Source organism: Mesorhizobium liriopis, assembly GCF_024053505.1.
Taxonomy (GTDB): domain Bacteria; phylum Pseudomonadota; class Alphaproteobacteria; order Rhizobiales; family Rhizobiaceae; genus Mesorhizobium_B; species Mesorhizobium_B liriopis.
The window spans coordinates 1-55,411 of record NZ_JAMXQS010000001.1; the positions used below are offsets into that span (position 1 = coordinate 1).

59 protein-coding genes and 1 tRNA gene (1 of these 60 cut by a window edge) are annotated in these 55,411 nt (G+C 62.7%); 40 read left to right on the forward strand and 20 right to left on the reverse strand.

The annotated features are described in order from the left end of the window. Window positions 1-10: 10 nt before the first annotated feature. The gene (locus NGM99_RS21665) at window positions 11-142 is read left to right on the forward strand and encodes a TetR/AcrR family transcriptional regulator C-terminal domain-containing protein (protein WP_353937363.1); all 132 of its coding nucleotides are present in this window, start codon (window positions 11-13) and stop codon (window positions 140-142) included. Window positions 143-180: 38 nt separating this feature from the next. Here the strand turns inward: NGM99_RS21665 and NGM99_RS00005 are convergent, their stop codons facing one another. The 4 genes from NGM99_RS00005 to NGM99_RS00020 all read right to left on the reverse strand — a co-directional run bounded on the left by NGM99_RS00005 (window position 181) and on the right by NGM99_RS00020 (window position 3,425). Then, the gene (locus NGM99_RS00005; RefSeq protein WP_252814999.1) at window positions 181-984 is read right to left on the reverse strand and encodes an inositol monophosphatase family protein; all 804 of its coding nucleotides are present in this window, start codon (window positions 982-984) and stop codon (window positions 181-183) included. Between the two features lie 84 nt (window positions 985-1,068). Next, on the reverse strand, window positions 1,069-1,635 hold the full coding sequence (gene efp / locus NGM99_RS00010) for an elongation factor P (RefSeq protein ID WP_252815000.1): 567 nt from the start codon (window positions 1,633-1,635) through the stop codon (window positions 1,069-1,071). A gap of 129 nt (window positions 1,636-1,764) precedes the next feature. Further along, complete coding sequence (locus tag NGM99_RS00015) at window positions 1,765-2,724, reverse strand: tetratricopeptide repeat protein (protein ID WP_252815001.1); 960 nt, start codon at window positions 2,722-2,724, stop codon at window positions 1,765-1,767. Further along, window positions 2,721-3,425, reverse strand: coding sequence for a thiamine phosphate synthase (locus NGM99_RS00020; protein ID WP_252815002.1), 705 nt, complete (start codon window positions 3,423-3,425; stop codon window positions 2,721-2,723). Before NGM99_RS00020 ends, NGM99_RS00015 begins: the two co-directional genes overlap by 4 nt. Before the next feature lie 244 nt (window positions 3,426-3,669). Between NGM99_RS00020 and NGM99_RS00025 the strand changes: the two genes are divergently transcribed. Next, window positions 3,670-4,389, forward strand: coding sequence for a sulfite exporter TauE/SafE family protein (locus tag NGM99_RS00025; RefSeq protein WP_252815782.1), 720 nt, complete (start codon window positions 3,670-3,672; stop codon window positions 4,387-4,389). A 142-nt stretch (window positions 4,390-4,531) separates the two neighbouring features. Continuing rightward, complete coding sequence (locus NGM99_RS00030; RefSeq protein ID WP_252815003.1) at window positions 4,532-5,671, forward strand: OpgC family protein; 1,140 nt, start codon at window positions 4,532-4,534, stop codon at window positions 5,669-5,671. Here NGM99_RS00030 and NGM99_RS00035 read toward each other — a convergent pair. Next, on the reverse strand, window positions 5,650-7,041 hold the full coding sequence (locus NGM99_RS00035; RefSeq protein WP_252815004.1) for an AcvB/VirJ family lysyl-phosphatidylglycerol hydrolase: 1,392 nt from the start codon (window positions 7,039-7,041) through the stop codon (window positions 5,650-5,652). The genes NGM99_RS00030 and NGM99_RS00035 overlap by 22 nt on opposite strands. A 10-nt stretch (window positions 7,042-7,051) precedes the next feature. Continuing rightward, window positions 7,052-9,682 carry a bifunctional lysylphosphatidylglycerol flippase/synthetase MprF gene (mprF, locus tag NGM99_RS00040; protein WP_252815005.1) on the reverse strand — a complete coding sequence of 877 codons (2,631 nt, stop codon included), beginning with the start codon at window positions 9,680-9,682 and terminating at the stop codon, window positions 7,052-7,054. A gap of 155 nt (window positions 9,683-9,837) precedes the next feature. Between mprF and NGM99_RS00045 the strand changes: the two genes are divergently transcribed. From NGM99_RS00045 to ruvB, 8 genes are all read left to right on the forward strand, one after another. After that, window positions 9,838-11,481 carry an acyl-CoA synthetase gene (locus NGM99_RS00045; RefSeq protein WP_252815006.1) on the forward strand — a complete coding sequence of 548 codons (1,644 nt, stop codon included), beginning with the start codon at window positions 9,838-9,840 and terminating at the stop codon, window positions 11,479-11,481. 75 nt (window positions 11,482-11,556) lie between these two features. Further along, entirely contained in the window at window positions 11,557-11,982 is a 426-nt protein-coding gene (locus NGM99_RS00050) for a hypothetical protein (RefSeq protein WP_252815007.1), read from the forward strand. 303 nt (window positions 11,983-12,285) lie between these two features. After that, the gene (gene rcdA / locus NGM99_RS00055) at window positions 12,286-12,816 is read left to right on the forward strand and encodes a protease adaptor protein RcdA (RefSeq protein ID WP_289852282.1); all 531 of its coding nucleotides are present in this window, start codon (window positions 12,286-12,288) and stop codon (window positions 12,814-12,816) included. Between the two features lie 25 nt (window positions 12,817-12,841). Next, window positions 12,842-13,354 carry a crossover junction endodeoxyribonuclease RuvC gene (ruvC, locus tag NGM99_RS00060; RefSeq protein WP_252815008.1) on the forward strand — a complete coding sequence of 171 codons (513 nt, stop codon included), beginning with the start codon at window positions 12,842-12,844 and terminating at the stop codon, window positions 13,352-13,354. Window positions 13,355-13,398: 44 nt separating this feature from the next. Beyond that, window positions 13,399-13,668: an AbrB/MazE/SpoVT family DNA-binding domain-containing protein gene (locus NGM99_RS00065; RefSeq protein WP_252815009.1), complete on the forward strand. Its 270-nt coding sequence runs from the start codon at window positions 13,399-13,401 to the stop codon at window positions 13,666-13,668. Further along, on the forward strand, window positions 13,646-14,062 hold the full coding sequence (locus NGM99_RS00070; protein WP_252815010.1) for a type II toxin-antitoxin system VapC family toxin: 417 nt from the start codon (window positions 13,646-13,648) through the stop codon (window positions 14,060-14,062). Before NGM99_RS00065 ends, NGM99_RS00070 begins: the two co-directional genes overlap by 23 nt. Continuing rightward, complete coding sequence (ruvA, locus tag NGM99_RS00075) at window positions 14,059-14,679, forward strand: Holliday junction branch migration protein RuvA (RefSeq protein ID WP_252815011.1); 621 nt, start codon at window positions 14,059-14,061, stop codon at window positions 14,677-14,679. Before NGM99_RS00070 ends, ruvA begins: the two co-directional genes overlap by 4 nt. Before the next feature lie 172 nt (window positions 14,680-14,851). Then, entirely contained in the window at window positions 14,852-15,892 is a 1,041-nt protein-coding gene (ruvB, locus tag NGM99_RS00080) for a Holliday junction branch migration DNA helicase RuvB (RefSeq protein ID WP_252815012.1), read from the forward strand. Here ruvB and NGM99_RS00085 read toward each other — a convergent pair. Next, window positions 15,867-17,138, reverse strand: coding sequence for a glycoside hydrolase family 5 protein (locus tag NGM99_RS00085; RefSeq protein ID WP_252815013.1), 1,272 nt, complete (start codon window positions 17,136-17,138; stop codon window positions 15,867-15,869). The two genes, ruvB and NGM99_RS00085, sit on opposite strands and share 26 nt — an antisense overlap. Window positions 17,139-17,197: 59 nt before the next feature. Between NGM99_RS00085 and ybgC the strand changes: the two genes are divergently transcribed. The 13 genes from ybgC to NGM99_RS00150 all read left to right on the forward strand — a co-directional run bounded on the left by ybgC (window position 17,198) and on the right by NGM99_RS00150 (window position 31,976). Continuing rightward, window positions 17,198-17,668: a tol-pal system-associated acyl-CoA thioesterase gene (gene ybgC / locus NGM99_RS00090; RefSeq protein ID WP_252815014.1), complete on the forward strand. Its 471-nt coding sequence runs from the start codon at window positions 17,198-17,200 to the stop codon at window positions 17,666-17,668. A gap of 230 nt (window positions 17,669-17,898) precedes the next feature. Beyond that, window positions 17,899-18,615 carry a protein TolQ gene (gene tolQ / locus NGM99_RS00095; protein ID WP_252815015.1) on the forward strand — a complete coding sequence of 239 codons (717 nt, stop codon included), beginning with the start codon at window positions 17,899-17,901 and terminating at the stop codon, window positions 18,613-18,615. 32 nt (window positions 18,616-18,647) lie between these two features. Further along, the gene (tolR, locus tag NGM99_RS00100; RefSeq protein ID WP_252815016.1) at window positions 18,648-19,106 is read left to right on the forward strand and encodes a protein TolR; all 459 of its coding nucleotides are present in this window, start codon (window positions 18,648-18,650) and stop codon (window positions 19,104-19,106) included. 7 nt (window positions 19,107-19,113) lie between these two features. Next, window positions 19,114-20,175: a TonB family protein gene (locus NGM99_RS00105; RefSeq protein WP_252815017.1), complete on the forward strand. Its 1,062-nt coding sequence runs from the start codon at window positions 19,114-19,116 to the stop codon at window positions 20,173-20,175. 49 nt (window positions 20,176-20,224) lie between these two features. Then, entirely contained in the window at window positions 20,225-21,532 is a 1,308-nt protein-coding gene (gene tolB / locus NGM99_RS00110) for a Tol-Pal system beta propeller repeat protein TolB (protein ID WP_252815018.1), read from the forward strand. A gap of 223 nt (window positions 21,533-21,755) precedes the next feature. Then, complete coding sequence (gene pal / locus NGM99_RS00115) at window positions 21,756-22,268, forward strand: peptidoglycan-associated lipoprotein Pal (RefSeq protein ID WP_252815019.1); 513 nt, start codon at window positions 21,756-21,758, stop codon at window positions 22,266-22,268. A 217-nt stretch (window positions 22,269-22,485) separates the two neighbouring features. Further along, entirely contained in the window at window positions 22,486-23,574 is a 1,089-nt protein-coding gene (ybgF, locus tag NGM99_RS00120; RefSeq protein ID WP_353937355.1) for a tol-pal system protein YbgF, read from the forward strand. Further along, the gene (gene tilS, locus NGM99_RS00125) at window positions 23,568-24,896 is read left to right on the forward strand and encodes a tRNA lysidine(34) synthetase TilS (protein ID WP_252815020.1); all 1,329 of its coding nucleotides are present in this window, start codon (window positions 23,568-23,570) and stop codon (window positions 24,894-24,896) included. Before ybgF ends, tilS begins: the two co-directional genes overlap by 7 nt. A 123-nt stretch (window positions 24,897-25,019) precedes the next feature. Next, complete coding sequence (gene ftsH / locus NGM99_RS00130; protein ID WP_252815021.1) at window positions 25,020-26,954, forward strand: ATP-dependent zinc metalloprotease FtsH; 1,935 nt, start codon at window positions 25,020-25,022, stop codon at window positions 26,952-26,954. A 124-nt stretch (window positions 26,955-27,078) separates the two neighbouring features. After that, a complete protein-coding gene (locus NGM99_RS00135; protein WP_252815022.1) occupies window positions 27,079-28,323 on the forward strand; it encodes a D-arabinono-1,4-lactone oxidase in 1,245 nt (414 codons plus the stop codon). A 291-nt stretch (window positions 28,324-28,614) separates the two neighbouring features. After that, window positions 28,615-29,967 carry a phosphoglucosamine mutase gene (gene glmM / locus NGM99_RS00140; protein WP_252815023.1) on the forward strand — a complete coding sequence of 451 codons (1,353 nt, stop codon included), beginning with the start codon at window positions 28,615-28,617 and terminating at the stop codon, window positions 29,965-29,967. Between the two features lie 202 nt (window positions 29,968-30,169). Continuing rightward, the gene (locus tag NGM99_RS00145; RefSeq protein WP_252815024.1) at window positions 30,170-31,018 is read left to right on the forward strand and encodes an outer membrane protein; all 849 of its coding nucleotides are present in this window, start codon (window positions 30,170-30,172) and stop codon (window positions 31,016-31,018) included. 187 nt (window positions 31,019-31,205) lie between these two features. Beyond that, window positions 31,206-31,976 (forward strand): outer membrane protein, encoded by a 771-nt coding sequence (locus tag NGM99_RS00150; RefSeq protein WP_252815025.1) that lies wholly within the window; start codon window positions 31,206-31,208, stop codon window positions 31,974-31,976. Window positions 31,977-32,120: 144 nt separating this feature from the next. Here the strand turns inward: NGM99_RS00150 and NGM99_RS00155 are convergent, their stop codons facing one another. Then, a complete protein-coding gene (locus NGM99_RS00155; RefSeq protein WP_252815026.1) occupies window positions 32,121-33,092 on the reverse strand; it encodes a hypothetical protein in 972 nt (323 codons plus the stop codon). Window positions 33,093-33,309: 217 nt separating this feature from the next. Here NGM99_RS00155 and NGM99_RS00160 point away from each other — a divergent pair, with 217 nt between their 5' ends. The 5 genes from NGM99_RS00160 (at window position 33,310) to NGM99_RS00180 (ending at window position 37,250) form a co-directional block, all read left to right on the forward strand. Next, window positions 33,310-34,470, forward strand: coding sequence for a phosphoserine transaminase (locus tag NGM99_RS00160; RefSeq protein ID WP_252815027.1), 1,161 nt, complete (start codon window positions 33,310-33,312; stop codon window positions 34,468-34,470). 19 nt (window positions 34,471-34,489) lie between these two features. Continuing rightward, window positions 34,490-34,960 (forward strand): L-alanine exporter AlaE, encoded by a 471-nt coding sequence (gene alaE / locus NGM99_RS00165; protein WP_252815028.1) that lies wholly within the window; start codon window positions 34,490-34,492, stop codon window positions 34,958-34,960. 82 nt (window positions 34,961-35,042) lie between these two features. Next, entirely contained in the window at window positions 35,043-36,638 is a 1,596-nt protein-coding gene (gene serA / locus NGM99_RS00170) for a phosphoglycerate dehydrogenase (RefSeq protein ID WP_252815029.1), read from the forward strand. A 110-nt stretch (window positions 36,639-36,748) separates the two neighbouring features. Further along, window positions 36,749-36,961 carry a DUF1902 domain-containing protein gene (locus tag NGM99_RS00175; protein WP_252815030.1) on the forward strand — a complete coding sequence of 71 codons (213 nt, stop codon included), beginning with the start codon at window positions 36,749-36,751 and terminating at the stop codon, window positions 36,959-36,961. 94 nt (window positions 36,962-37,055) lie between these two features. Beyond that, the gene (locus tag NGM99_RS00180; RefSeq protein WP_252815031.1) at window positions 37,056-37,250 is read left to right on the forward strand and encodes a type II toxin-antitoxin system HicA family toxin; all 195 of its coding nucleotides are present in this window, start codon (window positions 37,056-37,058) and stop codon (window positions 37,248-37,250) included. A 3-nt stretch (window positions 37,251-37,253) separates the two neighbouring features. Here NGM99_RS00180 and NGM99_RS00185 read toward each other — a convergent pair whose 3' ends face one another. Then, on the reverse strand, window positions 37,254-38,144 hold the full coding sequence (locus NGM99_RS00185; RefSeq protein ID WP_252815032.1) for a DMT family transporter: 891 nt from the start codon (window positions 38,142-38,144) through the stop codon (window positions 37,254-37,256). A 135-nt stretch (window positions 38,145-38,279) separates the two neighbouring features. On the opposite strand from NGM99_RS00185, the gene NGM99_RS00190 reads away from it, so the two are divergent. Beyond that, a complete protein-coding gene (locus NGM99_RS00190; protein ID WP_252815033.1) occupies window positions 38,280-39,578 on the forward strand; it encodes an adenylosuccinate synthase in 1,299 nt (432 codons plus the stop codon). Between the two features lie 59 nt (window positions 39,579-39,637). Beyond that, window positions 39,638-41,578, forward strand: coding sequence for a hypothetical protein (locus NGM99_RS00195; RefSeq protein WP_252815034.1), 1,941 nt, complete (start codon window positions 39,638-39,640; stop codon window positions 41,576-41,578). A gap of 74 nt (window positions 41,579-41,652) precedes the next feature. Here NGM99_RS00195 and rpoH read toward each other — a convergent pair whose 3' ends face one another. Continuing rightward, window positions 41,653-42,561, reverse strand: coding sequence for an RNA polymerase sigma factor RpoH (gene rpoH / locus NGM99_RS00200; protein WP_353937356.1), 909 nt, complete (start codon window positions 42,559-42,561; stop codon window positions 41,653-41,655). A 164-nt stretch (window positions 42,562-42,725) separates the two neighbouring features. Then, window positions 42,726-43,751, reverse strand: coding sequence for an RluA family pseudouridine synthase (locus NGM99_RS00210; RefSeq protein ID WP_252815036.1), 1,026 nt, complete (start codon window positions 43,749-43,751; stop codon window positions 42,726-42,728). Window positions 43,752-43,781: 30 nt separating this feature from the next. Here NGM99_RS00210 and NGM99_RS00215 point away from each other — a divergent pair, with 30 nt between their 5' ends. The 3 genes from NGM99_RS00215 to NGM99_RS00225 all read left to right on the forward strand — a co-directional run bounded on the left by NGM99_RS00215 (window position 43,782) and on the right by NGM99_RS00225 (window position 44,689). Continuing rightward, window positions 43,782-44,147, forward strand: coding sequence for a DUF6476 family protein (locus tag NGM99_RS00215; RefSeq protein WP_252815037.1), 366 nt, complete (start codon window positions 43,782-43,784; stop codon window positions 44,145-44,147). Beyond that, entirely contained in the window at window positions 44,144-44,527 is a 384-nt protein-coding gene (locus tag NGM99_RS00220) for a VOC family protein (RefSeq protein WP_252815038.1), read from the forward strand. Before NGM99_RS00215 ends, NGM99_RS00220 begins: the two co-directional genes overlap by 4 nt. Before the next feature lie 87 nt (window positions 44,528-44,614). Beyond that, window positions 44,615-44,689 (forward strand) — tRNA-Glu (locus tag NGM99_RS00225). A gap of 302 nt (window positions 44,690-44,991) precedes the next feature. Here NGM99_RS00225 and NGM99_RS00230 read toward each other — a convergent pair. Genes NGM99_RS00230 through NGM99_RS00240 form a run of 3 tightly spaced genes read right to left on the reverse strand, consistent with a single transcriptional unit; the run spans window position 44,992 to window position 46,617 of the window. Continuing rightward, window positions 44,992-45,816 carry a site-specific integrase gene (locus NGM99_RS00230; protein WP_252815039.1) on the reverse strand — a complete coding sequence of 275 codons (825 nt, stop codon included), beginning with the start codon at window positions 45,814-45,816 and terminating at the stop codon, window positions 44,992-44,994. Continuing rightward, complete coding sequence (locus NGM99_RS00235) at window positions 45,813-46,004, reverse strand: hypothetical protein (RefSeq protein ID WP_252815040.1); 192 nt, start codon at window positions 46,002-46,004, stop codon at window positions 45,813-45,815. The genes NGM99_RS00230 and NGM99_RS00235 overlap by 4 nt, the downstream gene beginning before the upstream one ends. 1 nt (window position 46,005) lies before the next feature. Next, entirely contained in the window at window positions 46,006-46,617 is a 612-nt protein-coding gene (locus tag NGM99_RS00240) for a hypothetical protein (RefSeq protein WP_252815041.1), read from the reverse strand. 158 nt (window positions 46,618-46,775) lie between these two features. Between NGM99_RS00240 and NGM99_RS21550 the strand changes: the two genes are divergently transcribed. The 5 genes from NGM99_RS21550 (at window position 46,776) to NGM99_RS00260 (ending at window position 49,780) form a co-directional block, all read left to right on the forward strand. Then, window positions 46,776-46,901, forward strand: a complete 126-nt coding sequence (locus NGM99_RS21550; RefSeq protein WP_289852283.1) for a hypothetical protein — start codon at window positions 46,776-46,778, stop codon at window positions 46,899-46,901. Between the two features lie 9 nt (window positions 46,902-46,910). Beyond that, complete coding sequence (locus NGM99_RS00245; RefSeq protein ID WP_353937364.1) at window positions 46,911-47,489, forward strand: DUF3102 domain-containing protein; 579 nt, start codon at window positions 46,911-46,913, stop codon at window positions 47,487-47,489. Between the two features lie 78 nt (window positions 47,490-47,567). Continuing rightward, window positions 47,568-48,320, forward strand: a complete 753-nt coding sequence (locus tag NGM99_RS00250) for a hypothetical protein (protein ID WP_252815043.1) — start codon at window positions 47,568-47,570, stop codon at window positions 48,318-48,320. 255 nt (window positions 48,321-48,575) lie between these two features. Further along, complete coding sequence (locus NGM99_RS00255; protein WP_252815044.1) at window positions 48,576-49,037, forward strand: hypothetical protein; 462 nt, start codon at window positions 48,576-48,578, stop codon at window positions 49,035-49,037. A 368-nt stretch (window positions 49,038-49,405) separates the two neighbouring features. Beyond that, complete coding sequence (locus tag NGM99_RS00260; RefSeq protein WP_252815045.1) at window positions 49,406-49,780, forward strand: hypothetical protein; 375 nt, start codon at window positions 49,406-49,408, stop codon at window positions 49,778-49,780. 28 nt (window positions 49,781-49,808) lie between these two features. Here NGM99_RS00260 and NGM99_RS00265 read toward each other — a convergent pair whose 3' ends face one another. From NGM99_RS00265 to NGM99_RS00285, 6 genes are all read right to left on the reverse strand, one after another. Beyond that, window positions 49,809-50,915 carry a hypothetical protein gene (locus tag NGM99_RS00265; protein WP_252815046.1) on the reverse strand — a complete coding sequence of 369 codons (1,107 nt, stop codon included), beginning with the start codon at window positions 50,913-50,915 and terminating at the stop codon, window positions 49,809-49,811. Between the two features lie 194 nt (window positions 50,916-51,109). After that, a complete protein-coding gene (locus NGM99_RS00270) occupies window positions 51,110-51,985 on the reverse strand; it encodes an aldo/keto reductase (RefSeq protein WP_252815047.1) in 876 nt (291 codons plus the stop codon). 11 nt (window positions 51,986-51,996) lie between these two features. After that, window positions 51,997-52,566 (reverse strand): type 1 glutamine amidotransferase domain-containing protein, encoded by a 570-nt coding sequence (locus NGM99_RS00275; RefSeq protein ID WP_252815048.1) that lies wholly within the window; start codon window positions 52,564-52,566, stop codon window positions 51,997-51,999. Between the two features lie 43 nt (window positions 52,567-52,609). Beyond that, window positions 52,610-52,912: a putative quinol monooxygenase gene (locus NGM99_RS00280; protein WP_252815049.1), complete on the reverse strand. Its 303-nt coding sequence runs from the start codon at window positions 52,910-52,912 to the stop codon at window positions 52,610-52,612. Window positions 52,913-53,027: 115 nt separating this feature from the next. Beyond that, entirely contained in the window at window positions 53,028-53,357 is a 330-nt protein-coding gene (locus tag NGM99_RS21670; protein WP_353937357.1) for an FmdB family zinc ribbon protein, read from the reverse strand. Window positions 53,358-53,435: 78 nt separating this feature from the next. After that, on the reverse strand, window positions 53,436-54,590 hold the full coding sequence (locus NGM99_RS00285; RefSeq protein WP_252815050.1) for a glutathione-independent formaldehyde dehydrogenase: 1,155 nt from the start codon (window positions 54,588-54,590) through the stop codon (window positions 53,436-53,438). 795 nt (window positions 54,591-55,385) lie between these two features. On the opposite strand from NGM99_RS00285, the gene NGM99_RS00290 reads away from it, so the two are divergent. Continuing rightward, window positions 55,386-55,411, forward strand: partial view of an SDR family oxidoreductase gene (locus tag NGM99_RS00290; protein ID WP_252815051.1) — the 5' end (the start) only. Its footprint extends 703 nt past the window's final position; 26 of the gene's 729 nt are visible here — the first part of the coding sequence; the start codon lies at window positions 55,386-55,388; the stop codon falls past the right edge of the window.

Genomic DNA, 55,411 nt, shown 5'->3' on the forward strand with positions numbered 1-55,411 from the left:
CCAGTTCGTCGTGCTCTGCAAGGCCGACGGCTTCTATAAAGGCCTCTTCATGGTCGAGAAAACATTCAGCAAGGACGACATCAACCGTATCGCCAACGGAACCGTCGAGCTGTTCATGAATGGGTATAGAGCACGAGGGTGAAACAAGGGGGCGGTGAGACGTCGGGGTTTCGCGTGACCTCAGCGTGCCTCGGGCAGCGGCTTGGTTAGCTGCTTCATCAGCGCCTGATGAATGTGCTCGTTGCCGGCAACGATCGAGCCCGACTCGAACATGGTCTGCCCACCGTTCTTGTCCGACACGTAGCCGCCCGCCTCGCGCACGAGCAGGATGCCGGCCGCCACATCCCAAGGGGATAGCGGCTCTTCCCAGAACCCGTCCATGCGGCCCGCGGCCACCCATGACAGGTCGAGCGCCGCGCAGCCCAGACGGCGGATACCGATCGCTTCACCCATGACATTGCGCAATTCGACGAGGTAATGGCCGTGGCGCTTGCGCCCGAGATGCGGGATGCCGGTGCCGATCACCGCTTCCGCCATGGTCTTGCGCGCGGCGACACGAATGCGCCGGTCGTTGAAGAAGGCGCCGCCGCCGCGTTCGGCGGTGTAAAGCTCGTCCATGGCCGGGTTATAAACCACGGCCGCCACGATCTGCCCCTGACGCTCGAGCGCGATCGAGATCGCGAAGACAGGCAGGCCGTGGAGGAAGTTGGTGGTGCCATCGAGCGGATCGACGATCCAGCGGTGCTGGTCGTCGTCACCGACGATCTCGCCGCGCTCTTCCATCAAAAAACCATAGCCGGGACGCGCGCGCGACAGTTCGGTGAACAGGATCTGCTCGGCCTTGTGGTCGGCCTGGCTGACGAAATCGCCGGGACCCTTCAGCGAGACCTGGAGATTCTGCACCTCGCCGAAGTCGCGATTCAAGGAGCGCCCCGCCTTGCGGGCGGCTTCGACCATTGTGTGGAGCAGTGCCGAACGGGCCATGGGAAACTCTCAGTGATCTCAAAATGACTGCGGCCGGAAAGCGTAAGACACGCTCGCCGGCCGCGCTCAGTCTCGAAGCAAAAATCAGTCTGCGCGGCGCAGATAGGTCAGCTCATTGGTGTCGACGATGATGCGTTCGCCCGACTCGATGAAAGGCGGCACCAGGACGCGGATGCCATTTTCGAGTACGGCGGGCTTATAGGAAGACGCCGCCGTCTGGCCCTTCACAACAGGATCGGCCTGATCAATGCGCAGCGTCACCTGATCGGGCAGCTTGATGCCGATCGGACGCTCGTCATAAAGTTCCACCGTCACCGTCATGCCGTCCTGCAGGAACGCCGCGCGGTCGCCGACGAAATCCTTCTGCAGTTCGAGCTGCTCATAGGAATCATTGTCCATGAACACCAGCGCTTCGCCCTGCTCGTAGAGGAAATTGAAATCCTTCTGCTCGAGGCGCACACGCTCGACGGTCTCCGCCGAGCGGAAGCGCTCGTTGAGCTTGGTGCCGTTGATGAGGTTCTTGAGCTCGACCTGGTTGTAGGCACCGCCCTTGCCGGGCTTCACCGCATTTGTCTTCACCGCTACCCAAAGCCCGCCATCGTGTTCGATGACGTTGCCGGGACGGATTTCGTTGCCGTTGATCTTGGCCATGGGTTTGCTTTTCGTGGATTCAGGGAGCCGACTGGCCGGGCCAGCAGCGATGGCCGCGCCTTCCCACAAAACGGACGCAGAGGCAAGCGTGAGGCGTCGGGCAGCGATCGTCAGGGGTGGAGATCGAAGTCAGCGCAATCGGTTGGCGCGTTCGAGCGCGACTTTCTGCTCGTCCATGGTCATGCCGTCGAGAAGGTCTTCGAGCACGCTGTCGCGCAGGCCTGCACGGCGCGCGAGGAAATACCAGGACGCCGCCGTGCTGTTGTCGGGCTCCGTGCCGATGCCGGTCATATAGAGCTTGGCGAGCCGGGCCTGTGCTGCCGGATTTCCGCCAAGGGCCGCGAGGCGCAGCCACATGAACCCGGCATCCTCGTCCTTGACGCCGGTGCGGCCTTCGACCAGTTGGGTGCCGAGGTCGAGCTGGGCTGAATCGTAGTTCTGGCGGGCGGCGCGCAGAAGCCAGCGCTGCGCCTCCTTCGGGTCCTGCTTCACGCCGCCCAGGCCCGATTGGCTGAACTGGGCCATCGCATATTCGGCGTCCGCCAATCGCGCTTCCGCCGCGCGGCGATAATAGGGGACGGCCTTTTCAAGGCCCGCTTCGCCGGGTTCCTGCTGCACGATCATCTGCGCGAAGTTGAACTGCGCCATGCGGTTGCCGGCTTCCGCTGCCGCCTGCATCAGGGCGTAGGCGGTCTTGGCGTCCTTCGGCATGAAGCGGCCGTCGAGCAGCATCAGCGCGTACTGGAACTGTGCTTCGGGAATGCCCTGCTCGGCGGCCTTGGCATACCATTTGGCCGCTTCCGCCTCGTCGCGCTTGCGCCCCAGGCCTTGCGCGAGAATCTCGGCGACCAGCGTTTGTGCTGCCGGATCGCCGTTCTGTGCGCGGGGCAAAGCGAGGTTAAAGGCCGTGATGTAGAGGCCGCGCTGGAAGGCGCCGTACGCCTGGTCCGAGCCGCGCGCGCCGAAGCGGTCCGGATTCACCTTGTCGCCGATCACGCTGTTGGCACGGCCCCCATCGGCTGCGAAAGCGGGCAGCGAAACTGTCGAAGCAACGAATGCGAAAGCGAGAAGGGCGAAACGGATCCTCATTCGTCGTCAAGCGCCTCGTCCAAGTCTTCATCTGAAGTCTCTTCCGTGCCCTCGGTCAATGCAGGCGCTTCATCGAGAATGGCGTTGGCGCGGGTGATTGCCTCACGCGGGTCCTTGCCCTCGCCGAATACGGCCGCTCCCAGCGCCACGAATTCCGCGCCGGTTTCGGCAACGAGGCGCACGCTTTCGACATCCGAACCGGCTGCGACGATGGCCGGTACCTCGATCATCTCCGCCCACCACTGGCCGAGCGAAAGGTTGCGCGGGTGCGGCTCGGGTTTCTCGTCATAGCCGAAGCGACCGAAGAAGATGTAGTCGGGCCGCTCCTCGCCGAGATCGAGCGCATCGTCCCGCGTCTTGGCACCACCAGCACCCACCGCGATCTTGCCCTCGAAACGTTCGATGGCCTCGGCCAGCTCTTCCTTCTTGCCTTCGATATGGATGCCATCGACATCGAGACGGCCGGCAATGCGCGTGTCGCCTGCCACGATAACGGCGGCACCCCGAGACTGCGCGAGCGAGACGAGCGGCGCGGCCGCCTCCTGAAAGCGGTCGGCTCCGAGATCGCCCTGCGGCAGGATCACGGAGGCCACATCCCCGCCTTCGAGCGCCGCTTCCAGGCGCGCGGGCAGGTCAGGGCCTGACAGGCCGACAGGCGCGACGAGGACGATGCGGCAGCGATTGGGTAGCGTGGCGTTCATGCGGACCTAGCGGATTCTCAGGCGTGTGCTCTTGCGAGCGGATCATGTTGTCTTTGCGGCGAGGGCGGGCCCGGCACAAGGGGAATGATGGTCGAGACAAGCAGGGCCGCATTGCCATTATCACTTCCCATTCCTGCACTCACACCATTCCCTCGCCAAACCCCAACCCGCCCGCTAAGACACGCTCGTGCTTCACCCTCTGCTCTACGATCCCTTCTTTTATCTCGTCGCCATTCCGTCCGTCATGCTCGTGGGCCTTTCCAAAGGTGGATTTGGCGGTGCGGCCGGGTTTGTCGGGGTGCCATTGATGGCGTTGGTGATACCGCCCGTACAGGCGGCGGCGATCCTGCTCCCCATTCTCGTGCTGATGGACCTCGTTTCGCTCTGGACGTGGCGCGGAGTCTATGACCGGCAGACGCTTCTCTTCATGCTGCCGGGTTCGATCATCGGCATCCTCATCGGCTGGTGGTTCGCCGCGGCCGTGACGGAAGACGCGGTGCGGCTGATCGTCGGTGCGGTTGCCATCGTCTTTGTCGGCCGCTGGGTCTGGCAGCGTTTGCGTCATGGGGCCGAGCCGCCGCCGGCTGAGCCGAACCGCGCGCAGGGCGGCTTCTGGGGCGCGGTCGCGGGCTTCACGAGTTTCGTGGCCCATGTGGGCGGCCCGCCTTTTCAGGTCTATGCGATGCCGCTGCGCTTTTCGCCGGCGCTCTTCACCGGCACCAGCGTCATCTTCTTTGCCGTCACCAACGCCATCAAGCTCGTGCCTTATTTCCTGCTCGGGCAGTTCGACCGCACCAACCTGGCAGCCTCCGCCGTTCTCATGCCGCTGGCGCCGGTTTTCACGCTTCTCGGCGCCTGGCTCGTCCGGCGGATGCGGCCGGAAATCTTCTATCCCTTCACCTATGCGACGGTAGCCATCGTCGCGGTCAAGCTCGTCTGGGACAGCGTCGCCGTGCTTTTTTGAACGGGTCGTTCATGCTGAAGTCATGATGCTGTCGTAGAAAGGTTACGCGTTCGCCGAGTCGGAACGAATCCCGGCGTGACCACATTGTACGGGCTGCCGGTGTTCCGGCGGGCAGCCCCTCCAGCGTCTCGGCACGGAACTCATGCAGCAACACAGCCTGCAGCAGCGCGAAACGCGGATCGATCTGTTCCGTGCGCTCTGTCTCATCACGATCTTCATCAACCACGTGCCGGGGAATGTCTTCGAGATGTTCACGCACCGGAATTTCGGCTTTTCCGATTCGGCGGAAGCCTTCGTGCTGATGTCGGGTATCGCTGCCGGCATGGTCTATGGTCCGCGCTTCGAGCCGGGCCGCCGGATCGCGTCTTGGGTGCGCGCATGGAAGCGGGCAGGGCGCCTTTACGTGACGCATATTGCGACCACCGTCGGCTCGCTCGCGATCTTCGCGGGCGTCGCGCTCTATACGCAGCGGCCGATGTTGTTGAACCAGCTGAACATCGACACGCTGGTCGACAACACGCCGGCAGCCCTCGTCGGCCTTGCCACCATGGGTCACCAGATCGGCTACAACAATATCCTGTCGCTTTACGTTGTCCTGATGCTGCTTTTGCCGCTGATGCTGTTTATCGGCAAACGCTCGATCCCGCTGATGCTTTCGCTGTCGGTCGCCGTCTGGCTCGCGGCCGGCCTTTATCAAGTGGCGCCGCGCGACTTCCCGCGCGAGGGCGTGTGGTTCCTCAACCCGCTGTCTTGGCAGCTGCTGTTCGCATTGGGCGTGGCTGGTGCTATGCTCGCCAAGCGCCCGGAGGGTTTGAAGCTGCCACGGTGGAGCCTGTGGGCGGCTGGCGCCTATCTTCTGTTCGCACTGGTCTGGGTGAAGTGGCCGCTGTGGGGCCTCGAAACCAAGGCTGGGCTGCCGCTCGTCATCGCGGGTTTCGACAAGACTTATGAGTCTTTGCCGCGCCTTCTGCACGTGCTGGCGATTGCGGCACTGATCTTCTCGCTGAAGCCCATCCTGCGCTTCACCAAAGTGTCCTATGACCATCCGCTCGCCGTGATGGGCCGTCACTCACTGCCGGTCTTCGTGTCGGGCACGCTGCTTGCGATGCTGGCCCAGACGGTACGCTGGGTGTCTGCGCCGAGCAACATGCTCGATGCGGTGCTCGTCATCGGCGGCGTGCTGCTGCAGTTCGGTGTGGCTTACGCACTGGAGGCCTTCAAGAAGCTCGAAAGCGCTGGCAAGCCGAAAGCGCCGGCACTTCAGCCTGTCGTCGGCGCCTGACCGAGACGCGTCTTGAGTGCCTGATAAAGGCGGTCCGCCAGCGCGTCGTAGTCGCCGTCGAAGTGGTGCCCGCCTTCCGTCTTGATCAGTTCCATGCCTTTGAGGCGTGGGTCGGTGCAGGCGGTCAGGTCTTCGTCCTCGCCATAGATGCAGACGACACGCTCGAGCGGGATCTTGCGAATTTCGGGCACGACCTCGTAGTCGCCACCGATGCCGAGCCAGCCTCCGACGGTGACCTGGAACGTCGTCGTTTCCTCCGTGCCGAGCAGCGCCACCATGCGGATACGATGCTTGATGGCATCGGGCAGATATTGCCAGGCGAAGGGAAAAGTATCGGCGCCGAAAGAGTAACCGTAAACCGCGACAGGCAGCTTGCCTGACGGATCGGCCATCTTGATCATCGCCTCCGCATCGCGTGCGATCTCCTGCGGCGTGCGCACGTTCCAGAAGTAGCGCAGCGAGTCGACGCCGATCACATGCAGGCCCTTTTCCGCCAGCGCATCGCCGATCGTCTTGTCGAGATCGCGCCAGCCGCCATCGCCTGAATAGAAGAGCACGACCGCTTCCGGCCGGCCGTCGGAAGGAATATCCACGATGGGCAGGGCGCCGGAAGTGGCGTCGTCATCCGCCAGTTCGACCACGCGGCTCACGGCATCCGTTTCGCGCTTCTTGTTGTCGGGTTCGACGGTGTTCACGGCAAAGAACGAGCCGCTGGGCGCTTCGCCTGAGGCGAGGCCTGTCATGCTTTGCGCGGAGAGCAGGGTCGCATTCTCGGGCAGCGGGGCATCGAGCGCATAGGAGAACTGGCTGTCTTCGACCTTGGTCGCTTTCGCGCCTTCGCAGACGGGCAGGCGTGTATCGAGCGTCTGTGCCGGGTCGAGCGCGACCGCGCCGCCAAGCGTCGCGGGCGGGGCGTCTGCAAGTGCCGCATAGGCGAGCGTGCCGCCTTCGCCGCGTCCGACCACGACCGGATGGAAATAGGAATTGCCGCCGATGGTGCGGAGTGCTTCCTTGGCGAGCAGTTCGAGGTCCGAGCCCAGATAAAGGCACTCGCCATCATCCGCGTCGAGCTTCTCGCGCCAGTCTTCGAGATCGACGGGCAGCACCGCCATACCTTCCGCACGCAGGCGATCGCCGAAGCGCGTGTCGCGCGGCGACAGTCCGCCACGGTCGGAAATCTGGATCACCAAGCCCTTGGGCTCGCCACGTCGCGGAAGGAGAACGGGAATGTCGAGCAGCCGCTCGGCGGTGACGCGCGCCGGCGGGTTGCTGTCGGCGATGGCCTGACCGGCATAGTAGCCGCCAGCTGCCACGCCCGCGCTCAGGACAAGCCCAAGCGCCGTACCGGCCAGAATGCGCCAGCTCACCATGCTCTCTTCCCTACTTGCGGATGAATTCCAGCGGGCTGCCGCTGATCAGTTGCGTCACGTCGATCAGGGAACGAACCGTATCGAGGCCGGGCGGACAAACGAGATAATGCGGCGTCCACACGGGATCGAACTTTTCCTTGAAAGCCTTCAGACCGTCGAACCGATAAAGGTTCTGTCCACGCCGGTAAAGAAAGGCGCCGAAGCGGTTCCAGCACGAGGCGAGGCGGTTGTCGACGAGGCCTGAAAGTGGCGCGGCCCCGAGATTGAACCAGCGATAGCCCTCTTCGTGACCATACATCATCAGGCGCGCAAACAGTGCGTCCATGATGATCTTGGGCGCGTCCGGCGCATGGCGCATCAGGTCAACGGATAGCTCGTGCTTGTTCGCACCGCGCCAGAGATTGGCGAATGCCACGATCCGTCCGTTCTGCTTCATCACGGCGGTGTCGAAATGGCGCATGAACTCCTCGTCGAAGAAACCGAGCGAAAACCCCTTCTCGCGGCCCTGCTTGAGGTCGAGCCAGGCATCGGAGACGGCGCGCAGTTCGGGCAGGATCGCCTCGATCGCGGCGGCAGGCACGACCTCGAAGGTCACCCCGTCCTTCTCGGTCTTGCGCGCCGCATAGCGGAAGGGCTGGCGGCGCGGGCCTTCGAGCGTGAAGTTCGTGAGATCGACGCGTGCCACCTCGCCGAGCTTGAGCGCAACCAGGCCCATGTCGAGGAAAAGCGGCAGGCTTTCGGGGCCGACTTCGTAGAACACGGTGCGTGCCGCCTGACGGTCGGCGAGATCGCGAAACGCCCAGCCGAGATCGCGCACGACATCGGCTGGGCCGATCGGCTCGCCCATCGCGATCAGGCTGCCGCCCGACCGCGCATACATGACGAAACCGCGCTTGTCTGGCGAAAGCAGGAACTGCTTGTCGCCCAGGAAGGCGAGCGCGGCTTCCGTTTGCGGCGCGTTCGCGACGATGGCGGGTACAGCGTTGGGAATGGGCGCATTTTCGGGCTGCACGGGTCCCCAGCGATGGATCAGCGTGTTGAGCGCGAGGCCGACCGTCAAAAGCAGCGCGACGAGCGCAAAGCGCAGGAAGCGTGGTGCATCGGCCTCGAAGGCGAACTCCCACCAGAGCTGGTTCGAATAATCGACATCGCGATAGGCGACGAAACCGAGCCACACGGAAAGAAGCACGATCGAGGACAAGCCGACCAGCCAGCCGATCGACAGCGACGACACGCCTCCGCCCCAGCCACGTGTGGGACGGCGGTAGAAGGAGGTCCGGAAGGCGATCAGCACCGCTGAGGAAAGCCCGAGGATCACTGCCTCTTCCCAGTCGAGGCCTTTCAGGAGCGAGAACAGCGCGCCAAGCCCGAAAAGTCCGAGCGCCACCCACCATGCGGTTTCGAGACGTCGCGCAAGGCCGCGGGCAACGACAAGCATCGCCACCGCGACCACGCTGGCCGCCAGATGCGACAGTTCGACGAAGGGAAGGGGCACGAAGTCGGACAGTGTGTCGAGACGCGCTTCGTGGCCGGGCGTGACGCCCGAGATCATCAGCACGGCGCCACCAAGGAAAGTGAGACCGGCCGAGAGCGGCGGCACCAGGGGTTCGATCACGCGGGCGATGGATTTGACGCGCTTGGACACGTGGGAGCGGTGGCCGGCGACCTCGAAGGCCAGAACGCCGAGCGTGGCGATGACGAAGGGCAGGATCGTGTAGATCAGGCGGTAAACGAGAAGGGCCGCGAGCGCCTCTGGATTGTTTCCGAGCCCGAGGCTGCCCACCAGCGTCGCCTCGAAGGCGCCCAGGCCCCCCGGTGCGTGGCTCGCAATGCCCACGATGATGGCGACGGTATAGACCAGCATGAAGAGGGCTGGGCCGATCTGCACGGAATCGGGCAGGAGCACGTAAAGCACGCTCGCCGCCGCTGCCATGTCCACGACACCTGCCAGAAGCTGAAGGGCTGCACCCCGCGACGAAGGCAGGCGCAGCGAAAACTTGCCCCAGCCCGCTACGCGCTCGCCGCCGCGCAGCCAGACCAGGAAGAGTGCGACGGTTGCAAGGATCGCGATGCCGATCGCGACATCCACCGAAGGCGGCAGGCGGTCGAAGAGCGGCGCATCGGCCGGGTCGATGACGAGCCCGGCACCGATCAGAACCGCGAAGGCGAACCAGATCGCGAGCCAGGAGGTCCCGATGATGCGACCGACATCGGGCAGATCGATGCCTTCATTGGCATAAACGCGATAGCGCAGCGCACCGCCGGTCAGGATCGCAAAGCCGAGCGCATTGGAGATGGCGTAGCCGGCGGCACCCACCGAGGCCGAGAGCACCTTGGAAACGCGCTTGGGCGCAACCGTTTCGACTGCCACGAGATCGTAAACGGCGACGGCCGCGAAGCTCAGCAGAGTGAAGCAGAAAGCGAGCAGAAGGTCTGAGGCCGGCAGGCGTATGATCGCCTCGCGCACCTGATCGTATGTCACATCTTTCAGGAAACGGTCGAGCACACCGATGGCGATAGCAGCGATCACGAGGCCTGCCAGCGGCAGCGCAATGTGACCGACGCGAGCCCAAAGCCGTCCGATCATGCCGGACTCGACTTCAGCCATCTCGGATGGGGCGTTCTCGGCTGATGCGCTCATGCGGCATTCCTTCGGTCCGGCGCAGTCTTCACGCTGCGTCGGCGGCGCGCTCCACGCCTGATCCGTGGCGAATTCGTGGCGTCACAAGGCGGTGCCGGACAGTTTTCGTCCGCTCAACAGCTTGCTACATCTTGCGCCAGAGATGGAGGAGTTCTGTGACAGTCAATCCTTATGCGCGCGACCTCGACAAGAACCCCGCCAATCACCAGCCGCTGACGCCCATCTCGATCCTCGAACGCACGGCCCTGGCCTATCCCGACCGCGTGGCGGTGATCCATGGCGAAGCGCGACTGTCCTATCGCGAATTCTGGTCGCGCTCACGCCGGCTGGCATCAGCGCTGACCGAGCGCGGCATCGGCAAGGGCGACACGGTTTCAGTGATGTTGTCCAACACGCCCGCCATGCTCGAAGCGCATTTCGGCGTGCCGATGACAAAAGCGGTGCTCCATTCGCTGAACACACGGCTGGACGCGGCGGTGATCGCCTTCCAGCTCGACCACGCGGAAACCAAGATCGTGATCGTGGATCGTGAATTCGCGGATGTGATGCGCGAAGCGCTCGGCCGCGCCTCGGTCAAGCCGCTGGTGATCGACTATGACGATCCGCACTATCCGGCGGATGCCCCATATCCGAAGGGCGGGCGCATCGGTTCGCTGGATTACGAGGATTTCCTTGCCGCCGGCGATCCCGATTTCACGTGGCCGATGCCCGACGACGAGTGGGATGCGATCTCGCTGAACTACACGTCCGGCACGACCGGCAACCCCAAGGGTGTCGTCTACCATCACCGGGGCGCGGCGCTGATGGTCTATGCCAACACGATCCATGCCGGCATGGGCAAGCATCCGGTCTATCTCTGGACCTTGCCGATGTTCCACTGCAACGGCTGGTGCTTTCCATGGACCGTGCCCGCACAGGCCGGCACGCAAGTATGTCTGCGCTGGGTGCGGCCCAGGGCGATGTATGACGCGATCGCCGAGCATGGCGTCACGCATCTTTGCGGCGCGCCGATCGTGATGGCGACGCTGATCAATGCCTCGGACGCCGACAAGCGGGACTTTCCGCAGACGGTGACGTTCAACACGGCCGCCGCCCCGCCGCCCGAAGCCGTGCTCGCCGGCATGGCCGAAGCGGGATTTCAGGTGAACCATCTTTACGGATTGACCGAAACCTACGGTCCCGCCACCGTCAACGAGTGGCACGGCGAATGGGACGCCCTCGAGCCCAGGACGCGGACGGCGAAGAAGGCGCGACAGGGCGTGCCCTATCTGGCGCTCGAAGGTCTGACCGTCATGGACCCTGACACCATGGAGCCCGTGCCGACCGATGGGACCACCATCGGCGAGGTGATGTTCCGCGGCAATATCGTGATGAAGGGTTATCTCAAGAACCCATCCGCCACCGCAGAAGCGTTTCGGGGTGGCTGGTTCCATTCGGGTGATCTCGGCGTGATGCATCCGGACGGCTACATCCAGCTCAAGGATCGCTCCAAGGACATCATCATCTCAGGCGGTGAGAACATCTCCTCGATCGAGGTGGAGGATGCGCTTTACAAGCATCCGGCGGTCGGCGCCTGTGGCGTGGTCGCACGTCATGACGACAAATGGGGCGAGGTCCCGATCGCCTTTGTGGAGCTGAAGCCCGGCCGCGAAGCGGGCGAGGCCGAATTGCTCGACCACTGCCGCACGCTTCTGGCGCGCTTCAAGGTGCCCAAGACCGTGCTGTTTCATGAAATCCCGAAAACCTCCACCGGCAAGATCCAGAAGTTCAAGCTGCGGGAAATGGCGAAACAAGGCTGATGCGCGGACGGCATCAGCCGGATACGTGGCGTCTTTATGAAGAGGTGGTCTCAACGCCCGAACGGAGGATGGCTTATGCTTGGCGTCGCACGTCACTTTTTCACGCTGGCCATCTTCTATGCCCTTTGCGGCATGGCGCTCGGCCTGTCCATGGCGATCTCGCAGGATCACTCGCAGATGCCGACCCACGCCCATATCGTGGCGGCCGGCTGGCTGATGTCGTCGGTTTTTGCCTTCTTCTACCAGCTCGTACCGGCCGCACGCGCTTCGCGGTTGGCGCCGATCCATTTCTGGCTGAGCGCCGTCAGCGGCATTGTCTTGATGGGCGGGCTGTTTCTTCTGATGCGCGGCGACACTTGGATCGAACCGGCGGTCGGCATCGCATCGATCGGCTTCTATGCCGGTATGCTGCTTTTCGCGGTAATTGCGCTGCCCGCCGTCTGGCGCGGCGAGAAGGCTGATGCGCAACCTTCTCAATTTTCGCTAAATGCCGGACGTTAACGAAAAATTAGCCTTTATCGGTGTTAACTGTGGGCATCCAGTCTTCTGGATTCATTCCGAGTGGTTGGAGCCACTTTGTTTGACGCCTCCCTGTTGAAACTCCTGAGAGCCGCCTTCATCCGCGGCTCTTTTTTTCGTACCCGATCTCCGTCGTTAACCTTCTATTAAGGACGGTGTTGCCTCCATCGTGAAGGCGGCGCATCATTCATCGGTGTGCATGGTGCTTCGGCGTCATGAAGGGGTTAGACCCGTTCCGGTGATTTGGGTGGTCGTCGGGCGGGCAGGGGACAGCGAGATTTGAGCATGAGCGAAGCGCCGCAAGAAGCGTTGAATATGATACGCTTGGCCGAAAGGCGTATCTTCTCGCCCTCCTTCAAGCCGCTCTACGACGATGGCATGCGCCTGGTCGAAGAAGCCGCCGAATATCTCGACGGGCCGGGCCGTGCCGATGCAAAGCGACTGAACCGCTTGGCCGCGACGCTTTACGCCGCCGAATCCATGCGTCTCACCACGCGGCTGATGCAGATCGCCTCATGGCTTCTGCTCCAGCGCGCCGCCAATTCCGGCGAGATGACACGCGATCAGGTGGCCGCCGAAAAGGCCAAGGTTCGGCTCGACACGGCATCCGTCCGCGAAGATGCCATCGGCTGGCCTGAATTGCCGGAAGCGTTCCGCGCACTGGTGGAGCGTTCGCTCAGCCTGCAGTCGCTCGTGCGGCGCATGGACGACGAGATCTATGGCGAGGGCGAGCAGACCGCCCAGAACACCGGCCGGCGCACCAATCCGGTTTCGGACCAGATCACGCTGTTGAAAACAGCTTTCGCGGGCGGCTGAGGCCTCATCCTGCTATTCCACCGGAATGGCAGAAACGATTCGCATCATCGGCATCGACCCGGGCCTCCGTCGCACCGGCTGGGGTCTGCTCGAAGCGCAGGGCAACAACCTCCGCTTTCTCGCATCCGGCACCGTCACATCCGACGGCGATGCGAGCTTGGCCGAACGCCTGTTGCAGCTTCATCAGGGTTTGACCGCCGTGATCGAGGAATGGTCGCCTGAAGAGGCGGCTGTCGAGCAGACCTTCGTCAACCGCGATGCGACGGCGACGCTGAAGTTGGGTCAGGCGCGCGGCATCGCTTTGCTGGTGCCCGCCCAAGCCGGGCTTTCGGTTGCCGAATACTCGCCAAATGCGGTGAAGAAGACGGTGATCGGCGTCGGCCACGGCGACAAGAAACAGATCCACATGATGGTCAAGGTCCTGATGCCCAAGGCCCGTTTCGAGGGCGACGACGCGGCCGATGCCCTTGCCATCGCCATCTGCCACGCCCACCAGCGCACCAGCGTCGTCGGACGTCTCGCGGCACTCGGTGCTTGAAGCACCGGAACGCCGCTGCCAAGTAATACGCCGGAGGTATTACCATGCGTGTGACGAGCAAAGGTCAGGTGACGATCCCCAAGGAGATCAGGGACCGGATGAAAATCGGACCGGGATCAGAAGTCGATTTCGTTGTCAGTGGAAATGTTGTCGAGCTCGTCGCTCTCAGCGAGAGCGAGGGGCAACGCCGTCGTGCGCGCAGCATTCGCGCGTGGGGCAAAAAGATGGCCGGTACACTCCATCTCGGCGGCATGACGACCGAAGAATATATCGAAGTGCTGCGGGGACCGCGTGCAGACCTCGATCCTCGTTGACACCAATATATTCATCGACCTGTTCCAGGGTGGACCGGCCAGCTACTGGTCGCTCGACGCGCTGGAGCGTGTCGGCAGTGACGCGCCGCTTTTGATGAATCCGATCGTCTGGGCCGAGATCGGTGCGCACTTCGCAAGCGAAGCCGAACTCGAAACCGCGTTCGACGATCTGCCTATCGAGAAAGTTCAGCTTCCGTTTGCTGCGGCTTTTCTGGCGGGACAAGCACATCTCTTTTATCGCCGCGCGGGCGGTACGCGTGAACGGACACTGCCGGACTTCCTGATCGGCGCTCACGCGCTCCATGGTGGTTATCGCCTCCTCACCCGCGACGCTGCGCGTTACCGAACCTATTTTCCGACACTCACCATTATCGCACCGGAAACTCACGCATGATCGGCAAGCTGACCGGGCTTCTTGACGAGATCGGCGAGGACCATTGTGTGGTCGACGTGAACGGCGTCGGTTATGTCGCGTTCTGCCCGGCACGCACGCTCGCCAACCTGCCGGGCGTGGGCGTCAAGGTGACGCTTTTCATCGAGACCTATGTGCGCGAGGACATGATCCGGCTTTACGGCTTCGTCACAAGCCTCGAACGGGAGTGGTTCCGGCTTCTGATGGGCAATGTGCAGGGCGTGGGCGCCAAGGTCGCGCTTGCCGTGCTGTCGACGCTCTCAGCTTCCGAACTCGCCAATGCGGTCGCGCTGCGCGACATCGCCATGGTCAGCCGCGCGCCGGGCGTGGGACGTAAAGTCGCCGAGCGCATCGTCAACGAATTGCAGTCCAAGGTGCCAGCCTATTCCGCGGAAGCGGCGGCCGAAATGGGCCTCAAGCAGGATATCGGCAGCGGCACGGCGCCAGCCCCTGTCGCGGATGCCGTTTCAGCCTTGGTCAATCTCGGATACGGACGCGACATCGCGGCCAATGCAGTAGCTGCGGCGCTGAAGAATGCGGGCGAGGGGCCGGATGCTGGAAAGCTTATCCGGCTCGGGCTCAAGGAACTGGCGCGATAGGAATGATTGCCTTGCGACTTGGTCGCCACTAGATGAGAATGGCGGAGGCTTTTGCTTTCCGCCTCAGCGTCGCGCCTCGATAGTCGTCTCTGCAGTTGGGTGATCCTCCAGCTTGTGCGATGACACTCGTCTCTGACATTCACCCTGCCCGACCATCCATGGAACAGTCCGTATGAGCCTGCCCCCCAGACTGATCTCCGCCGACAAGCGCGGCGAGGATGCGGATGCGGCGTTGCGGCCGCAGACCTTGGACGATTTCGTCGGGCAAGAAGCCGCGCGGGCCAATCTCAAGGTCTTCATCCAGGCCGCCAAGGGGCGCGGCGAGGCGCTCGACCATGTGCTCTTCGTCGGGCCGCCCGGCTTGGGCAAGACGACGCTCGCGCAGATCATGGCGCGCGAGATGGGCGTCAATTTCCGCTCGACCTCGGGACCGGTGATCGCCAAGGCCGGCGATCTCGCAGCTCTCCTCACCAATCTCGAAGAGCGCGACGTGCTTTTCATCGATGAAATCCACCGCCTCAATCCGGCTGTCGAGGAAATCCTTTATCCGGCGATGGAGGATTTCCAGCTCGACCTCATCATCGGCGAAGGACCCGCGGCACGCTCGGTCAAGATCGACCTTGCCAAGTTCACGCTGGTGGCGGCAACCACGCGGCTTGGGCTTTTGACCAACCCCTTGCGTGACCGCTTCGGTATTCCGGTGCGGCTCAATTTCTATACGGTGCCCGAGCTCGAACTGATCGTGCGGCGCGGTGCGCGCATCCTCGGCATGCCGCTCGCCGATGACGGCGCACTCGAGATCGCGCGCCGGGCACGCGGCACGCCCCGCATTGCCGGCCGTCTGCTACGCCGCGTGCGCGATTTCGCGGCGGTGGCCGAAGTCGAAAGCGTGGACCGCAAGATCGCCGATGCTGCACTCTCGCGGCTCGATGTGGACCGGCTTGGGCTCGACGGGCTCGACCGGCGCTATCTCACGATGATCGCGGGCAATTTCGGCGGTGGTCCGGTGGGCGTGGAGACGATCGCGGCAGGGCTGTCGGAGCCGCGCGATGCGATCGAGGATATCATCGAGCCCTATCTGATCCAGCAGGGCTTCATCCAGCGCACGCCGCGCGGGCGGGTGCTGACGGCGAATGCCTGGCGGCATCTTGGGCTTGAAGCGCCGGCGGAACTGGCGCAGGCGCAGATCAATCTTTTCCAGCAGGACGATTGATCGGCTTCATCGCCTTTATCGCATCCAAAACATTCGGCTCGGCAGACCGCCCCTCGAATTCCTCGACGATCCCGAACGCCCCGCCATAGGACCACACAGACCACGCGAAGCCATGTCGCTCGGCGTGCTCTGCCATCGCCAAAACATAGGGCGCGCGTGACGCGGCCGGCATGATCCACGCCGTTTGCCATTCCTGGCGGATCATGCCGAATTCGCCAAGCAGGATGTTTTCCGGCTTTACGCCATTCTTCTCGGCCCAGCCGGAAACCGTCTTGAACGGCACCTCCATGATCGTATCGAGCTTTTCGGGCGTATCCACCTCGGCCACCTGCTCGTCGAGATAAGCCAGCAGCCCGGCCTTGCGCGCCCACGGCGCTTCCGCGCGAATGCGTTCTTTGATCTTTTCCACGATTGCGTCCAGTTCCGCGCGGGGCACCGATGAGGGCGGGAAGGGGAGGCCGGTGACGTAGGGGATGAAGTCGCCCGCCCAAGTCGCGCCCTGATGGGTCAGCAGGAAGGGGCTATAGGAGTGGAAGGTCCAGAGCAGATTGTCGTCAGGCGTGTCGCGCGGGTCGATCTTGGCAAGCGCGTCGGCATTCGAGAAGCAGGCGCCGGTCAGGATGAGCGTGAGCCGCGTGGCGCCTGCGCGGGCCGCCGCCCACAGGCGCTTCTGCCGTTCGGGCCAGATCGCGATAGGGCTGTCGTCGCAATCGACCTGCGGCTCGTTCATCGGCTCGAAGGCGAGCATGGCCGGATCCTCGTCCTTGAGCGTATCGGCCATGCGGCGGACGATATCGACATAGGCGTCGAAGCGGGGCGGGCTCTCCATCACCTCCTTCATCCCGACGCCGCGCGAGGCGTTGGACGCGATCAGATGCATGTCCACGATCACCTTGAGCCCGACCGCATTCACGAGGCGGACGGATTCCAGCACTTCCTGGAAGAGACGGTCGTGCAGATCCTTTGCCCGATCCGACAGGAACGGGGCTGGATCGACTGGCATCCGCACGAAATCGAAGCCTGCCTTTTTCAGCGCCTCGAGCTTGGGCTTGTCCACCGTGCGCCGCCATTCGGGAAAGGGCAGGAGCACGTCGGGGCGGTCCCATTCGCTCTCAGCGGGCCATGTCGTCCAGATGTCGAGATTGATGCCGCGTCCCGGCTGGAACGTCGCTGCCTGCGCGGAAGACGCGCCCAGCATCACCATCGCCATCACTCCAGCCTTGATCGTAAAGTCCCGCAATGCCATCCGGGCATCCTCCATCCGTGCGATGGTGCTAGAGGCAGAATGCGACAGAGGAAAGCCGGATGAGCGAGCATGGTGAACGCCCAATTCCATCTGCCAGCCCGCTTTCCGGCGAACTCACGGGAGACGGGCACCGTACCTGGGCGCGCGTCTATTATGCCGATACCGACTTTTCGGGCGTCGTCTACCATGCGCGCTACCTCGAATTCCTCGAACGTGGCCGCTCCGACTTCCTGCGCCTGGTCGGCGTACATCACAACGAACTGATCGGGCAGGCGAACGCCATAGTCTGGGTGGTGCGCCGGATGGATATCCGCTTCCTGAAACCCGCCCGCATCGACGACGTACTGACGGTCGAGACCAGGACGGCTGCTGTGTCCGGGGCGCGGATCGCCATGCACCAGCGCATTCTGCGAGGCGAGGAAGCCCTCATCGAAGCGGAAGTCGAGGCGGCGACGATCGGCACGGACGGAAGGCCGCGCAGATTCCCAAGGGAATGGACCGCCGCCTTCATGCCGCAGGCCGCACGCTAACCAAGCATTAACCTCAACACTTCATGAATGAAAACGTTAGGAAGTGCCGTGAACGCTCACGCCTTCCTTTCACCAAATTTGGCCCCGAGAAGGCCGTGACATGCTTGAAGATGCCCATTCAAGGCGTTCGAGGCGCAGCGTAAAAGCCGCGCGCGACCGAAGGTGGCGGCATTTCGGGCACGGTGCGGCAGCAGCTCAGGCGCACCCTGTTCTTTTTGGGAAAAGTTCGGATGGAAACTCTTCATCTCGCTGAACCGGGCGCGTCCGTTTCGGTTTGGGCGCTGTTCTGGCAGGCCGGTCTTATCGTCAAGCTCGTGATGATCGGCCTTCTCGCCGCGTCCGTCTGGACCTGGGCCATCATCATCGACAAGGTGATTTCGTATAATCGCATGCGCGCAGCATTGAACCGCTTCGAGCAGGTTTTCTGGTCCGGCCAGTCGCTCGAGCAGCTCTACCAGAGCCTCAACGAGAAGAAGACCGCCGGCATGGGCTCGATCTTCGTCGCCGCCATGCGCGAATGGAAGAAGAGCTTCGAGAAGGGCGCGAAATCGCCGCTCGCTCTCCAGACCCGCATCGACAAGGCAATGGATCTGGCTCTTACCCGTGAGATGGAAGGGCTCGAAGGCCGCCTCGGCTTCCTCGCCACTGTCGGCTCGGCCGCGCCCTTTATCGGCCTGTTCGGCACGGTGGTCGGCATCATGACCTCGTTCCAGGCTATTGCCGGCGCGCAGTCCACCAATCTCGCGGTTGTCGCGCCGGGCATCGCCGAGGCTTTGCTCGCTACCGCCATCGGCCTGCTTGCCGCTATTCCGGCCGTTATCGCCTACAACAAGCTCTCCGCCGACGTGTCCAAGATTGGCACGCGCATGGAAGGCTTCGCCGACGAGTTCTCCGCCATCCTCTCGCGTCAGATCGACGAAAAGGTCGTGACGCGGATGGCCGCCTGAATTCGGTCGCGCGGAAAGCTTAGGAGGCGGCCATGGGCATGTCGGTTGGAGCAGCAGGGGGCGGACGCGGGCGTCGCGGCGGTCGTCGCAGCCGCAAGCACGGTGTGATGTCCGAGATCAACGTCACGCCCTTTGTGGACGTGATGCTGGTTCTCCTCATCATCTTCATGGTAGCCGCGCCCATGCTGACGGTCGGTGTGCCCGTGGATCTGCCCAAGGCTCAGGCCGAAACGCTGAATTCCGAAACCCAGCCGATCGTCGTGTCGATCCGCCAGGGTGGGGCCGTTTATCTCAACGAGACCGAGATCCCGGTCGAGGAACTCGCACCCAAGATGCAGGCCGTCGCCAAGGCCGGCTATGAAGAGCGTATCTTCGTGAAAGGCGATCGCACGGCCGATTACGGCTCGGTGGCCCAGGTGATGGCAAGCCTGCGCACCGCCGGCTATTCGAATCTCGGCCTCGTGACCGATCTGCCGGACCAGAAGAACTGAGCGTGCCATGAAGGCCGGTCTTTCGACATCCGTTATCTTCCACGCCGCCGTGCTCGGCGTCGGCTTGATCTCGCTCGGCGCGCCCAAGCCGCTGGATGCGGGCGCGACGGAGTCGTTGCCGGTTTCCGTGATCTCGTCGGAAGAACTCGCGCAGATGGTCCAGGGCGACAAGACGGCCGCCTTGAGCGAAAAGCCGGCGCCCAAGCCGACCACCAAGCCGGACGTGAAGCCCGACGCGCAGAATATCGGCGACAACGACAACGACCTGTCGACGCCGCCCACGCCCGAACCCTCGCCGCGCGAGGTGAAGCAGGCGGCGGCCCAGCCAGAATCCGAGCCCACACCCGAGCCGACCCCTGTTCCCGCGCCCGAGCCCGCTCCCAAGGTCGAACCCACTCCGAAACCCGAGCCGACGCCTGCGACCGAAACCAAGGTCGAGCCGACGCCCAAGCAGGAAGTGAAGCCAGAGCCGACGCCTGAGCAGAAAACCGCGGAGGTCACACCCGACGCGCTCAAGCTGCCCGACAGCGCGCCGTCGCCGGCCATGAAGCCCAAGCCGACACCGCCTGCCGAGGCGCAGACCGCCAAGGCGCCTGACAAGAAGGAAGCCGAGAAGCCGGCAGAGAAGAAGACCGCGCAGAAGTCGGACGCCAAGGAAAAGTCGCTCGAAGACGAAGTGGCGATGCTGCTCGACAAGCAGAAGGCCTCGGGCGGCGGTGCCAAGCGCTCGTCCGATCAGGCCTCGCTCGGCGGCAAGAAGACCACCGGCGCCAAGCTCTCGCAGGGCGAGATGGATGCGCTGCGCTCCCAGCTTTCCGGTTGCTGGAGCATTCCGGCGGGTGCGGAAGGCGTGGAAGGTTTGCGCGTTTCCGTGAGCTTCAGCCTGGATTCATCCGGTAAGCTCGATGGCCGTCCGCAGATAACCGCTTCGAGCGGCGACACGACCTTCGACCAGAGCGCGGTGCGCGCCGTGCAGAAATGCGACAATGCCGGCTTCACCCTGCCCATGGACAAAGCCGACACCTGGTCACAGGTCGTCGTCAACTTCGACCCCAGCGAAATGTTCTGACGCCTCAAGTGCAGGCGTCTCCTTCTCACCACCCACGAGGTTTGACCCGATGAAGAACCTTTTGAGGAGCCTTCTCACCGCCACCGCGCTTTCATTCGGCGCAACAGTCGCGGCCGTGCTCCCTGCCCATGCCCAGCTCGTGATCGACGTCAATCGCGGCAATGTCGAGCCGATGCCGATCGCCATCACCGATTTCCAAGGCGATGCGGTTGCCCAGGAGATTTCGCAGATCGTGCAGGCCGATCTCCAACGCTCGGGCCTCTTCGCGCCGATCGACAAGGCGGCTTTCATCGAAAAGATCACGAACCCCGATGCCGCTCCGCGTTTCGACGACTGGAAGGTGATCAATGCCCAGGCGCTCGTCACGGGCCGCGTGGGGCGTGAAGGCGACGGTCGTCTGCGTGCCGAGTTCCGCCTTTGGGACACGTTCGGCGGCCAGCAGCTGATCGGCGAGCAGTTTTTCGCCAATCCGCAGAACTCGCGCCGCGTGGCGCACATCATCGCGGACTCGATCTATGAGAAGCTGACCGGCGAGAAGGGTTATTTCGACACCCGCGTCGTCTACATCGACGAGACCGGCTCCAAGCAGAACCGCGTGAAGCGTCTCGCCATCATGGACCAGGACGGCGCCAATGTGCGCTACCTGTCCAACGGCAAGACGATTGCGATGACCCCGCGTTTCTCGCCGACGCGTCAGGAAATCACCTATATGTCCTACGAGTCCGGCCAGCCGCAGGTCTACCTGCTGCAGATCGAGACGGGGCAGCGTGAGCTCGTCGGCAACTTCCCCGGCATGACCTTTGCGCCGCGCTTCTCGCCGGACGGCCAGAAGGTCGTGATGAGCCTGCTGCGCGACGACGGCAACTCGAACATCTTCGCGATGGACCTGCGCTCGCGCACCACCACGCGTCTCACCAACTCTTCTGCCATCGACACCTCGCCGTCCTATTCGCCGGACGGCTCGCGCGTCGTCTTCACCTCGGATCGCGGTGGCCAGCCACAGATCTATGCGATGGGCGCGGACGGCTCGGGCCAGACGCGCATCTCGTTCGGCGGTGGCCAGTATTCGACGCCTGTGTGGAGCCCGCGCGGCGACCTCATCGCCTTCACCAAGCAGTCGGGCGGCCAGTTCCAGATCGGCGTGATGAAGCCCGATGGTTCGGGCGAGCGCATCCTGTCTTCCGGCAATCTTCAGGAAGGTCCGACCTGGGCGCCGAACGGGCGTGTGGTGATGTTCTTCCGTGAAGGTGGCGGCGGGCCGAAGCTTTATTCAATCGACCTCACGGGCCGCAACGAGCAGCCGATCCCGACCAAGGGCTTTGGCTCGGATCCGGCCTGGTCGCCGCTTCTCGAATGATGTGATCGGTGGGGTGGGAAACCGGTCGCGTTTCCGCCCCATTTCGCGGCCAAGGCCGCGATCATTATCGGTCGGCGAGGGTGACAGCCGGCCGAGAACGCGGAAAATCCTGAAGGGCAGGACGCGTTTCTTGAGCTTTCGGTAACCTTGTTATGGTTACTGCTTGGTCTCACAAAGCTTTCAATTCAATCGCTTGGAATTTCTCAAAGGAGTGGCGGGGATGATGGGCCGCATCGCAAGCATGAAGATCAACACGGTTGCGCTTGCGCTGGTCGCCACTTTGGCGGTCACCGGCTGCGCCTCCAAGAAGACGCCGAACAGCGCGTCCGACCTCGGCCTCGGCGGCGGTGCCGGTTCGGCCACGCCGGGCTCCAGCCAGGACTTCACGGTGAATGTGGGCGACCGCATCCTGTTCGACACGGACAGCTCCTCGATCCGCGCCGACGCACAGACCACGCTGAGCCGTCAGGCCCAGTGGCTGAACCGCTACGGCTCCTACGGCATCGTGGTCGAAGGCCATGCCGACGAGCGCGGCACCCGCGAATACAACCTCGCACTCGGCGCGCGTCGTGCGGCTGCAGCGCGCGACTACCTGATCTCGCAGGGCGTGCGCGCCAACCGCCTCAAGACGATCTCCTACGGCAAGGAGCGTCCGGTGGCCGTTTGCGAGCAGGACACCGCCTGCCAGTCGCAGAACCGTCGCGCGGTCACCGTGCTGAGCGGCGCTGGCAGCTAAAGCATTTCACAGCCGGATGGCACATCCGGCGTCCGTGAAAATGCGGCTGAGCAATGTGTTGGAGCCGCATTTCGATGCAATCGAAATGAAACAGGCTCCAACGAATGCTTGGTTGCGAGAACAAGGCCATCGTTTGGCCGAAGTCTCGCGGCTAGGTTGAACCTGCGAGGGGCAGGGGCTTATCGCCCCTGCCTTTCGTGTTTTTGGGGCACGCTTCATGAGCGGCAAGGGAAAAATGGGACTGCGAACATTGATCGGCGGCGCGCTGGCGCTGACACTACTTTCCACATCGGCTTTCGCCGACAACAAGGGCTGGGGCCTCGGCCTTCCAGGCGTTTTCGGCGGCAACAAGTCGGAAAACGCGCAGCCTGTGCAGCAGCCCGCGCCCGTGCAAATGGCGCAGGCCGGTGATCCGCGCATCACCGAGATGCAGGAACAGCTGCGCCGCATGTCGGGCACGCTGGAAGAGATGAACTTCCAGATCCTGCAGATGCAGGAGCAGATCCGCAAGCAGCAGGAAGACAACGAATTCCGCTTCCAGGAGATCGAGGGCGGCGGTGGCGCCAAGGCCAAGCCTGCCAAGAAGAGCGAAGCGGCGCCTCCCGACGACAATAATGCGGTGGCCAGCGCCACCGCACCTTCTGCTGGTGACATGTCCGGCGGTGCGCTGCCGCCGCCATCCGGCGGTCCTGCTCAAACCAATCCCGGGATGGCTGGCGCCGACATGGCGGGTGCGCCGGTCGCTGGCAGCACTGCCCCGGCAACTGGTGCGCCGGGCTTCGGCACGATCACGTTCGATGCATCCGGCAACGTCACCGGCGGCACAGTGGGTGACCAGTCGGTCATCTCGCGTGGCATCGAACGGCCGGCGGACCTGCAGCCTTCGCAGGACGGCACACAGGTCGCGGCTTTGCCTCCGAGCGACAACCCTGAAGAGGTCTACCAGAACGCGTATCAGTTCGTCCTATCGGGTGACTACAAGACGGCCGAAGCCGGTTTCCGCAACCATATCGAGCGCTTCCCGACCGATGCCCGCAACGCTGACGCGGAATACTGGCTTGGCGAGTCGCTGCTCGGGCAATCCAAATATTCCGATGCCGCCAAGGTCTTCCTGAACGCCGGCAAGGAACATCCGAAGTCAAAGAAGGCGCCCGAGATGTTGTTGAAGCTCGGCGTGTCACTGGCTGGCCTGAACCAGCGTGATGTCGCCTGCGCGACCTTTTCCGAAGTTTCCAAGCGCTACCCGAACATTTCGGCACCGCTCAAGCAGCGCCTTGCCCAAGAGAAGTCGCGTTCTTCGTGCTGACCCGCTCGCCTGCCGATACGCTTAAGCGAGGCAGGCTCGACCCGGACGCACTTATCGAACCCTTTGATATTCCGTCGGGTGCAAATCTGATCGCCGCGGTTTCCGGTGGCAGCGACTCCCTTGCCCTTCTTGATCTTCTTCACGCTGCAAGCCGCAAACGAAACTGGCGCATTCATGTTGCGACGGTCGATCACGGCTTGCGGTCGGAATCCGCCACTGAGGCTCAGACTGTCGGCGAGAGAGCAGCGTGGCTTGGCCTCCCGCACCGCGTTCTACGCTGGGAAGGCCCAAAGCCCTCGACCGGCATTCAGGCTGCCGCACGTGCCGCGCGCTATCAGCTCCTCAAAAACCACGCAGACGAGATCGGCTCGGACTTCATCCTCACTGGCCATACGCAGGACGACCAGATCGAAACAGTGCGGATGCGGGAAGTGCGCGGCAATGGGCGCGGCCTTGCGGGCATGGCGCCGGCGACATTGCTTGATGGCCGTGTCTGGCTTCTCCGCCCGCTTCTCGAAACGGGACGCCATGACCTGCGCCTTTGGCTGAACGCGCGACAGATCGATTGGATCGATGATCCGAGCAACAGCGATCCCCGCTTCGAGCGTGTACGGGTGCGGAAGGCGCAGGAATATGACAAAGGTCATATTCTCAGGCTTCGCGCGCAGGCGGAGAAGAAGCGGATCGCGTTGGGAATTGCCGCAGCCCAGATCGTCCGAAACCTGGCGGCTCAACCATCGCCCGGCCTTTTAAGTCTTGCGGCTGAAGCCTTCGCGTTCGGCGATGCCGGCCTCTACGCATTTCGCGCACTCATCGCATGCGCAGGTGGACAGGAGCATCTTCCCGATCCCTCCCGAAGCGATGCGCTGTGGCGGAAGCTCGAAGCGGGTCCGATACGCGCGAGCCTCGGCGGTGCAGTGATCGAGCGGCGCAAGGCGATGATCTGGTTGCATCGCGAGACAAGGCACATCGCAGGAATCGCCGCGCATCGCGACAAAGTGTTCGACGGCCGCTTTCGGCTGAAATCGAGTTTGCCCGGCACGATCGTTGCCAATGGCGCCGCTGCTCGCCCGACTTCTTCCCGTGCCAACGAACTGCCGCCCCGTCTTGTGTCCGGCGCAATGGCCGCGCAGCCGGCATTGCGAGGGGAGAGCGGACGACTGGTCAGGCTCGACGAAGAACGGTTCGAGCCTCTCGTTCCGCCTTTCGCCCGCATTCTTCTGGCTTTCGATACCTCTCTCGCGCAAGCGCTCGCCGGTCTCTTCGGCGCACGCAAATTTCCTTCGCCGCCTTATGCCGGCCGCAAAGACAGATTGGCTTAACTCAAGCCGCGTCCTTCGCCTTGGCAAGGGCGCGCGCCGTGCCTATGTTAGGCCGGTTACTGCCCGCTGACGCTGTGTGCCTCGTGACCCGAGGCCAACGGGAATCCTCCCACGGAACCGCAGATGAACTCGAACTACCGCAACCTCGCGCTTTGGGCGATCATCGCCGTCCTCCTGATCGCGCTCTTCAACCTCTTCCAGTCGCCACAGCAGCGCGGCGCTTCGCGCAACGTGCCCTATTCGGAATTCCTGACCGATGTGGACGCGGGCCGGGTGAAGTCGGTGACGATCACGGGCGAGCGCATCTCGGGTACCTATGTGGACAATGCCAGCGGGTTCCAGACCTATTCTCCGGGCGATTCCAACCTCGTCGACCGGCTCGAGGGCAAGAGTGTCACCATCAATGCCCAGCCTGAAACCGACGGCTCCAACTCGCTCTTCGGCATTCTGCTTTCCTGGCTGCCGATGATCCTGATCCTCGGCGTCTGGATCTTCTTCATGCGCCAGATGCAGTCGGGTTCGGGCCGCGCGATGGGCTTCGGCAAGTCCAAGGCCAAGCTGCTTACCGAAGCCCATGGCCGCGTGACCTTCGGTGACGTCGCCGGCGTGGACGAGGCCAAACAGGACCTTGAGGAAATCGTCGAGTTCCTCCGCGATCCCGGCAAGTTCCAGCGTCTCGGCGGCAAGATTCCGCGCGGCGTGCTGCTCGTGGGCCCTCCCGGCACCGGCAAGACGCTGCTCGCGCGCTCCGTCGCCGGCGAAGCCAATGTGCCGTTTTTCACCATCTCCGGCTCGGACTTCGTCGAAATGTTCGTCGGTGTCGGCGCGTCCCGCGTCCGCGACATGTTCGATCAGGCCAAGAAGAACGCACCCTGCATCATTTTCATCGACGAAATCGACGCGGTCGGCCGCCATCGCGGCGCGGGCCTCGGCGGTGGCAATGACGAGCGCGAACAGACGCTCAACCAGCTACTGGTCGAGATGGACGGCTTCGAAGCCAACGAGTCGATCATCCTGATTGCCGCGACCAACCGTCCCGACGTGCTCGACCCGGCACTTCTGCGTCCGGGCCGCTTCGACCGTCAGGTCGTCGTGCCGAACCCGGACATCAACGGCCGCGAGCGTATTCTCAAGGTGCACGTCCGCAACGTGCCGCTGGCCCCGAATGTAGATCTCAAGGTCGTCGCACGTGGCACGCCGGGCTTTTCGGGCGCGGACCTCATGAACCTCGTCAACGAAGCCGCTCTTATGGCCGCGCGCCGCAACAAGCGCCTCGTCACCATGCAGGAATTCGAGGACGCCAAGGACAAGGTAATGATGGGCGCCGAGCGCCGCTCAACTGCGATGACGCAGGCCGAGAAGGAGCTCACCGCCTATCACGAGTCCGGCCATGCCATCCTCGCGCTCAATGTGCCGGCAGCCGATCCGCTTCATAAGGCAACGATCATCCCGCGCGGTCGCGCGCTCGGTATGGTGATGCAGTTGCCTGAGGGCGACCGCTACTCGATGAGCTACAAATACATGATCTCGCGTCTTGCGATCATGATGGGTGGCCGCGTCGCGGAAGAGATGAAGTTCGGCAAGGAGAACATCACCTCGGGCGCGGCTTCCGACATCGAGCAGGCGACCAAGCTGGCGCGTGCCATGGTCACGCGCTGGGGCTTCTCCGACAAACTCGGCCACGTCGCCTATGGCGAGAACCAGGAAGAAGTCTTCCTCGGCCATTCGGTGGCGCGCACACAGAACGTTTCGGAAGAGACCGCCCAACTCATCGACGCTGAAGTTCGCCGCCTGATTGATGAAGCCTATGTCACCGCGACCGATATCCTGACGCGCAAGCGTGAGGAATGGATCGCGCTCGCCGAAGGCCTCCTCGAATTCGAAACGCTGTCGGGCGAGGAAATCAAGCAGCTCATCGCCGGCAACCGACCCAACCGCGACTCGGGCGACGACTCTTCGCCCACGCGCGGCACAGCGGTGCCCAAGGCCGGCAGCGCGTCGGGCCGCCGCAAGGGCGACGAGCCGGAGGGTGGACTGGAGCCTCAGCCGCAGGGCTAGTCCATACTTTCCATGAGTGGAAATCTATAGCAGGCTGCATGTCCAACTTTCAGGACATGCAGCCTGTTTCCATTTCGGCTGCCCTTTGTCCTGAAGCGTTCAAAGTCAGTGAGGGCAGAGGCACGTGGAATTCGAGAAAGGCGGCATCTGGCGCAACTGGGTGGGCAACCAGTATTGTGTTTCCCAGTACAAGGCCGCACCGCAAACCGAAGCGGAACTGATCGAACTCGTTCGTGAGGCGGACCGCCGCGATCTCGGCGTGCGCGTCTCCGGGTCGGGCCATTCCTTCACCCCGGTCGTCGGAACGAGCGGTCTTCTCCTCTCGCTTGCCGATCTGCGCGGCGTTCGAGCGATCGATCACGGCCGCAAGCAAGTGACGGTGGCGGGTGGCACGCGCATCAATGAACTCGGCAAGGCGCTGAAAGCTGAAGGCCTGTCGCTGATCAATCAGGGCGACATCGACAGTCAGGCCGTCGCAGGCGCCTTTACCACAGGCACCCATGGCACCGGCCTCAAGCTCGGCAATCTCGCTTCGTCTATCGCCGGCATGCGCATCGTCAAGGCGGATGGCGAAGTGCTCGACATCGATGGGAGCGACGAGGATCTCCTGCACGCCGCGCAGGTGTCGGTCGGCACGCTCGGCATCATTTCCGCCATGACGCTGAATGTCACGGAAGCCTACAACCTGCACGAAAAGCTCTGGCGCGACGATTTCGAGACCTGCATGGAGCGCCATGACGAGCTCGCCGCGCAGCACCGCCACTTCGGCTTCTTCTGGTGCCCGACGCCCGAAAGCCGCCACCTCTATTGCCTCGCCGATACGTCCGACTCGCCATTCTCCTCCACCAGGGCGCAAGCAGACATTTGCGAGATGAAGGTGATGGACATATCCGATGCGGCACCCATGGAGCGCCCATTCGAGAAGATTGCCTACAGCTCCGATGTCTATCCGATCGAGTATGTACCGAACTTCGTCGAGCTCGAATATGCCGTGCCGGTGGAACACGGAAAGGCGGCCGTGCGCGCGGTGCGGGAGTTGATGCTCAACAAGCACACGAACTGCATCTACCCGATCGAGTACCGCTTCACGGCGGGCGATCCGGCGTGGATGAGCCCATTCCACCATCAGGACAGCATCACTCTCTCGGTGTCAGGCGGGCCGGGCATCGACTATTGGGATTATCTGCGTGATGTGGACCAGATCCTGCGCCGGTACAATTCGCGCCCGCACTGGGGCAAGATGCACTTTCTCGATACGGAAGACGTGACCAGGCTTTATCCGCGTGCCGACGACTTCCGCGCCTTGCGCCGCCGGCTCGATCCCAAGGGCCGTTTCCTCAACGACCATCTGCGCATGCTCCTCGGCTGAAACATCATGTGACGAGACAAGGTGGAATTTCGGCTGTCCGGTCGCGTCTTTCGGACTACGGGACGGGGGGATGGGTACCCCGATTGCCGAACTCCTGTGCCGCTTCCAGATGGTCTAGCCTGAAAGCACGGCCGACTTCGCCAGATCATGGTTCAGCATTTCTTAAAGCAACGGACCGATGATCTGCGCTCTTCGACTTGCCGGCTCAGCGTTACAGCGGCTCATATAATGTGAGCGGCGTGGCGCGCCGGTTTGTGGCAAAGGCGACATAAGTTTCCCTGGGGGATTTGCATGTCCAAGCGCTATTTCGGAACAGACGGCATTCGTGGCCGCGCCAATCGCTTCCCGATGACGCCCGAGGTGGCGATGAAGGTCGGCATGGCGGCAGGCATGTCGTTCCAGCGCGGCAAACACCGCCATCGTGTTGTGCTGGGCAAGGACACGCGGCTGTCGGGCTACATGCTGGAAAACGCGATGGTCGCGGGCTTCTGCGCGGCCGGCATGGACGTGTTCCTGCTCGGGCCCATGCCCACGCCCGCGGTCGCGATGCTCACGCGCTCGTTGCGTGCGGATATCGGCGTGATGATCTCGGCCTCGCACAACCCTTACCATGACAACGGCATCAAGCTGTTCGGGCCGGACGGCTACAAGCTCTCCGACGAGATCGAGAACCGCATCGAAGCGATGCTGGATGAGGAGATCGATATCGTTCTGGCCGACTCCGACCTGCTCGGCCGTGCCAAGCGTATCGACGGCGTGCATGACCGTTACATCGAGGCGGCCAAGCGTACACTGCCGCGCAACATGTCACTCGAAGGCCTGCGCATCGTGATCGATTGCGCCAATGGCGCCGCTTACAAGGTGGCCCCCGAAGTGCTCTGGGAACTGGGTGCCGAGGTCATTGCCATCCATACCGAGCCGAACGGCTTCAACATCAACAAGGAATGTGGTTCGACCGCGCCTGAAAGCCTGATCGCCAAGGTGCATGAGGTGCGCGCCGATATCGGCATCGCACTCGACGGTGACGCCGACCGCATGGTGATCGTAGACGAAAACGGTACGCTGGTGGATGGCGACCAGGTGATGGCACTGATCGCCGAATCCTGGGCCGAAGACGGCCGCCTGACCGGCAATGGCCTCGTCGCGACCGTGATGAGCAATCTCGGCCTCGAGCGCTTCATCCAGTCCAAGGGCATGGAACTGCACCGCACCAAGGTGGGCGACCGCTATGTGGTCGAGCACATGCGCGCCAACGGCTTCAATGTGGGCGGCGAACAGTCGGGCCACATCGTCTTGTCGGACTTCTCAACCACGGGTGATGGCCTCGTCTCGGCCCTTCAGGTTCTTGCCTGCGTGAAAGCATCCGGCAAACCCGTGAGCGAGGTGGCGCGCCGCTTCGAACCCGTGCCGCAACTTCTCAAGAACGTGCGTTTCGGGGGAGGGCGTCCGCTGGAGGAAGCATCCGTCAAGTCCGCCATCGCCGACGCCGAATCCATGCTCGGCAGGAGCGGCCGCCTCGTGATCCGTCCCTCCGGCACCGAGCCTCTGATCCGCGTCATGGCGGAAGGCGACGATCCACGCCTCGTGGAAGAGGTCGTCAATGGCCTCGTTGACGTGATCGGCCAGGTTCGCAGCGCCGCCTGAACAGCGAGAAAAGAGTTTGAGTCAAGGCCGGGCCTGAAAAGGCTCGGCCTTCTATATTCTCCTCCACGTGCCGTGCGTGCACCGATCGGTAAGGTTAAAAAGCACGGTTAAGTCGTCTTTAACCGAAACGCTTCATTATCCATTCCCGAAGCCAATTCACCGGGCCGTATGCGTCCCGATAGTGTTTTTGAGGGGTGTGGACATGCGAGATTTCGTGAAGACATTGCTGCTCGGTGCAGCCTTGGCCGGCCTCGGGGCCACCCAGGGCTGGGCCGCCGATCTGGCCGAGCCTGTGGTCGAACAGGCGCCTGCGCAGGTTGCCTATGCCGAACCTTACAGCGGCTGGTACATTCGCGGCGACGTCGATTACCACTGGTCCAAGTTCAAGGAAGGCGAGTATGTCCGCTATGGCGACCCGACCTTCGAAGATGGCCGACGCGGGACGATCGACGGCGATCTGGATGAAGCCTGGTCGGGCGGTGTCGGCCTCGGCTATCAGATCAATCGTCATCTGCGCACCGATTTGACCGTGGACTATCTCGGCAAGGCCGATTTCCGCGGCGACACGGTGGGCGAGTGCTTGTCCGACCCGCTTCTGACCTGCACCTCGACGGACCGCTCTTCCTACAGTGCCTGGCTCCTGCTCGCCAATGTCTATGCGGAACTCGGCACCTATCACGGCTTCACGCCTTACATCGGCGCCGGCATCGGCGGTGCTCATGTGAAGTGGGACAAGCTCACCAACACCATCGAGGACGAGTCCTTCGAGCATGACGGCGAGAAGGGATGGCGTTTTGCCTATGCCCTGATGGCGGGCACGTCATACTGCCTGACCAAGAACCTCGACCTCGACATCGGCTACCGTTACGCCCATGTCGAAGGCGGCGACATGTTCGGTTATGCGAGCGGCGTCGGCCCAGGCGAGGATGGCGGCATCAACGTGCACGAAGTGCGCGGCGGCCTGCGCTACAAGTTCGGCGGCGGGCGTTCCGAATGCGGTGCACCCGAGCCGGTAGCCTATGAGCCGGTCGAGCCGGTCTATACCAAGTAATCATTTGATCCGAACTGTTGTCGAAGCCGTCCCGTGCCAACCGGGCGGCTTCGTCACGTTCGGAGCTCCGTTAATCTCTCTCAACGCTTCATTAGGCTTAACCGTGATTTAACCAACTTGGTTAACACTCGGCATCATAAGCATTGAGCCGGTGGGGGGTCCGCCGCGCCTGCCAGGGTTTCCTTCCATGCCGCTCAAGACGAGCCTTCTGCTTCTCCTGTCCTCCGCAGCCCTTCTGCCCGCGTCGCTCGCCGTTGGGGCCGATTACGATCCGCCTGTTTTCGAGACCGCGCAGGATGCGCCGGAATACAGGCCGGTCGAAGTCGGCTCCGGCTGGTACCTGCGCGGCGATGTGGGCTATCAGCTCAACGAAACTTTCAAGACCGACGACCACCAGTTCAGCTCGACCTTTTCGGCGGGCGCGATCAGCGTGGATGAGGACGAGAACATGTTCTCGGGCAGCCTCGGCATCGGCTATCACTTCACCGACTGGCTGCGTTCGGATGTGAATGTCGGCTACATCGCCGGCAATGATGTCTCCGCATCCTATGATGACGGCACGATCGCGGCGCGCGGCGAGCTTTCCAACGATGCCTGGTACGGCTTGGCCAATATCTATGCCGATCTCGGCACGATCGCTGGCTTCACGCCTTATGTAGGCGCCGGCGCGGGCGTTTACGCTTCCAAGATCGAAGGCGAGGTCGGCTTCACCAATGCGGACGATCCGACTGAGAACAGCAGCGCCAGCATCGACGAGCGCCGCTACTCGGCCGCCTATTCGCTGAATGCCGGCATCGCCTACAATTTCGGCAACAACCTCTCCGCCGATCTCGGCTACCAGTTCCTGGCCTCGCCGCAGGCCGAATATCTACGTCTCAACGACGTGAACGACGTTTCGGTCGAAGAAGGCGTGAAGCTGCATCAGGTTCGCCTGGGTCTGCGCTACGATTTGTGGTGAGGGAAAGCGGCCTCGAGCCGCTCGCCTGTCACGTCGCGCTAAACTGTTCGGCGGTTCGTAGCTGCACGTCGCGTTATCCCGCCACCTGACTGGAAGTTCGAGCCCTTGTCGGATAACTCGAACGCAGGGCGGTCCCTTTCCGCCCTATCCTCGTTCCTCGTCCGGCGATGGCGCTGCAGCCAGCAGCGCCCGAAACCGGGCGCGAAATGACGGATCTTCGCAATCCATCCAGGCCCGCGCCATCTCGACCGTGACGTGATCGGCATCCGGTACGAGCGTCCAGCCCGACGGGATTTTCCGTGATCCCTTCGGTTCGGCGAACGCAGCATCTCCAAAACCTGCTTCAGCAAGCTCGGCGCGCGCGATCTGAGCGATGATCAGCCCGGCGACATCCTCCACGCCGCCGCCCGGCCACGCCGCGATGCCCCCCTGGCCGAGCGCATCGACCACGGCCCATTCGAGCTCTGATGTGTCGCTGCGCTCGAGGCGCCGCCATGCCGCCTGCAACTCACCGGGCTTCAGGCCGTAGCGTTCAGCGGCGGACCTCTGGCTCTCGAGATGCGCCATCGGGTCGGGCAACATCAGTTGCGCCGTGTCGCGCTCGTCCGAGACTTTCTCGAGTTCCGCTTCCAGTTCCGCGATTCGCGCCCTGTGCGCTTCGATCTCGGCAGCGAGCCGGTGGAGCAGTTCGGCCGGCGGCTCATCGGCGCGTGCCATGCCGGTGCCGGCCAATGCCTCGCGCGCATCGGCGAAGAGCCGCGCCAGTTCCTGCTGTTCGCGCGCTTCCTCCATCTTGCGCTGCTCGGGCGGCACATAGACCTTGGCCGCGTCCGCTTTGCGCGGCGGAACAGGTTTCGACGCGGCCGGCTTTGCAGATGTGAGGGCCCTGGGAACCAAGGGAGGAAGAGGCACCGTACGCGTCGTTGCCGCGCGATCCGTCGCCTCGGTCTTGAGAAGGTCGATCAGTTCATCGAAGTCGAGGCGGTTCGCGCGTGGTGAGCTTGGCGGAACAGGGGCCTCGGTCGTTGTTTCGGACACATCGAGGGCTTCGAGTGCCGCCTCGAAACTCTGCTCCTCCTTCTCGCGCTTGCCTCTGCGCCAGCTTTTCAATGCCACGGCCAACCCCTTCGCGCCCTGCAACGCGACGGCGTTGAAGGCTTGTTAACCTTAGAGAAAATCGGAGCCAAATGCCAAGCGCGGCATCGGTGCGAAACGCATGGTATTCGAAAGGTTGACGCCGCTGCCTCTTGCGAGGGCACCGTCATTCCGATACATCGCGCGGCGGGCCACTCTCCCCCAACGGAGAGCCAACTATCTGGAAGGATAGACCGCGATGACAAACGCGCCAAAGCCGGCAGTGCGCCCGGCATCCCCCCATTTTTCTTCAGGACCCTGCGCGAAACGACCCGGCTGGTCGCTCGAAGCGCTCAGCGACGCCGCGCTAGGCCGCTCGCATCGTGCCAAGATCGGCAAGAGCAAGCTCGCCGAGGCGATCGATCTGACCCGCCAGGTTCTCCAGATACCCGACACCCACCGCATCGGCATCGTGCCGGCTTCCGACACGGGCGCGGTCGAGATGGCGATGTGGTCGCTACTCGGTGCCCGTCCCGTTACGATGCTCGCTTGGGAAAGCTTCGGCTCGGGCTGGGTGACGGATGCCGTCAAGCAGCTCAAGCTGGCCGACGCCAAGGTCGTGGAATCGCCCTACGGCCAGCTGCCCGACTTGGCTGCCGTCGATTTCAATACGGACGTGGTTTTTACGTGGAACGGCACGACCTCGGGCGTGCGCGTGCCGAATGCCGATTTCATCCCGGCCGACCGCCAGGGCCTGACGATCTGCGATGCGACCTCAGCCGCCTTCGCGCAGGATCTCGATTTCGCGAAGCTCGATGTGGTGACCTTCTCCTGGCAGAAGGTGCTGGGCGGGGAGGGCGCGCATGGCATCCTGATCCTCGGCCCCCGCGCCGTCGAACGCCTCGAGACTTACAAGCCGGCTTGGCCGCTGCCCAAGGTTTTCCGTCTCACCTCCGGCGGCAAGCTCAACGAGGGCATTTTCAAGGGCGAGACCATCAACACGCCCTCGATGCTTTGTGTGGAAGACTATCTCGATGCGCTGAAGTGGTCGCAAAGCCTTGGCGGTCTCGGTGCGTTGAAAGTCCGTGCGGACGCGAACTTCGCGGCTCTCGACCGCTTTGTGCAGGCGTCCGGCTGGCTCGGTCATCTGGCTGAGAAGCCCGAAACGCGCTCGAACACCTCTGTCTGCCTGTCGATCACCGATCCTGAAATCCCCGACCAGGCCGCTTTCGCCAAGGGCCTTGCCGCGCTTCTCGAAAAGGAAGGGGTCGCCTTCGATATCGGATCTTATCGCGATGCGCCGGCGGGCCTGCGCATCTGGTGTGGTGCCACCGTCGAGACGGCGGATGTCGAGGCGCTGACGCACTGGCTCGACTGGGCCTATCAGACGCAGAAGGCCGGCTTGAAAGCTGCGGCCTGACGGCTACAGGCCGGGCACCGTGCGCCTTTCTCCGCGCATGCGCCTTTCTCCGCGCATGCGCAGCTTCCTCGCCGATACGCTCGCGCTCGTTTCGTTCTTCACTGTCACCAGCGGTCTGAACGAGCGCTTCGTGGCCGGAATGGAGTGGGAAGAGGTGTTCTCTTCGCGAGCGATCGGCGCGGTGCTCATGGTCCTGACGGCGCGGCCTTACGGCTTGTGGCGCAACTGGCTCCTGGGCCGGGTTGCACCCCAAAGCCGCCGAGGCGAACTTTTGGCCGACGGCTTTGCGCTGCTCGTCTTCCAGGTCCCGATCTACCTCGCGATTATCGCGATGGCCGGTGCTAGGGGAAGCGCGCTGCTCTTGGGGGCGCTGGGTTTTGCGGGCTTGATGCTCGTGCTTGGGCGCCCCTACGGCCTCTGGCTCGACTGGGTCCGAAACCGGTTTGGGCTCGAAGGCCCCGGCCAGAAGCCGATGTCGCTCGGCGGCTGATCCGGACAATTCCGGGGCGCGTTTCCGTGGCCCGAACATCTTTCAATCATCAACGGGTCCACTCCCGAACAAAGGACAACACATGCCCCGCGTTCTCGTTTCAGATAAACTTTCCCCCACCGCCGTGCAGATCTTCAAGGATCGCGGTGTCGAGGTCGATTACCTGCCCGATCTCGGCAAGGACAAGGAAGCGCTGCTCGCCAAGATCGGCGAGTATGACGGCCTTGCCATCCGCTCTGCCACCAAGGTCACGGAAAAGCTCATCAATGCGGCCACCAATCTCAAGGTGATCGGCCGTGCCGGCATCGGCGTCGACAATGTCGATATCCCCGCTGCCTCGCGGCGCGGCATCATCGTGATGAACACGCCTTTCGGCAATTCCATCACCACCGCCGAGCACGCGGTCGCGCTCATGTTCGCACTCGCCCGCCAGTTGCCCGAGGCCAACGCCTCGACCCAAGCCGGCAAGTGGGAAAAGAACCGCTTCATGGGCACCGAGATCACCGGCAAGGTGTTGGGCGTGATCGGCTGCGGCAATATCGGCTCGATCGTGGCCTCGCGCGGCGTGGGCCTGCGCATGAAGGTTCTGGCCTATGATCCGTTCCTGTCGGAGGCGCGCGCGACCGAACTCGGCGTCGAGAAGGTCGAGCTGGACGAACTCTTCCCGCGCGCCGACTTCATCACGCTCCATACGCCGATGACTGACAAGACGCGCGGCATCATCAATGCCGATGCCTTCGCCAAGATGAAGAAGGGCGTGCGCATCATCAATTGCGCCCGCGGCGGCCTGATCGTCGAGGCCGACCTCGTGGAAGCCCTGAAAAGCGGCAAGGTCGCGGGTGCTGCCATCGACGTGTTCGAAACGGAGCCAGCAACCGACAACCCGCTGTTCGGCATGGAGAACGTCGTCGCGACCCCGCATCTCGGGGCTTCCACGACCGAAGCGCAGGAGAATGTCGCGCTGCAGGTGGCCGAACAGATGGCGGACTACCTCGTGAAGGGTGCCGTCTCCAACGCCATCAACATGCCGTCCATCACCGCCGAGGAAGCACCGCGTCTCAAGCCCTTCATCAAGCTCGCCGAAGTGCTCGGTGCTTTCGTCGGGCAGGTTACGGAAGAGCCGATCCAGGAGGTGGAAATCCTGTTTGACGGCCAGACGGCCACCATGAACACCCGCGCGCTGATCTCGGCGGCGCTCGCCGGCCTGATCCGGCCGCAGGTGGCCGACGTCAACATGGTCTCGGCTCCCATCATGGCCAAGGAGCGCGGCATCATCCTGTCGGAGATCAAGCGCGACAAGTCGGGCGTCTTCGACGGCTATATCTCGATCACGGTGAAGACCGCGAAGCAGACCCGCTCGATCGCCGGCACCTGCTTCTCGGACGGCAAGCCACGCTTCATTCAGATCAAGGGCATCAATCTCGACGCCGAGGTCGGCCAGCATATGCTTTATACGACCAATGCCGATGCGCCCGGTATCATCGGTCTTCTCGGAACGATCTGCGGCAAGAACAGCGTCAACATCGCCAACTTCGCGCTTGGCCGTAACCAGCCGGGCGGCGACGCCATCGCGCTGCTTTATCTCGACGGACCGTTCCCGGAGAATGTCCTGGCGGAACTGCGGTCAGACGAGCGCATCGACTCGGCCAAGCCCCTGTCGTTCGACGTGGTGAACTGAGTTTAGGAGAGGCGCGGCGCGATGGTGCCGCGCTTCTCACATCTGAGCATTGACTAGGAACCGGCCACAAGCAGGGCTATACTCTATGGCATGTGCGATGAGGTCGGCCGATGCGCGTTGTGATTGAAGCTTTCTGGGACGATGAAGCGAAAGTTTGGGTCGCATCCTCGATCGATGATCTCGGACTGGCGACCGAGGCCGAGACGATTGAAGCGCTGCAGCAGAAGCTGTCGGTCATGGTCCCTGATCTCCTGCAACCGGATCACGAGGGGCCGGTGGAAGTGGAACTGCTGGCACGAAACACTTACACGATCGCGGCCTGAGCGAGACAGGTACTCGCTTAACCTTCAATCTCATCCTGATAAACCGCGAAAGTAGTCGTAGTCTGATCCCGACCTATGATTCGATAGACTGACGATGAACGATTTTGTGCCGGCCCTGAAGAAGCGACTACGAGAGAATGGCTGGGAACTTCTTCGTCACGGCAAGGGCGATCATGATATCTGGTATGATCCCCAAACCGGTCGCAAAGTAGCTATCGATCATAAGATCAAGTCGCGTCATACGGCGAACGCCGTGTTGGAGCAGGCTGGCCTTGCGAAGGCATTCTGAGTTCTAAGCCTCCAGCCGTCTCTCGCTCCATTCCGCCACCGCGATCCCGCCGAGCACCAGGAGCAGTGCTGCTGCGTGGTAGGGATAGAATGCCTCGCCGAGCAGGACGATGGCAAGCAGGGTGCCGAAGATCGGCACGAGGTTGATGAAGAGGCCGGCACGGTTCGGGCCGATCAGTTCGACGCTTCGGATGTAGAAGAGTTGGGCGATGATCGAAGGAAAGACGCAGATATAGGCGACGAGCGCCCAGCCGGTGGCGTCCGGCATCTGACCGTGGCCGAGCACCCATTCGGCGGCCATGAAGGGCAGGCTGGTGAGAAAGGCGCTGCCGGTGAGAACGATGATCAGGCTGAGCCAATGGATGGCTGGCCGAAAGCGCAACAGCACGGTGTAGGCCGAGTAGACCAAGACGGCTATGATCATCAGCGCATCGCCGAAATTGACGTCGAGCGCCCAAAGCCGCGCGAACTCGCCATGGGCGGCGGTGAGCGCCACGCCCAGAACGGCCGCCACGAAACCGACGATCTGGCCCAAACCGACGCGCTGATGAAAGAACAGGTAGTTGGCGGCAAAGATCACCATCGGAATGCCTGCCTGCTCGATGCTGACATTGATGGCGCTGGTGAAGTTGAGGGCCGCATAAAGCGCGACGTTGAAGAGGGCGAAGCCGCTGGCGCCGAGCAGAAACAGAATCGGCAGCTTCGCTCGCACGAGCACCCAGTCCTGCCGCAACTGCCGGTGGCCGACGGCATAGAGAATCGCGCAGGCCAAACCCCAGCGCAGTGTCGTCAGCAGCATCGGCGAGACGTGACCGACGGCGTATTTGCCGGCCACCGAATTGCCACCCCACATCAAGGTGGTCAGGATCAGGAGCCCATAGGCGGTTAGATGCATGCGGGCGTCCCGGATATGGTCGAAATCAGAACGTGTTCGCGATGTTTTCCCCAAGGAAGGGGTCGCAGGAGCCGCCTTGTGACGCTATAGAGGCCCCGCTTCAAGCAAACATTCTCTCATTCGAAGGCTTTCAGCATGGCCAATGTGGTGGTCGTCGGCTCGCAGTGGGGCGACGAGGGCAAAGGCAAGATCGTGGACTGGCTGTCCGAGCGCGCCGATGTGGTGGTGCGTTTCCAGGGCGGGCACAATGCCGGCCATACGCTCGTCGTGGATGGCACCGTCTACAAGCTTTCGCTCCTGCCATCGGGTGTCGTCCGCGAAGGCAAGCTGTCCGTGATCGGCAATGGCGTGGTGTTCGACCCGCATGCCTTCGTCAACGAATCCGAGAAGCTGAAGGCGCAGGGCGTCGCGATCACACCGGAAAACCTGAAGATCGCTGAGAACACGGCGCTGATCCTGTCTGTGCATCGCGAGCTCGACGGCTTCCGCGAGGACGCCGCGCAAAGTGCCGGCACGAAGATCGGCACCACGCGTCGCGGCATCGGCCCTGCCTATGAAGATAAAGTCGGCCGGCGCGCGATCCGCGTGATGGATCTGGCCGATCGCGAAACGCTGCCGGCCAAGATCGACCGCCTGCTCACGCATCACAATGCGCTGCGTACCGGCCTCGACCAGCCGCAGGTCGATCCGCAAGCGATCTTGGCGGAACTCGATGCGGTCGCGGAAAAGATCCTGCCCTTCATGGACCGGGTCTGGAAGGTACTCGACGAAAAGCGCAAGGCCGGCGCGCGCATCCTCTTCGAGGGCGCGCAGGGCACGCTGCTCGACATCGACCAGGGCACCTATCCCTTCGTCACCTCGTCCAACACCATCGCCGGCCAGGCCGCGACGGGGTCGGGCATGGGGCCGAGCGCCATCGGCTATGTGCTGGGCATCACCAAGGCCTATACGACGCGCGTGGGCGAGGGGCCTTTCCCGACCGAACAGGACAACGAGGTCGGCGAGTTCTTGGGTCAGCGCGGCCATGAATTCGGAACCGTGACGGGCCGCAAGCGGCGCTGCGGCTGGTTCGACGCGGTGCTGGTGCGCCAGGCGGTGGCCGTGAACGGCATTGACGGCATCGCGCTGACCAAGCTCGACGTGCTCGACGGCATGGACGAGATCAAGGTCTGCACCGGCTATCGTCTCGATGGCGAAGAGATCGACTATCTGCCGGCCAGCCAGGGCGCGCAGGCGCGTGTGGAAGCGATCTATGAAACGCTCGAAGGCTGGAAGGGCACCACTGCCGGCGCTCGCTCCTGGAACGACCTGCCCGCGCAGGCGGTCAAGTATGTCCGCTATATCGAGGAATTGATCGGGGCGCCTGTGGCTTTGCTTTCCACCAGCCCCGAACGTGACGACACGATTCTTGTGACCGATCCCTTTAGGGATTAAGTCACCATATTCGTGTTCGCCGACTGTGGGGGTCGGCGCCACTCAGCAAGACGGACAAGATGGCGGATTTCGTTGCGGTTCTGAAGAAGACCCTGGCTGGCATGGGGGAGACCACGCCGGCCATGCGGGCGCGCGTCTATGACAAGGCGCGCAACACGATCGAGGCGAAGCTCGCCGCGCTCAATCCGCCGCCGCCCGAGGCTGCCGCCGCCCGCCAGCGCAAGGCGCTGGAGGATGCGATCACAGCGGTCGAGCGCGAATTCGCGCCACCTCCACCCGCGCCGCCGCCACCGGCGCCGCGCGCTGGCGACCCGCTCGATGAGCTGGATGATGTCTTTTCCTCGATCAACGCGCAGCGCCAGGCCCCGCCGTCGCGCGCAACACCCGTTGCGCCGCCACGTGCACCCGAGCCGCGTCCGGCACCGGCTGTGGAACAACGTGGCTCCGAGCCGCAGCGTTCGGTGCAAACGCCGCCGGCTCCGCCGCGTGAGCCTGCTCCATCTCCGTCCCCGCAACGCACCTTCACGCCGAGCCGGCTGCAGACCGAGCCGCGCCCGCAGGCAGAGGCCCGCCAGTACGAGCCGCCGCGCCGCGAAGAGCGACAGGAGCCGCATGGGTTCGAGCCTGCGCCGCAACAGCGCGACGCCTATCAGCCGCAGCCTCCCGTTTCCTATACGCAGCTGCCGGTCGCAGCACCCACGCCGACCTCACGCCGTGACCCGGACGAATTCGACCTCGAAGACCACGCGCCGCGTCAGCGTGACGATGCTTTCGACCGCCGCGAGCCGGAGGCCGAGGAATGGCCCGGCAATGACTGGCGTCACGATGACGAGCCGCAGGGCGAATGGCGCGACCACGAGTGGCCGAGCGAAGATCTGCCGCCGCACGAAGATGATGAGCCGCGCCGCGGGCGTGGTGGCCTGATCGCGGCCGGCGTTGTACTGCTCCTCCTTGCGGGCGGCGGCTACGCGGCCTGGACGAACCGCGACACGCTCGCGCCGATGGTCGGCCTGGACCTCTCCGGTCAATCAACCGCAACGGATGCCGCCTCCGAGCAGCCCGCTGCCGAGACACCCGCTGCGGAGACACCTGCCGCGCAAACGCCTGCGGCGGAGCCTGACAGCTCGACCGCCGAGGAACAGCCTGCGCCTGAGGACCAAGCCGCTGTCGAGGAAGAGCCGGATGCCGGCAACGATGCGCCTGCACAGGCCGCAGCCGGCCCCGAAGCAGCTGCCAGCAACCCGGCACGTCCGCAGAAATTCACACAGCGTCTGTCGGCCGATGGTCGCGAGACCGATCCGGGCGCGGGTGGTGCCGCAGGCACCGTGGGCGAAGGCACGTCGGTCGCCGCACTTTCGGAAGCCGCGACTGGCGCAACGCCGGCGGCCAATGCTGCCCAGCAGACCGCGCAGGCCGGCGAAACCGGCACCCAGACGCCAGCCGCCGTTCCGGTCGGCCAGCGTGCGATCTTCTATGAAGAGCGCACCAATGTTTCCCAGAGCTCGGCCGAGCAGGGTTCGATCGTCTGGTCGGTGGTGCAGGAATCACCGGGCGCGGATCAGCCACCCGAGCCCGCGATCCGCGCCGAGGCGACCATTCCGGGCAAGAACATCCAGCTGCGCATGACCATCCGCCGAAATGCGGACCGTACGCTGCCGGCCAGCCACATCGTTGAGATGATCTTTCTGACGCCCGACAATTTCGAGGGCGGCGGCATCGAGAACGTCTTGCGCATGACCATGAAGAGTTCCGAGCAGGAAACCGGCACGCCGCTTTCCGGCATTCCGGCCAAGATCGCGGATGGCTATTTCCTTGTCGCGCTCAGCGACAACGCGCAGGACACGCAGGCCAACCTGAATCTCTTGCGCACGCGCTCATGGATCGACGTACCGATCGTCTACAAGTCGGGACGTCGCGCGCTGATCACACTCGAAAAGGGCGTGCCCGGCGAGAACGCATTCCAGAATGCCATCAATGCCTGGGGCGGCCCGGCGCGCTGAGCCGACATCCGCTGCAAACGAAAAAGGCCGCCGGTCAACCCGGCGGCCTTCTGCTTTTCTGATCAGGCCCGCGCTCAGGCCGGTTCGTTTTCGATGACGCGCAAAGCCTGCGCCTGACGCTTGGCTGCGGCCTTCACTGCTTCCTGCACCTTCTCGAAGGCGCGCACCTCGATCTGGCGCACGCGCTCGCGGCTGATGTTGAATTCGCCGGACAATTCTTCCAACGTGATCGGGTCCTCGGCGAGACGACGCGCTTCGAAGATGCGGCGTTCGCGGTCGTTGAGCACGTTCATCGCATCGCCCAGCATGCCGCGCCGATTTTCCAGCTCGTCCTGCTCGACCAGAATCTGCTCGGCGGTCTCGTTGTCGTCCACGAGCCAGTCCTGCCATTCGCCGCTTTCGCCTTCGCTCGCGCGGATCGGCGCGTTGAGCGAGGCGTCGCCCGAAAGGCGGCGGTTCATCGAGATGACATCCGATTCCGGCACATTGAGCCGCGTCGCGATCTCGGTCACCTGTTCGGGGCGCAGATCACCCTCGTCCAGTGCCTGGATCTTGCCCTTTACCTTGCGCAGGTTGAAGAACAGCCGCTTCTGGTTGGCCGTGGTGCCCATCTTCACGAGGCTCCACGAGCGCAGGATATATTCCTGGATCGACGCCTTGATCCACCACATCGCATAGGTCGCAAGGCGGAAGCCGCGCTCGGGCTCGAACTTCTTGACGGCCTGCATCAGGCCGACATTGCCTTCCGAAATCACCTCGCCGATCGGCAGGCCATAGCCCCGATAGCCCATGGCGATTTTCGCCACGAGCCGCAGATGGCTGGTGACCAGCTTGTGCGCCGCCTTGGTGTCGTCATGCTCGTGGTAGCGTTTGGCGAGCATGTATTCTTCCTGCGGCTGAAGCATCGGGAAGCGACGGATTTCTTCCAGATAGCGGTTCAGGCCGCCTTCGCCTCCAACGAGGCTCGGTAATGACTGGGCCATGAATGCACCCCTCCTTCTTTCTCGCGTTCCTCGAAAGCGAACGCGCGCACGGGAGCATCCCCCGCGCTCGAATTCACATATGGGTGCTCGAACAAGGATTTATAAGGGCTAGGGTTGCGTAAACAGTGAGTCACTCCCATGTGACCACGTTTGCTCTCGAGGCCTCAACCAGCCTTTCGAAATCCTTCGACCAAGGCTGCCATGTCTTGGGGCAGGGGGCTTGTGAAGCGCATCGGCTCAGCCGTTTCGGGGTGATCGAAGCCCAGAAGATAAGCGTGCAGCGCCTGACGCGGGAACCCGCGAACCGTGTCCTTGAGCGGTTCCGGCAGTTTATCGGCCTTGGTGCGGAACCCGCGCCCATAGAGCGGGTCGCCGATGATCGGGTGGCGAATGCTTTCCAGATGCACGCGGATCTGATGCGTGCGTCCCGTTTCCAGACGGCATTCGAGCAGGGCCGCCGCGATCCGGCCCCCCACCGTGAATCGTTTCTCCACACGAAACCGCGTCACCGCGTGGCGCGCATCCGAGCGTCCGGCAGGCACCACGGCACGCCGCGTCGGGTCCTTCGTGTCGCGTCCGAGCGGCGCATCCACCGTGCCGCCGTCCACTTCCGGTGCGCCCCAAACGAGCGCCTGATACGCGCGTTCGAGACCACCCGAAGCGCCATGGTCCGCGAAGGCCTCGGCTAGGGCGCGGTGGGCGCGGTCGGTCTTGGCGGCCACCATGACGCCGCTCGTCTGGGCGTCCAGCCGGTGCACGATGCCCGGCCGCTTCACGCCCCCGATGCCCGACAGGCTGTCACCGCAGTGATAAAGCAGCGCATTGACCAGCGTGCCCGTCGGGTTTCCGGCACCCGGATGCACGACGAGCCCGGCCGGCTTGTCGATCACGATAAGCGAAGCATCTTCGTAGAGAACGGAAAGCGGGATGTTCTCGGGCTCCGGTTCGGCGGCTTCCGGTTCGGGCATACGAACCGCGACGGTTTCGCCACTCCGCAGGCGATATTTCGCTTCTTCCGCCTTGCCATCGACCAGGACGTGCCCGTCGCGGATCAGGCTCTGCGCGCGGGCACGGGAGAGATCGGGCGCGAAGGCAGAAGCCAGCCAGGCATCGAGCCGGGTACCCCGCGCGTCCTCGGGCACGACGCGCGTCTCGCTTGCGGGCAGGGCGTCTTTGTGGGAAGCGCTCACGGTGAAACGCTCAGGAGCAGAAGCTTGAACATGAAGCCAGCTATCGCCGAGGCGGATGCGGATGACAAGCTGGACGAGAAGCCGCTCGACCCGGCCGTCGAACGCGTGCGCCGCAAGCTGATCCGCTTCGCGGTGATCAACCTGGTGATCCTGTTCGGCGCGCTGGCAATCGTCGTGGTGGCGCTTTTCCTGCGCGGACCGCGCTCAAAGGTGCCGGCCGCACCTGCCACGGCGCAGCTTTCGGTGCCGGTCGGCGCACAGGTCATCTCGCACAGTGCCACGCCTGACGCACTCTCGCTGCTCGTGTCGATGCCCGACAACAGCCGCCAGCTTCTCGTCTTCGATCCCGTCACCGGGAACTTGCGCACGCGCTACACGCTCGTCGCCGCACCGTGACCCGATCGCTCGCGCGCTTGTCGTTTCTCGTCCGCGATTATGACGAGGCGATCCTTTGGTTCACCGAGAAACTGGGCTTTCGCCTGATCGAGGACACGCCGCTCGGCGAGAACAAACGCTGGGTCAGGATCGGCACGGATCGCGGCGTGGAACTCCTTCTCGCTGCGGCTGACGGCCCCGAACAAGAGGTGGCCATCGGCAATCAGGCCGGCGGCCGCGTCCTCCTGTTCCTCGAAACCGATGACTTCACTCGCGACCACGCCCACATGCTGGCCGCAGGCATCACCTTTCGCGAAGCTCCGCGCCATGAGCCCTACGGCACTGTCGCCGTCTTCTTCGACCTCTATGGCAATCCCTGGGACCTGATCGAACCGCGCTGAACCCAACGGAAACCGCAAAAGCGCATTTCCGTCCTTTCCCCGATTGCGTTTCGCTAAACGCTTCGCTATATCCCGCCCACCTGCTATGCGCCCTTCGTCTAGCGGTCAGGACGGCGCCCTCTCACGGCGCAAACAGGGGTTCGATTCCCCTAGGGCGTACCAAATATTCTCACAAATCATTGTTTTACCTAGGTTTTCCGGCCTGGATGTCAAACCTTTCTGGTAAGGTTGGACAACGATCACGCCGCTTTCGCAGCCGTCAGTTTCCGCATGCCGGAATCCGCGAGTACCCTCCGGTTTGCCTTCTTCGTGTGAGTGCGTGCCTCGGCTGGCGTCTTGTGGCCGAGAAAGGCCGTGATCTCGAACTCGGTTGCGCCCGCATCTGCAAGTCGAGTCGCTCCTGCTTTTCTCAACCTATGTGACGAACAGTGGGGAAGGTTCGCTGCCGAACACTGGTCGCGGAATCAGTTGCCGAAAGTTTCCGGCTTGTAGGGGCGGTCACCAGTATGAACCAGAAAGGTGCCTTGACCCGCTGGCACAAGCTTAATCTCGCACTTGAGCTGGGGCAAGATTGGTACGTCCACGAACCCACCGGTTTTGCCTCTCGAATAGCTGATGCGATGGCCGCTGACGTTTCGAAAACCCATCAAGCAGACGTCTTGTCGTGCAGCGCCGGTGCAGAGCATGAGCTGGAGGGCCAATACGGCTTTTGAACCAACACCGTGATGCTGCTCGAACTGAACAATCTCGGCTTCCGTCCACGTGTGGAAGCCATCAGGGTTCTCGTTGTAACGGTCGACGCCCACTGTCGGGTCGATTGAAATGATGCCTCGACGGATAGCAAAACGGCAAAGCCGCTTGATCAGCTTGAGCAGCTTGTTAGCCGCCGCTGGTGTCGCCGCCTTTTTCGCAAGGAGCGCTTCGACATGCTGAGATTTCAGGCTGGCCACAGTCCGTTCGCCGTGGTCGCGGCTGAAACGGTCGAAGTTATACTGAAGGTTGCGCAGTCTAATGGGCGCCATCTTCTCCCAGGTCGGCGTCTGCTTGTACTGCTCGATCAGCCAGTTGAACGTGCCATGAGCATGACGCGGGGCGGGCTCGACCTTCTTCGTACGCTCACCATTGACGACTTGCTCATAGGCGGCTCGGAACTCAGCTGAACCGTACTCGCCCGGCAGGTATGTCTGTGGCACGCCCTTGAGCCGAACCCGCCACCGAGCCCTGCCATGTCGGTCCTTGTTGCGTGAGACACCGGGGTAGGGGTTCTTGCCGGCGCTGCGCTTGATCATTTCAGGACGTCATCCCAATCATTCTTCGGCGTCACACTCTCTTCATCGAAGCAGCAGTCTTCGGCCACCATCTCGACGCGACCATCGAGGTGGGAGATGACACACGCGCGCCGAAAGCCCGAGCGACGGGCTGCCTCGAAGAGGCGCGTCGCGTCGGCCTTGGTGATGAGGGCCGAGCGGTTGCCCATTCTACCGCGCTTCTTTGCGTGCCAACAGGCAGCGGGAGACACCTTTGATGATCTCTTCGGCACAGCGGCGGCAGTCGAGTACCGTCCAAACCCTCAGATCGTTCGGCAAAATTTTCAGATCTTGCAGCGGAAGAACGAAGGTCGGATCTGGCGATCCCCGCACCGCTTGACCAGTGAATACGAAGTATCGCGTGGGTTTGATGGCCGAAGCCACGAGCGCGTCGAAATCGGTCAACAGGAACTCACTCAAGTAGCGCGGTTTCTTGTAGGGCGACTGGCTCGCTAGCTTGACTTGGATCAAGTAGTTGCCCGCGATCACGTCGACCCCACGGTCCCCGCCCTCTTCGCGAGCCTCGTTCAGATACGCCATCGCACTGGGCAGTATGCGGGTCGCGGCATCGCTCGCTTTCGTCAGCGTGAACCCGGCATCACTCAGCTCGCGCATCAGGAAAAGCCAAGTTGCCTCGCCGAGGTGCCACAGCGTCTGGCTGCGGTCCTTACGAGGAGGAAGAACGCCAAGCCGCCGCCAGTCCGTTTGGATGACAGTTGTGACGCCGGTGATCTCTCCTACCTCGGCGGGGGTCAGTTCGGTCGTCTCGCTTACAAGGGACATGCGATTAACTTTCCTGCACAAAGGTCTTGACGGTAATGCGGTCGGGTTACTAAAACGACGTGGTAATGCGGAGGTTCCGCAAAACTAAGGTTGGATGGTCTCGCTTGCAAGCCCGCTTAGGGGACTGTTGGCCGGACAAGCAGCAAGGAGACGAACAAATGTCGAGTGACGCCGCGATGGATAGCTCGACGCGCTCCGAGGCCACCACGGCTGAGGGAAAACAGGAGCTCATCAAGGCCGCGACAGACAAGATCCTGAGCCTGCGCGGCAAGACCACTGAGTAGCCTCTTGAGATTGGACGCCAGCTCATCGCTGCGAAGGAGGCCATGGAGCACGGGGCCTTCACCCCGTGGCTGCGGTCCAACTTCAAGTGGTCGGAGCGTACGGCTCAGAACTACATCAGCGCAGCTAAGTTCAGCGATGACAAAAGCGAAACTGTTTCGCATTTGGCCGAAACGACGATCTATCGGCTCTTGCGTGCCGACCTTTGTCTGCGTGATGCGATTCTCGGCGAAATCCGAGCGGCGCAAACGGATGACGACCGCCTCAAGGACAAAGAGGTCAGGCAGCGTCTTCATAAACTGAAGCAGGCTGGAGAGCCTCAAACTTTCAATGCGGACGCCGTAGAGGGGGTGGCCAGCTCTATTGAAACTCAGCCTTCAGCAAGTGCTGATCTTCAAGACGGCATGGTTTCACTCGCCGAGTTGGCTGGCCAATTGGTCGAGCACTTCCGCAACGTTTCCGACGTCGACTTATTGGCGAGGAACTTTGATGGCGGAGGACCGCTTCTGAGCCGCCTTCAGGCCGAGCTCCAACGAGTCATGACGACTGCAGGAGACGCAGAGAACCAATCTGCTGCGGCGAGCCCATAAATCGGCGCGGCACATCCGACCCATACCTTGTCGGAAACAAAGGTAGAACCCTAGACGACCCCTGAAAGGACGATGGCCATGACTTGGCCTTACGAAGACGATCTCACCGCGGAAGAGGCAGCGCACATGCTGACCTATGAACTCCAAATTCATCTGTCAGCCGAAGCACTCATGGCGATGGTGGCCCACGGGCGTGGCCCTGCGGCTGAATTGAATGAGCATGGCCTGCGTTTCTCAAGGCTTGACGTGAAGCGGTGGGCGCTGATGCAATCCCTCCGTAAGGAGGAGATGCAGCGTCGTGAGCCGCCTCTGGTCGTCCGTCCTTATGTCAACCAGTTTGTGCAACCGCCGGGTGTCCTCCTTATCGCTTTCGAGGGACAAGCGGCGAATGTTCTGCATAACAAGCTGACTGGTCATGGCTTCAAGGTTCTCGACCTTCTCTCTTGTGTCCCAGCTTGTGAGCTTTTGCAAAGCGGCTTGGTCGAGTCGTTCGTTCTGCAAGTCGACAACTTGAACGTCGATCTCGCCATTGCCCTCAACGAAATGGCTCGTGCGCGCGGTGTCCCGAGGGTCAACGTGAACGCCATGCTGGGCCCCTTTCCGTTTGAGAAAGACGAACGCAATCTGCCGATCCGCTATCCCTTCGATACTGAAGAGATCATCGCAATGCTCATCGGTCAGATGCCTTATCCTAAACGGAAGCAAGTCCGACCGACTTTCGGACCTAATCTGCAGATCGGACGCAGGGACATCATGCTTAGTGACTGTATCTGTCGCCATAGCCATGATCCGTGTCCGGTGCATACCCCGCCAGACGCGCTTAAGGCCTAGCCAGGTAATCAGCCTAGCTAAGGTCAGTGGCTCGCCTCAGAGCGCTGCGTCAGTGGCCAGAAGACAGCTGTATCCCCCACGATACATAGCGGCAGAGGCAAGCAGGGTCGGAGACCGGTTGGTTCCCGACCCTGCTGCATGTCTGCCGCATCCCGATCGTCATCTCGACCTAGCCCAACCTCGCTGTGTTTTGGAGGCATCTACATGGCTCAGCTAAGCGACCTCTCTCACGAGATGCGAAATGCATGTATCAAGATGGTGGCGGCCGACCCTCACCTCAAATTCCTGGTGACCATATCGCTTCACCCTGGTGCCTCGCGTGCAGCCGTAGAAGCTGCATTGAAGGGCTGGTGCGCGCGGGTCGATCGGGAGTATCTCGGACGCAACTGGCTGAAGATGCCTGAGAAGATGATGAGGGGCGTCGCGTTCTTCGAGGCGGCACCTCACAATCACGCTCATCTTCTCGTTGCGCCGCCGGTGGGGGCCAGTGCCTTCCACTTCGAGATGAACGCCGCGCAGATGTTCCGTCCCGAGGCGGCACCTGAACTGCGTCTCGTTCCGCCACAAGCGCTTGCTCAGCGCGGCGTGATGCAGATCCAAAGCATTGGAGACAGTGCTGAGGATCGCCATCGTTTGGCTAAGTACGTCACGAAAGAGATGGAATGGCGAGAGGCAGCGCTTCATGATTGGGCGCCGCTCTCAGAGCTCGGCCGCTAACTCGACCGCCTTCCGACATGATTGATCATGGTGGTCGCCTTCGCCACGTGTCGGTGATCGCTTGCTACCCTTCGCAGCCTTCAACTCCGCTCCTTCTTGGGGCGGGGAATGGATGAATATACCCAAGAGACTGGTCTTATCGAGACACCCGCCGAACGATCGGCAAGCCGACCATCCGCGATCATCCTCTTGAACATGATCGACTGACCCGGTTCAGTCATCGAGATCGATCCGATCAGTTAAGGCTAAACCAAGCCACCGAGTCACCACGATCCACTCTCGATCAGATCGAGTCTCACTCGACACCCAGCCTCTTGAAGCCGTCCACGACGCGGTATGATCCATCTCCAACCGGAGAACCCGATCATATGTGGATCTGCCTCAACGACAGCTTCGTCTCAGCCGTCCAGGACATCAATCGCCCGTCGAGGTTGATGGTTCGCTCTCGAAGGCGGAACCACCTCGAGCGGCTGTTCCCCGACCACGAGATCCTGACCACGATCCGATCCGACTATGCCCACCGGGTCTTCGTCGAGCGGGATGACTTCAAGCGGGTTCTGGTCGATCAGGTGAATCTCGTCACCTACTCAAACTTCAAGGACAGCGTACGAGACCCGGTCCTTCACGACCTCTACCTCGACTTCTGGATGCTTCATTGCAGCGCAAACTCGCCGCGTAACATCAACCCGTATCGAGGCAGGCACTTCGCTAAATCAAGCCGCCATCTGCGCCATATGTTCTGACGACGGACAATGCCCGGCTGCAGGCTTCTCAGTTAGAAGCGGTTCGAAATGCGTTCGCCTGCCCCACTTCGTGCCGTCGCCGGTCAATGTCATGGATTGGATAACCGAGAACTGCACCGACACGCAGGGCCAACGGCTCCCACATTTGGCGTGCTGCGATGTAAAGCTCGAAGCCATCCTGTCGCACGGCAATCCCCGCGCCCGCCAGAGTGTGGGTTGCTGCGATGTAGCTTTGTCGATCCCGCTCATGTTCAACGGCGCTTGTGAGACCTTCATCAGCTGTTGGCGCAATCCGATCTAGCGTCTCGATCAACAGGAAGGCACCCTGCCGCAGCGATGTGACGGCCGCAGAGTTGATGAGCGCAACGTACCGTGACCGATCGAGCGTCGTCTCGATAAGGGTCACGAGGTCGAGGAGTACAAAACTGAACCGCGCCAGCGAATAACGCGGCTCTTCGAAACTGAAGTAGAACAGCAGCGGATAGAAGTGGTGTGCTTCCTTTGTTGCCGCGAGCGATCGGGCAAGGTTGCCGAGTTCTGAGGATGCATTGCCGCATTCTCCCGAGGGCATGAGCCGCGCCAACATCTGGGCGGCATCGCCGGTCCCATCTGTCGTGAGGTCGATCATGAGCGCGAGTGCGTTGCGCTCGCGAAGCGCGGAATAGACTTGCACGAGGAAGCTGAGCACCAGCGTGAGCACCGAGCCACCGATCAGCGAGTTCACGAGAAAGAGCATACGGGTGCCCGCCGTGTGCGGGGCATAGTCGCTACCGCCGACAATCGACAGGCTGCTACCGGCCACGAAGAGCGCGGTGACGAAGTCAGACGATGCTTGGCCGCTGGAGGGTCGTATCGCTGTGCCGAGTTCGGGGTGAATGACGAGCGCCGCGCCAACCGTCAGCCCGAGTGCCCAGAAGCCGATCAAGAAGACGACAATGAGCGGGCCTGCAAGCGACAGGATGGTTCCACGTCGCCCGCCAGACAGCGCGGCCACGGCACGAAGCAAGGTCCAGATGGCTCGGTTCCAGGAGGGTGCGAGCAACCCGGTGCCCGCCCTGGCGTAAAGCACCGTCAGGAAGATGTCGGAGAGAAAGAGGAGAACGAGCGCCGTTCCGATAATCTGTTCAAGCGTCATTGGCAGCGCCTCGCATCATCGCTCTCAAAAGCGCAATCTCAGGGCCTTGCCGACCGAGTTCCTCGGAGATCCATGAGACCAAGCGTTTGCTTCCCCTGCGAAGAAAGGCGGCTCGCTTTCTACGAGAGCTGCGAGCTGTAAGGTCTTCATCGATTTCTCTGTATCCTATCTCCGGCAAACGCGGCATCACCGGCCTACAGCATGGGTAGCCGGCGCGGCCGGGGACCAAGCGGGAACGCCGCGTCGATCCGGGCGAGCTCGGCTTCCGTCAGTCGCAGCGTCTGAGCGCTGGCATTGTCGGCAGCATGTTCGGGGCTGGACGCCTTGGGGATCGTCAACAAGGACGGCCGCCGCACCAGGAACCGGAGCGCGACCTGGCGCGCGGTCGCGCCGTGGTTGGCCGCTATCTCCTCCAACACGCGGCCGCACGACGTGTCCGGGCCTGGGAACCTGCCGTGTCCGAATGGGCTGTAGGCAACAGTGGCAACGCCGTGCTCCTCGCACCAGGGCAGCACGGCGTGCTCGATCGCGCGCTCTTCCAGGTGGTAGAGCACTTGGTTGCAGGCAATCCGCCCCGCGCGCCCAGCTTTCCAAGCTGCCTCAAGGTCGGGTACGTCGAAGTTGCTCACCCCCCAGCACAGGATCTTGCCCTGTTCGCGCAGCCGCTCGAAGCCGGCGAAGGTTTCCTCGATCGGGTGCGAGCCTGGCCAGTGGAGGAGGTAGCAATCCAGCCTGTCGGTTCTCAGCCGCGCGAGGGAGCGCTCGCAGGCGGCCATGGTCCCTCCTCGCGAGGCATTGCCGGGAAGGACCTTCGAGACCAGAAAGACCTCGTCTCGCCGCCCGGTGATCGCCTCGCCGACCACCGTTTCGGCGTCGCCGTACATCTCGGCCGTGTCGATATGGGCCATTCCGAGATCGAGGCCACAACGCAGGGCAGCGACCGCGGTGGGCCGGTGCGCGTCGTCGATGTACCAGGTCCCTTGGCCGATCGCCGCAACCTCGCGGGACGATGGACCGAACCGGCGCTGGTCCGCGTCCGTCTGTTGCGACGCGGAGAGCTGTTGCGTCACGGCGTTGGGTCTCATTCGGCCACCACCTGCCGCGATGGCGCACGTGTGCTCATTAGAAGCTTGATCATCTCCCGGTTGAAGGCCGGGATGTCGTCGGGCTTGCGGCTCGTGACGAGGCCCCGATCGACGACGACCTCCTCATCCACCCACTCCGCCCCCGCATTCTGAAGGTCGGTCCTCAGCGACGGCCAGGAGGTGAGGCGCCGTCCCTGTGCGGCGCCCGCCTCGATCAGGGTCCAAGGCCCGTGGCAGATCGATGCCACCGGCTTGCCGGCATCGATGAAATCCTTGGCAAAGGCGACAGCCTTCTCGTTTATCCGCAGAGCGTTGGGATTGATGACGCCACCCGGCAGGAGAAGCGCATCGAACCGATCCGGCCTCGCTTGGTCGAGGGGCACGTCGACGGGCAGGCTGTCCCCCCATTCCGTGAACTTCCAGCCACGAACCCGACCATCCTTGGGCGACACGATCGAGGTGAGGGCACCCGCTTCATCGAGCGCCTTGCGCGGTTCGGTCAGTTCGACCTGCTCGAAGCCATCCGTAACTAGGATGGCGATCTTCAATCCGTTGATGTCGGCCATATCATCGCTCCTTCCGATGTGATCCAGGGGGCGCCGGTTGCCGCTACTTGGGAAGCTTCGAGGCGAGCACGTCGATTTCTTCGATCGAAGGCGGCTCGGAAAGAAGTTCGGACGCCTGTTCCTTCAGAGCTTGCGCGAGGCCGCCGGAAAGATGAGCGCGACGGCCCGCCTCGTCAGGGAAGGCGTCGAAAATGCCAAAGGTCGACGGTCCGATCCGAACTGCGAACCAGGCTGTCGTCGCCGGCTCCTGCTCGACAGTCGGGAGACCGCCGCGCAGAAAGCGTTCCACGTCGGCCTCTCGTCCGGGTTTTGTCTCCAATCGTACGAAAAGCGCTTTGGTCACCATGGCGCGCCTCCTGTGATGGTGAGCAGTTCTCGTTCTATTTCCAGCTTCAGCCTTCGCTGCCCGTCAAAGCGAAAGCGATGATCAAAGTCGGCCAGTTCGGCGCATCGAAAGGCTCTCACCGCCCACTCCGGGGCAGCGGGCCATTCGAGGAAAAGACGCGGTCGGTCGAAGACAGTGTGCTCGGGATCGGCGACCGGCGCATGCAACAGCCGCAGCCGGCGGGATGAGCCGCCTTCGCGGGGCCTCGACTGCTCGCGTCACGCTCGTGCGAGGCAAGGATGCTGCTCCCAGAGGCGCCAATGCCGGCGATTGCCGGGGCGCTGAGAAACATCCGTGATGCCCCGGCGCCGCATTCCGGGCAAGCGCATGGGTTCTTGAATGCCGCCATGGGCTGCATCGCCGTGAACGGCCCACACGCTGAGCAACTGTAGTCATAGTTCGGCATAGGACGTCCTCATGCGCGAAACGGTCACGGATGGGCGGTGGAGCGGCCAAAGGAACTGCCGCTCCACCTTACGGGCGGTTACGCGGCGGTTTTCAGTACGACCTTGGTCCAGCCATCATCGCGGGCGTCGAAATGCTTGTAAGCGTTCGGCGCCTCATCAAGCGGCAGCTCGTGCGAGACGATGAATGACGGCTCTGCACGCCCGGTGGAGATCAGGTCGCGCAGTTGCCGGTTATAGGCCTTCACGTTGCATTGCCCCGTGCCGATGCGCTGACCCTTGAACCAGAACAGGCCGTGGTCGAAGACGATCTCGCCTTGCTTGTAAAGTTGGTCCTGCGGCGCTGGGTCCTGCGGGGTGAAGACGCCGACGACGCCGATACCGCCGGTGAACTTCACCGATTTCACCAGGTCGTTCATCGTCATGTTCGGGTGCTCGTCGCCGCCCGGGTCATGTGCCTGATAGCCGACGCATTCGCAGCCGCGGTCGGCTCCGATGCCGTTCGTGAGCTCCAGCACCTGGTCAACCGGGGAGCCCTTGGAGTCGTCGATGGGCAGGGCGCCGATCGAGCCCGCCAGCCGCAGCCGGTCGGGATGACGGTCGACGACCATGACCATGCACGCGCCCTTGATCATCGCCGAGTAGGCCGCCATGAGCCCGACCGGGCCGGCGCCATAGATGACGACGGACTCGCCGGGGCACAGTCCCGCGAGTTCGGTGCAATGCCAGCCTGTCGGGAAGATGTCGGCCAACATCACGTAGTCGTTCTGCCGCTCTTCCGCATCCGGCGGCAGCTTCAGACAGTTGTAGTCGCCATAGGGGACACGCAGCAGATCGGCCTGCCCGCCGCGGTACGGGCCCATGTCGGCGAAGCCGTAGGCGGCGCCGGCCATGTTCGGTACGACGCTTCGATCCGCGGTAGTCAGGCAGAAGGCGCTCAGGCCACGCTTGCAGTTCTTGCAGAACCCGCAGCCGATATTAAAGGGGATGGCGACCCAGTTCCCGACCTTTATCCGGTCCACCGCATTGCCCACCTCGACCACCTGGCCGAGGTTCTCGTGCCCGAAGACGCCGCCCTGCGGGAAGTCTGTCCGACCTTCATACATATGCAGATCGGAGCCGCAAATGTTGGTGCTTGTGATCCGCACCAGCACGTCGGTCGGCTTCTCGATCCTTGCATCCGGCACGTTCTGCACCGCCACGTCGCGGGGTCCATTGTAGACGACAGCTCTCATAACGCTCTCCTTGGTCTATCGCTTGAACTGCTTTGACTCAGCGTTGCGGAAAACGGATACGAATTGGCCCGGACGCCGCTCACTGCTCGAGCGGGGCAGTCATGCCAGGAGGCAGCAGACTTTTCTGACGGGAGCACAACTCGTACTCAGCCATACAGTATGAGCAGCTCGTTTCACTCGCCTTGGTCATCGAGCAGCAAACTTGGATTGCTCACGATTACCGCTGGCTGCAGATGATATGAACCACGACTTCTTCGGTCGAAAATATCCGTAGAGTTACTAAGTGGCACTTTTATCGCCGACGTTACGGTGAGACACAGACGAGGCTAACGGTCTTGGCACGCACTTGGCATGCTCGCTCCCGATGGCCGTTTTAGTGCCAATGGTCCAAACAGCAGATGTCTGGCTAGGGGAAATCAGCTCGAAAAAAAGCAAGGACCGGAATAGGTCGGAATGCGGACTGTCTTCTTCTAAAGAATATGCACCAAATCCCGACCGTCGGCTAACGGCCCAAGTCCCGCCGTTCCGCTTTGTGCCGCGTCACAGACATCCAGGCAAGTTCCAAACCGGATCACCTGATGGGGGCGGCCAGTCATTAGAACGCGGCAGCCGGATTGACACTTTTAGAGATTCGCCCCTGATCTGACTCAGACCGATCATTTCGCAATGTTCGGGAAGGCACTCAGAAACAAAGCCATGCAAACGCTGGTGGTTTGCCGCCACCATAGGAATCGGTCGGCGGGACCAAGTCTTGTCGGCTCAGAAAATAACCGCATCCGATAGGACAACGAGATCATGACAAGACAATTGGTCGGGAAAGT

Coding starts and splice junctions, on each gene's coding strand:
- NGM99_RS00005 (WP_252814999.1), bottom strand. CDS start 984: ATGGCCCGTTCGGCACTGCTCCACACAATGGTCGAAGCCGCCCGCAAG.
- efp (WP_252815000.1), bottom strand. CDS start 1,635: ATGGCCAAGATCAACGGCAACGAAATCCGTCCCGGCAACGTCATCGAA.
- NGM99_RS00015 (WP_252815001.1), bottom strand. CDS start 2,724: ATGAGGATCCGTTTCGCCCTTCTCGCTTTCGCATTCGTTGCTTCGACA.
- NGM99_RS00020 (WP_252815002.1), bottom strand. CDS start 3,425: ATGAACGCCACGCTACCCAATCGCTGCCGCATCGTCCTCGTCGCGCCT.
- NGM99_RS00025 (WP_252815782.1), top strand. CDS start 3,670: ATGCTCGTGGGCCTTTCCAAAGGTGGATTTGGCGGTGCGGCCGGGTTT.
- NGM99_RS00030 (WP_252815003.1), top strand. CDS start 4,532: ATGCAGCAACACAGCCTGCAGCAGCGCGAAACGCGGATCGATCTGTTC.
- NGM99_RS00035 (WP_252815004.1), bottom strand. CDS start 7,041: ATGGTGAGCTGGCGCATTCTGGCCGGTACGGCGCTTGGGCTTGTCCTG.
- mprF (WP_252815005.1), bottom strand. CDS start 9,682: ATGAGCGCATCAGCCGAGAACGCCCCATCCGAGATGGCTGAAGTCGAG.
- NGM99_RS00050 (WP_252815007.1), top strand. CDS start 11,557: ATGCTTGGCGTCGCACGTCACTTTTTCACGCTGGCCATCTTCTATGCC.
- rcdA (WP_289852282.1), top strand. CDS start 12,286: ATGAGCGAAGCGCCGCAAGAAGCGTTGAATATGATACGCTTGGCCGAA.
- ruvC (WP_252815008.1), top strand. CDS start 12,842: ATGGCAGAAACGATTCGCATCATCGGCATCGACCCGGGCCTCCGTCGC.
- NGM99_RS00065 (WP_252815009.1), top strand. CDS start 13,399: ATGCGTGTGACGAGCAAAGGTCAGGTGACGATCCCCAAGGAGATCAGG.
- ruvA (WP_252815011.1), top strand. CDS start 14,059: ATGATCGGCAAGCTGACCGGGCTTCTTGACGAGATCGGCGAGGACCAT.
- ruvB (WP_252815012.1), top strand. CDS start 14,852: ATGAGCCTGCCCCCCAGACTGATCTCCGCCGACAAGCGCGGCGAGGAT.
- NGM99_RS00085 (WP_252815013.1), bottom strand. CDS start 17,138: ATGGCATTGCGGGACTTTACGATCAAGGCTGGAGTGATGGCGATGGTG.
- ybgC (WP_252815014.1), top strand. CDS start 17,198: ATGAGCGAGCATGGTGAACGCCCAATTCCATCTGCCAGCCCGCTTTCC.
- tolQ (WP_252815015.1), top strand. CDS start 17,899: ATGGAAACTCTTCATCTCGCTGAACCGGGCGCGTCCGTTTCGGTTTGG.
- tolR (WP_252815016.1), top strand. CDS start 18,648: ATGGGCATGTCGGTTGGAGCAGCAGGGGGCGGACGCGGGCGTCGCGGC.
- NGM99_RS00105 (WP_252815017.1), top strand. CDS start 19,114: ATGAAGGCCGGTCTTTCGACATCCGTTATCTTCCACGCCGCCGTGCTC.
- tolB (WP_252815018.1), top strand. CDS start 20,225: ATGAAGAACCTTTTGAGGAGCCTTCTCACCGCCACCGCGCTTTCATTC.
- pal (WP_252815019.1), top strand. CDS start 21,756: ATGGGCCGCATCGCAAGCATGAAGATCAACACGGTTGCGCTTGCGCTG.
- ybgF (WP_353937355.1), top strand. CDS start 22,486: ATGAGCGGCAAGGGAAAAATGGGACTGCGAACATTGATCGGCGGCGCG.
- ftsH (WP_252815021.1), top strand. CDS start 25,020: ATGAACTCGAACTACCGCAACCTCGCGCTTTGGGCGATCATCGCCGTC.
- glmM (WP_252815023.1), top strand. CDS start 28,615: ATGTCCAAGCGCTATTTCGGAACAGACGGCATTCGTGGCCGCGCCAAT.
- NGM99_RS00145 (WP_252815024.1), top strand. CDS start 30,170: ATGCGAGATTTCGTGAAGACATTGCTGCTCGGTGCAGCCTTGGCCGGC.
- NGM99_RS00150 (WP_252815025.1), top strand. CDS start 31,206: ATGCCGCTCAAGACGAGCCTTCTGCTTCTCCTGTCCTCCGCAGCCCTT.
- NGM99_RS00160 (WP_252815027.1), top strand. CDS start 33,310: ATGACAAACGCGCCAAAGCCGGCAGTGCGCCCGGCATCCCCCCATTTT.
- serA (WP_252815029.1), top strand. CDS start 35,043: ATGCCCCGCGTTCTCGTTTCAGATAAACTTTCCCCCACCGCCGTGCAG.
- NGM99_RS00175 (WP_252815030.1), top strand. CDS start 36,749: ATGCGCGTTGTGATTGAAGCTTTCTGGGACGATGAAGCGAAAGTTTGG.
- NGM99_RS00180 (WP_252815031.1), top strand. CDS start 37,056: ATGAACGATTTTGTGCCGGCCCTGAAGAAGCGACTACGAGAGAATGGC.
- NGM99_RS00185 (WP_252815032.1), bottom strand. CDS start 38,144: ATGCATCTAACCGCCTATGGGCTCCTGATCCTGACCACCTTGATGTGG.
- NGM99_RS00190 (WP_252815033.1), top strand. CDS start 38,280: ATGGCCAATGTGGTGGTCGTCGGCTCGCAGTGGGGCGACGAGGGCAAA.
- NGM99_RS00195 (WP_252815034.1), top strand. CDS start 39,638: ATGGCGGATTTCGTTGCGGTTCTGAAGAAGACCCTGGCTGGCATGGGG.
- rpoH (WP_353937356.1), bottom strand. CDS start 42,561: ATGGCCCAGTCATTACCGAGCCTCGTTGGAGGCGAAGGCGGCCTGAAC.
- NGM99_RS00215 (WP_252815037.1), top strand. CDS start 43,782: ATGAAGCCAGCTATCGCCGAGGCGGATGCGGATGACAAGCTGGACGAG.
- NGM99_RS00230 (WP_252815039.1), bottom strand. CDS start 45,816: ATGATCAAGCGCAGCGCCGGCAAGAACCCCTACCCCGGTGTCTCACGC.
- NGM99_RS00235 (WP_252815040.1), bottom strand. CDS start 46,004: ATGGGCAACCGCTCGGCCCTCATCACCAAGGCCGACGCGACGCGCCTC.
- NGM99_RS00240 (WP_252815041.1), bottom strand. CDS start 46,617: ATGTCCCTTGTAAGCGAGACGACCGAACTGACCCCCGCCGAGGTAGGA.
- NGM99_RS21550 (WP_289852283.1), top strand. CDS start 46,776: ATGTCGAGTGACGCCGCGATGGATAGCTCGACGCGCTCCGAGGCCACC.
- NGM99_RS00250 (WP_252815043.1), top strand. CDS start 47,568: ATGACTTGGCCTTACGAAGACGATCTCACCGCGGAAGAGGCAGCGCAC.
- NGM99_RS00255 (WP_252815044.1), top strand. CDS start 48,576: ATGGTGGCGGCCGACCCTCACCTCAAATTCCTGGTGACCATATCGCTT.
- NGM99_RS00260 (WP_252815045.1), top strand. CDS start 49,406: ATGTGGATCTGCCTCAACGACAGCTTCGTCTCAGCCGTCCAGGACATC.
- NGM99_RS00265 (WP_252815046.1), bottom strand. CDS start 50,915: ATGACGCTTGAACAGATTATCGGAACGGCGCTCGTTCTCCTCTTTCTC.
- NGM99_RS00275 (WP_252815048.1), bottom strand. CDS start 52,566: ATGGCCGACATCAACGGATTGAAGATCGCCATCCTAGTTACGGATGGC.
- NGM99_RS00280 (WP_252815049.1), bottom strand. CDS start 52,912: ATGGTGACCAAAGCGCTTTTCGTACGATTGGAGACAAAACCCGGACGA.
- NGM99_RS21670 (WP_353937357.1), bottom strand. CDS start 53,357: ATGCCGAACTATGACTACAGTTGCTCAGCGTGTGGGCCGTTCACGGCG.
- NGM99_RS00285 (WP_252815050.1), bottom strand. CDS start 54,590: ATGAGAGCTGTCGTCTACAATGGACCCCGCGACGTGGCGGTGCAGAAC.